The following is a 57,671-nucleotide window of genomic DNA, read 5'->3' on the forward strand; positions in this document are numbered from 1 at the left end:
CGCATGCATAGCAGCTGCCGAAAAGGAAATATTGAATTCAACGAGAAGCGGCTTCAGTGCATCCTTGAACTTTTGCCAATCCAATGTGGGTACCAGCGGCAATAACTCGGTGAGCAGCCACAATATCAAGACCAATAGAGGTACCAGCGACGCAGCATCGAATGGATGTGCGCTTCCTGGCGAGCGTTTTCCCAGCACATGCGCCGCCGCCATGCCTGACAGCATACCTGTCATATTCCAGAGCACATCCGCCAGTGCCGCGGAACGGGAAGGAAGCCAAACCTGCGCCAACTGAAGGATAAATGAGTAAACAAGCGCGAACAGAAGTAACCCGGCGACACGAATCGTGGCATCGCCTCTGCCTGAGCCGAATAATATACCGGCCACGCCGAGCGGGAAGAACAACGCAATATTCCCCAACAGATCGCCTGGAGAGGTGAATAAACGCCAGTCGGTGAGGAATTGCTTTACAGCCCCGGCGTCCGGCGTGGAAAAATTGCCGGGATACAACGACCCATAGGCAATCAATACCGTGATCACTGACAGAATACGCATTTTTTCTATTTTCTATCGAGTATTTTGGATTAAGGAATGGCCTGCAAATGACGGCTCATCATCAGGTGTGACGGGTACTGGCTTGATTTCCAGTGCCGGCAGCCAGCGAGGTCTGTCTCTATCGAGTGCATAGGCGCCTATTCCACCTGTGCCACGCAAACCTCCATCAAAATCCAGATCGGCTTGGGGATAAGCATCAAAGCGCATGCTGTCACTGGTGCGCTTCTGCAACTTGGTATTCGCCGGCATCAAATTCATTGCGCCCAAAGGTGCGAATGGCCGGGTAAGATAATTCCGCGCGTCGTTAAATTTACCGGTCAGATTTGTCTCCAGGGAAGCACCCCGCACCGGCATTCCCGCGAATACGATATTGGCCATAACGAATTGCGGATGCGCTGGATCGCCCTCGCGCCGCGCGAATGTTATGCCTGACCCGCGTGCTATCACGGTATTGTAGAAAACGCTTATCGCGCGTGTCGTGTCATTGTGCGGCTGAATCCGTATCGCATCGCCGAAATGATTCACAAACAGGTTATTGTAGAGCGCGATATTGCCTTCGCCCTGGAACAATGCTTCATGCAGGTTCTGATAAAAGAAATTACCATAGATGAGATACCGGTCGTTTGCTCCCGGCCCTGTGAGCGGCCAATGCCCAACCAGCATATTGGGTCTTGCCATCTCCTTGGATCCGCCATGTGCCTTACTGAAAACATTGTGACGGATGATCGTTGCGTTATCCTCGTCCGGTATGCCGGGTAAAACCGGGCGGGGCTGCTGATGCTTGATCTGCAGGTTATAGCCATGCGTATCAATGATCAGATTGCGGTCGATCATGCCCCCGATAAATGGTGCGCGCCCATCTGAATTACCGAGGTAAAGGCCTGTTCCGGCGCCTTCGATCACGTTGTTGCGAATCACCCAGCCCCAGGCCGGGCATTTGGTGGAAATGCCAACCGTTTGCTGATTGTTTCCATGGCCGCGAATACGCAGCCCATCAAGCGTGATGTGATGTGCCCAGTCCGCGTAGCCTTCGCATTTCACTCCATCCACTCGCAGATTACGGCCATCGAGAACCAGATTGCGAATGGTGATGTAACTCGAGTTAACGATACTGACCGTGTTATGTCCGGGCCGCGCAATAAACACCGCATGCGGTTCCCCATCCGGTCCAGAAATCGTAATCGGGTTTTGCTCGGTACCATGAAGCTGCTGAATAGGCAGGCCGTCCCTATATTCTCCCGGCATCAACCGTACATAAGCGCCTGGCTCCAATTGCTTGAGTCTGGCGCGATAGGTGCTGGGGTCCACCGTGTAGGTGGCTCCGGCGAAAGCAGGCGATATGCCGGATAGAACGCCAGCGATTACAAAAAACAACCGGAAATGCCGGATACCAATTGATTTGATCACATTAATACATTTGGTCCTTCAGACATTTCTATGGGTGAGTAGTAAGTTATCACGCATGGTCTTCAAGGAGGGCATGCGATGGAAAGCACCGAGTTGTACAGGCAACTGCTGGGGCTGGCGGCCCCTTGGACGATAGAGCGAATCGAATTGGACATAGCGTGGCAACACGTGGAAGTACATGTTGGGCACCTGGCGGGCCAGCGGTTCGCCCGTCCGGAGTGCGGACGTGAGTTGGGGGTGTATGATAATCTGACGGAGCGGGTGCTACGCTTAACACAATGAACATAAGCCATACCAGATACGGAAAATTGTGATGCACTTTTGCAGTCTAATTCTGAACTACTCTATTTTTCGGGGGAGAAGCAATCAAGCCGATACTAAAACGCACTCATAGTACTCATTCATAGTACTATAAAGTTTTGGAAAATGATTCAGCAGAAGTGAAAAGTGGCTTTACTTTTCAGTACGTTTGTTTGTACCCTCCACCTATAGCTGCCCTCAGGATTCGCCTTTCGAAGGGTTTACCGTAGAGTCGGCCGAGAGGCTGGAAAAAGTCGAGTGATGACGTTGCGTAAACCCGGGCGCTGTACGGTTCGGAATTGGACACGGGATGAGGAATACGCATTCGGATTTGAGGACGATTTTTGTTCCTTTCATTTGAGGAGGATGAGGGCATGCATACGTTGAGTGTACGGATCAAACAGGGAAATCCGAAGTCTGCTTTCAATAAAGATAGGATTCAAGCATCGTATCTAGCGTTTGCTTCCCTCCTGATCGCGAACGCATTCCCCAGCTTCGTCGCGCAAGCACATGCAGTAACGTCCTTCGAGCGTTTGTCCTCGTTGCTGGCGGCCACGCCGGAAGGCGGCTGGGTCAAGGCAAGCACCAATTTTTATTCCGATGCGTGGCCGACCGGTGCCGATCGAGTACAGTTGGCGAGTGTCCAATTCCCTGGTGCAATTGTGCGCGCATGGAGTTCTTTCGCCTGGGATCCGTCCGACGGAAAGTTGATGCTCTGGGGGGGCGGCCATGCGAATTACGCAGGGAACGAAATGTACGTGTGGGACGGCGCTACGGGCAACTGGGGGCGCGGTTCCCTGCCGAGCAAGACAGATCTAGATGGTATGATCATCGGCGGCACTGCACCACAATCCGCGCATACCTATGACAATAATCTCTATCTCCCCGTCAACGATATGTTCCTGACATTTGGCGGGGCAGCCATTAGGACCGGCGGCAATTTTCAGACGATGGACGGCACAACTCTAAGACGTGCCGGGCCTTATTTATGGGACCCGGTCAAGGCAGACCCAAACAAGGTCGGGGGTAGCAACGATTCTGGCTGGAATCCCGATAATGCAGCCCAAAACGGCAACATGTGGCTCGACCGGCACGATCATTGGACCGGCTCCGAGGCCCCTGGTTACATAAATGGTACTACCGCCTATGCCACCGAGAATGGGCAGGACGTGGTCTACCTGACTGCGGACCGGCAAGCTTCAGGGTTTCCGTCGCTTTACCGCTATACTCTCGGCGATGTAAGAAACGGAGGTCAAGATAAATGGGAGCACATTGGCGTGTCGATTAACACGCTTGGGTCTAAAAGCACCGCAACGATCGATACAGAACACAATCTTTATATTCAAACCGCTCTTGTTCGCGAGTCTTATACATCCGACTTGACGATATGGGACCTGGATAAGGCTAATGCCGCTGATCCTCACAGCAATCCCGGCATCGGAATCAATCTGGTTAAGCAGGATGGTAGTGAATTCGTAATGACAGGTAATTATGGCGTTGATTACGATAAAATCAATAACCAGATTCTTCTATGGGATGGCAACGGTGGTGGCGGGACGGTCTGGTCGACCGTGGTTATCACTGACGAAGCCGGCGATATCGGTTCCAACACTACCTGGACTGTCTTCGAACATGGAAGCTCAACCTTGAGCCACCCTCACGGCAGTTTTACTACTGGAGTTCTCGGCAAGTGGCATTATGACGGATCACTAGGCGCCTTCATCGCCCTGGACGAGCTTGCCAGTGCGGGCGGAGGAGCGTGGGATGCGAGTGTGTGGTTATACAAGCCAACAACAGTTGTTCCGGAGCCGGAGACATACGCGCTTATGCTCGCAGGGCTGGGTCTTATCGGATGGGTTGCGCGCAGACGGTCCCATAAAGACCGGCGCCATGATCATAATTGAAGAAGGGAAATCTTCCCAAGTGAATCTGTAGATGCGAAGATACAATCCAGGATCAATGAGGTGAAGCCAGAGTTCAGGATCGTTTTCATATAGGTCATTACTCACGTAAATGCTGTGGATTGTTAGCGGGTTGTACGAATCGTCTCCAACAATTACTATTTGACGAAGCCAAATCGTCACACTCAGGAATCGTATCGAAGTTGCTATCGAAAATCTCCGGTAACCATTCCATTTATAGCATTTAGCGACCACCTCATATAAGCTAAGGACCTAGGCTGTTTTGTCCTCGGGAATTGCACTTCATCGGCAACAATTCCAAACGAAAGAGCTGATCCTTAATGGCCCATCATGATCAAAAGCCTTCTGCTCATTGTACTCCTGCTTCTCCCCCAAGCTGTCACGGCCGCAATTATCCTGGTCGGCCCGAACGAGAGCATTACCCGCATTGCCGATGCCGCGCACGTGGCCGGTGCTGATTGCCGATGGCAAACATGCGGGAGGTAAAGCCATCTGGGTCATTCGCAATGGCAGTTTCCTGATCGAGAACATCGAATTCCGCAATGCAGGCCTTCCCGACGGCAACGGTGTCGGCATTCGCCTTGAACGCGGTATGCTGCATGTGAATGTTAGCAACAAATAGAACTGTCCGGTTTGGTAGCAAATGAATTGTCCGCTTTCTAACGCACTGAATAGTAGCATTAATTCAGTGTGCAGCTGTGGCGACGGACTTACGCAACAGCCTTGTTTGTCTGTTTCAATTCTTTGCCTAGTGCATCATAATCGGCGAGTTTCCGTGGTCCGTGAAAGACTGCCAGCTGTCCATCCGGATAGCGATGGGCTCGCACCTTCGCCCTTGACGTAATGACAGTGGGGGCGGTCAGGTGGGATTTGCAGCACCAGGTTCTCGAAGCGCACGCAATTATCATTGCCCACCGTGCGCTCGAATTCCTCGCACAGAATGTCATCCAGTCCGCTTCCGATCCGTGGCATGAAGGCGCTGCTTGCTTCCGCGGCCGGTTGCATGAACTCGGCGTTGAATGCCGGGCGATACACGCTGGCCAATCTCCTGCACCCATTCCGTCTGTCTCATGTCCATCTCTCCTTCGGGATAGTATAAAACCGGACAGTCATTTCCTATAGATCCGAACGGTTTATTTGTTCTTTACAAGCAATCAAGCCGGTATTGCGCACGCAGTATTATCCGGGTATAGTAAACGCAACTTTGTTGCAATACCACCCCTTATGCCTATCAATTTTCAGGAACAGGCGGAATCGATGATCCGGCGTACCGGCGAGCGGGCGACCTCTGGTAGGATTCGAATTCTTGCCGTTTTGTTGGCGGAGCAACGGGCTATTACGCATCATGAAATTGAAGAACGCCTGAGCGGTGAGCAGCGATTGGATCGCGTCACGCTCTATCGTGTGCTTGAATGGCTGAACAAAAGAGGTTTTGTGCATAGGGTGGCGAGTGATGATCGAGTATGGCGTTTTCGCGCAAATTTCGATGCCCATTCACACCAGCATGCGCATTTTAAATGTACCCGTTGTACAACGGTGATTTGCCTTGATGATCTGAAAGCCAGATATGACGGTCCGTTGCCGGCCGGTTACCGGTCTCAGGCGGTGGAGCTGATAGTCAAGGGCCTGTGTGCCGAATGCGCATAATAGAACATTCAATTCATAGAATGCGGTATTCATATGCCGATGTCAGGGAATACCGTTCCATGGGGTTGCGGAAAGGATTATTCCTGATTCTGGTATTGGTGTTTTCGCTTGTCCCGGTTTTTCAGGCGACGCATGCGCTTACGCACGTTGATATCATCGGCGTGGTTCAAGCGGACGATCATGAACAAAACGAAACCGGGCCAGACTCCGATCTTGACCGAATTTGTCTGGACTGCGTGGCTTTATCGGCTTTTAGCATTATCCCTCTCATCCTGATCCCCCTCTTTCTGGATCAAACAATACGACAGCTTCCGCCGCTCCTGAAATTTAGACATACCCTCCCGGGTTTTTCATTCCCGTATCTCACGCGCGCTCCTCCGCGAGTGTAATCCTTCTGTTGCTTAAAATCGAGCAGCCCTGACCGGTTCCGTCATTTGACGTTTATTGTCTGATCCGGGCTGTATCCGGCCACAAGAATAGTGGCAGCCGGAAACCGACGCAGTAATGCAACTAAGTTGCGTAAGAGTCGTCCTTTCCATGCATTCAAGAAGTCGGTATGAATGATTCAAGTTGTAACGTATCAGCGGTACTTTCGCAACACTTGGGCGGAGTACTCAAGGAATTCCTGAACAAGCTGCTGATCTTGCCAGCGGGATACGTGATGGCGGTTTCTTGGGACAGGCCGTCGCAGGGACGAGAACGGTTCGTTCAAAGCTTTCCCGGATCCGCCATCATTCTGTTGGTACCCGTTGTATTCAGTGTAGCGTCTGTTCAGGCGCAGGATATTGGCAAGGACAGTGTCCTGCCGCCAGTTGTAGTGACCGCCACGCCATTCGAGAATCGTAGCGAGCTTGATACGGCTCAGCCTGTTTCAGTGCTGCGGGGCGAAGATTTACGCCGTAAGCGCGAAGCGAGTCTGGGCGATACCCTCTCCCGAGAGCTGGGTGTGGCCTCAAGTTCCTTCGGACCGGCTGCGGGCCGTCCGATTATTCGCGGTCTGGATGGCCCGCGTATTCGGGTTCTGGAAAATGGAATCGGTACCCTTGATCTGTCGGCCATCAGCCCGGATCATGCGGTAACCGCCGAATCGCTCAATGCATCCCAAATCGAGATTCTCCGGGGGCCGGCAACGCTGCTCTATGGTAGTGGTGCATCGGGCGGGATAGTCAATGTCGTATCCGGGCGCATCCCGAATCAGCTGTTCAAATCACCAAAAGGCGATATCGAAATACGTGGCAACACAGCCACAGAGGAACGTACCGGGGCTTTCAACGCGACCGGCAGCATCGGTGGCCGGGCTTCCTGGAGCGTAGGTGGCTTCAAGCGCAAAACCGGGGATTACCATATTCCCGGGCGGGCGGATGAGAGCAATCCAAGCAGTAAGAAAGGCATCGTCGAGAACAGTGCGATAGATTCGGACGGCATATCCGCGGGAGGGTCCCTTGTCGGCGAAAGAGGCTTCATTGGCGGATCGATTTCGCGGCTGGAGAGCAAGTATGGCATACCCAGCCCTGAGGGTTCGAAGATCGATTTGAAGCAGACCCGTTATGATTTGTCAGGTGAACTGGACAAACCCATCATGGGTTTTGACAAGCTCAAGATACGTACGGGGTATAACGATTACAAGCATAACGAAATCGAGGGGACCGGGGAGATTGCCACGCGGTTTAAGAATCATGGACTGGAAAGCCGTGCCGAGCTTTTGCATGCACCCATCGCAAACTGGAAGGGGGTATTCGGCGTCCAGTTTCAGGACCGTAATTTTTCCGCTTTGGGCGAAGAGGCTGTGGTGCCGGTCACGAAATCACGTTCAACCGGCATATTCCTGGTCGAAGAGCGCAACTGGGACCGCTGGCGTCTGGAACTCGGCGGGCGCATCGAGCGTGCCACGCAAGACCCGCAGAATAACGCCAATCCATCGCGCGCATTCAATCTTTATAACGTTTCAGCTGGCACTTTATGGAAATTCATGGAGGGCTACGGACTTGGTTTGTCAGCAACCAGGGGGCAACGCGCGCCATCTACGGAAGAGTTGTACATAAAAGGCGCGCACCGCGGCACCGCTACCTTTCAAACGGGCGATGATACTTTAGGCGGCGAAACAACCAGCAATATCGATCTCACATTACGCAAAAACACCGGCTCCATAAAATGGAAAATCAACGTATTTCATAACTGGATCGACAATTATATCTTCGTGCGTAGTGCCGACACCAATGGTGACGGCGTGGCGGATCGCGTCGACGATACGGGTACACTGGATCCCAGCGGCGAATTCCTGGTACAGAATTTTGCGCAGACGGGAGCAAGATTTTTCGGTGCCGAAGCTGAGGTGATTTTCACCTTGAAGCCTGATGCCACCGAATTACGGCTGTTTACCGACTACGTGCGCGGAAAACTGGATATGGGGGGTAATGTCCCGCGCATTACACCACAGAGGTTCGGGCTGGAACTCAATCATAAGGTGGGCCCCTGGACGGCTAACGTGAATGCATTTCATGTGATGCGCCAAAACCGCGTGGCGGAACTCGAAACCAGTACGCCGGGGTACACATTGGTCAATGTCGACGTGAGTTACCGCATCAAGGAAACCAAATCGAATGGCATTAAAATTTTTCTTCAGGGCAAGAACCTGCTGAACGAAGAGATGCGCGTGCACACTTCTTTTCTGAAAAACTTTGCACCACTGCCCGGAATAGCCGCGGTAATAGGGTTGAGAGGCGAGTTTTAGCGTCATCGCGCCAAATGCATTCGTCAACCGCCGGGAGACGTGTTTTAGCGCCCAAACAAGACGCCGGCAACATTTCAATATCCGTCCGTCTGTTAAGCCCCGGCAGAATGTGGCACACTTCGGCATTCCTTATATTCCGGGTAGTTAATCCGTGTCTCCCTACGAACTCTTCATTGGTCTACGCTACACCCGTGCCAAACGCCGTAATCACTTCATTTCCTTCATCTCCCTGATTTCCCTATTAGGAATTACTCTTGGCATGACGGCACTGATCACTGTCATGTCGGTGATGAATGGATTCCAGAAAGAAGTACGGACACGCATCCTGGGCGTCGCCTCTCACATCCAGATAAGCGGTATTGACGGCAAGTTGGCGGACTGGCGCCGGGTTGCGGAAGAGGCGCTGCGGCATCCGCTGGTGGAGGGCGCCGCGCCTTATGTCAGCGCGCAAGGCATGGTATCGTTCGACCAGGTTGTCAGTGGCGTTGCCGTAAGAGGCATCGAGCCGGCCATGGAGGATAAGGTGGCCGACCTGGCCCGGATGATGATAGATGGCAGGCTTGACGAACTGATCCCGGGGAGGTTTGGCATCGTTATCGGCTCGGAGTTGGCACGAGTCCTGGGTGTATTTACGGGGGACAAGATTGTACTGATCTCGCCGCAGGGCCAGGTAACGCCGGCCGGCATCCTGCCGCGCCTCAAACAGTTCACCATTACCGGCATCTTCGAGGCGGGGCATATGGAGTACGACTCGAGCCTGGTGCTGATCAACTTGTCGGATGCACAAAAGCTCTACCGCATGGAGGATGATCAAGTATCGGGTGTACGGCTGAAGCTGCATGATCTCTTCGAGGCGCCGCAAGTGGCGCGAGACCTTGCACCGATGATTTCCACGGAGGTTCATATCAGCGACTGGAGCCGCCAGCATGCCAATTATTTTCGTGCGATACAGATCGAGAAGCGCATGCTGTCGCTGATTCTCGCCCTTATTATCGCCGTCGCGGCCTTCAATATCGTCTCGACCCTGGTGATGGCGGTGACCGATAAGCAGCCCGATATCGCTATTCTGCGCACCTTGGGTGCAAGCCCGCGCAGCATCATGAAAATCTTCATCGTGCAAGGCACCCTGATCGGTGTCCTCGGCACCATGCTCGGCGTAATCAGCGGCGTGTTGCTGGCATACAATGTGTCGTCGGTGATCGCGCTGATTGAGGGCCTGTTCAGCGTGCGATTCCTTTCACCGGATGTTTATTTCATCAGCGACATTCCATCCGACCCACAAATGAATGATATTGTGGGCGTGGCAGCGGTATCGTTCGCGCTGACACTGCTGGCAACGATTTATCCGAGTTACCGGGCCTCCAAAGTCAATCCCGCGGAGGCGCTGCGGTATGAGTAAAACCATTATTTCCTGCCGCAACCTGCGCAAGAGTTATTTCCAGGGAAAGCTGGAGGTCCCGGTGCTTATGGGCATAGACCTTGATATCCTGGCAGGTCATACCCTTGCTATTGTCGGGGCCTCGGGTTCAGGAAAAAGTACGCTGCTACACGTGCTGGGAGGATTGGATGCCCCTACCGGCGGCGATATCCGCATCATGGGGCAGAATATAGCGACCGTCAATGAAGAAGAAAGATGCAAATTGCGTAACAGATCGCTGGGTTTCATTTATCAGTTCCATCATTTACTACCGGAATTCAGCGCACTGGAGAATGTCGCCATGCCCCTATTGATCCGGCGCATCAGCAGCAGCGAAGCATATGACCAGGCGGCGGAATTATTGAAGCAGGTGGGCTTGGGCCATCGCCTCACGCACACTCCCGGAGAACTCTCGGGTGGCGAGCGGCAGCGTGCGGCGGTGGCACGTGCACTAGTGACTCAGCCCGCTTGCGTCCTTGCGGATGAGCCTACCGGAAATCTCGACCGGCACACGGCGGGAGGCGTATTCGAATTAATGCTTGAACTCAACCGCAGCGTGGGCGCAAGCCTCATCATTGTCACCCACGATCCGGAACTGGCCAAAAAGGCAGGGCGGACATTACAGCTGGAAGACGGCTTGCTGGTTGAATAAAAATAAGAGTCGCCGGGGCTTATCGCGACTAGAATGAGAAATGAGCAGTCGACTGCCGAATCCAGATTTATAAATCAGTGCCGCCGTTTCGCCCGTTTTCGCCACTCATAAATTATATAGAGCCGCCACGTTACACGCACGGCAAAATATCCGATTACGGAAAGCAGCAGCGCCAACAGCAATATCCCCACCAATAATGGCTTGCCGAGCGACATTACCCAGTCTATCAGTGCGGGAACCCATTCACTGATATTCTTATCCATCAGGTGCAAATCGGTCTGGGGCATATTACCTGTGCCGTTACCCATGACAAACTCGCCAATGGCGTAGGCGACGATATAGATCGGCACGATGGTGAAAGGATTGGAATAAAGTGTGGTAGCCACCGCCACGGGGAGATTTACCTTGAAAGCGATCGCAAACAAAGCGGCAAAAAAGAACTGTACCGGATTACTGCCGGGGATCAGTCCGGCAAATAACCCGGCCGCAACGCCGCCCGCTACTGATCGCCGATGCAGATGCCACAGATTGTGATGTTGCAGATGTTTACCGAACAGCCCGACAAACCGGTTTTGACGGACGGTTTCGTGAGAGGGCAGATATTTTTTGAAGAATTTTCGCGGCACGGGAAGAGTGTACGAAAATACCGGCGCTTCATGCAAACATAATAAGCTGGCCGTCAGCCGTCATACCGGTATCCGCCTGGCAAGAGCGCGCGGCCGTATGGGATTCAAGCGCTCGATAGCCCTTTACCTTATTTATAAATATCTTAATACGGTGGTTCAGTTCGCCGTAGAGGAACAATCTCCTCGTTCTGCTTCAGTAACTTCCCCCATGTCCATATAGCTCCGGTAGACCACGAGAACCTGATGCGAGCCTATATTCTTGCGTTTGTCTTTGGGGTGGGACTGTTGCAGCAACAGGCCGAACTGCCGGACTTGCTGTGGGCATGGCTCCTCGTGCCGGGTGCGGTGGGTGCATTTTTACTTTGGCGTTGCCGGGCCGCCATTTTTTCCATCACTGCAAAGATTCTGCTTGCTCTGATTTTCTTGGGTGCGGGGTTTTTCTGGGCAGCGGCGTTTGCTCAGTGGCGTCTGGCGGATGCACTTCCGCATGAATGGGAGGGACGCGATATTCAGTTGGCGGGAGTGGTGGCAGAGTTGCCGCAAGCCAATGAAAACGGCTTGCGTTTTGCTTTTGACGTGGAGCAAGTGCTAACGGAAGGCGCGATTGTTCCCAAGCGAATTTCCCTTGCCTGGTATAACGAGCGCCACAAGCACGCGGAGAATTCCGGGTCTGTGCTACCCCGGATCAATGCGGGCGAACGCTGGCAGATCACGGTGCGTCTCAAGCGTCCGCACGGCAGTGTCAATCCACACGGTTTCGATTTCGAGTAATGGGCCCTGGAGCGCAACATTCGCGCGACCGGCTATGTGCGGAAAGCTGACGATAATTTGCGTCTGGACGAAATGGTTAATCGGCCTTCGTATCGGGTTGAACGTTTGCGCCAGGAGATTCGCGAGCATTTTATTCAGTCATTGCCGGATCATGCCTATATCGGTGTTCTGATTGCGCTGGCGGTGGGCGATCAGCGCGCGATTCCAGGCAGCCAATGGCAAATATTTACGCGCACGGGCGTAAACCATCTCATGAGTATCTCGGGCTTGCATGTGACGATGGTTTCAGGCCTGATGTTTGCACTGGTATATGGATTATGGCGCAGAAGTCATCGTCTGGCACTATGGTTGCCCGCGCGCAAGGCCGCAGTCATTGCGGGGCTGGTGGCGGCTTTCGGTTATGCGCTGCTCGCCGGCTTTGCGGTACCGGCGCAGCGCACGGTTTACATGCTAGCGGCGATAGCCCTCGCTCTATGGCTGGGGCGTTTCGCTTCCGCGACAGCGGTGCTGGCATGGGCATTGCTGATAGTGGTGGTGCTTGATCCCTGGGCCGTACTTTCGCCCGGCTTCTGGTTGTCGTTCGGGGCGATGGCGTTCATCATGCTCGTAACGGCCGGACGAATTGGTAAAATGCATTGGTTAACCGGCTGGGCGCGCGTACAGTGGGCGATAACCCTCAGCCTGATACCACTGTTATTGGCGATGTTCCAGCAGATATCGTTGGTTTCGCCCTTTGCCAATGCAATCGCCGTTCCGCTGGTGAGCCTGGTGGTGGTTCCCTTGACGCTGTTGGCAACATTGCCGCTACTTGACTTCATGTTGCTGCCTGCACATGTGGTACTGAGCGGTTGCATGGAGATGTTGCGGTGGATGAGCGATGTACCGCAGGCGGTATGGAGCCAGCATGCGCCCCCTGCATGGGCGGTGGCCGCCGGCATGGCGGGCATTGTTTGGATGTTGTTGCCCGGTGGATTAGGGCTGGGTTTGAGGGGCGGGCCGGGGCTGGCCACAGGTTTTCCGGCTCGCTGGCTGGGGGCGGTTGCGCTGCTGCCAATATTTCTGGTATTGCCCCCAAAACCGGCACCGGGAGAATTATGGCTCACTGTACTGGATGTCGGTCAGGGATTGGCAGTAGTAGCTCGCACAGAAAATCACGCGCTGCTCTTCGATACGGGACCCGCTTTCAGTACCGAGGCGGATAGTGGCAAACGTACTATCGTTCCTTTTTTGCGTGGGGAAGGCATCAAGCATCTGGATGCAATGATTGTCACGCACGCCGACTCGGATCATAGCGGCGGGGCATTGTCAGTACTGGAGGCGGTGCCGGTGGAATCGCTGATGTCATCCTTGAGCACAGATCACCCGATCCAGTTTGCCGCCTCCAATAAACATCAGTGCCGTGCGGGACAATCGTGGCAATGGGATGGAGTACGCTTCGACATGCTGCACCCGGTCCAACAGAGCTACAGCAACCCCAGGCTCAAAACCAACGCTTTGAGCTGCGTACTGAAAATCACGACAATCCATGGCAGTGTGCTGCTGCCGGCCGATATCGAAAAAAACTCCGAGTATCAGCTAATCGAGAACGATGGCAACGCACTTTCCTCAACGGTGCTGGTAGCGCCCCATCATGGCAGCAAAACGTCCTCTACCAGCGAGTTTGTGCGTCAAGTGAATCCCCGGCTGGTAATATTCACCGTAGGCTATCGCAATCGTTTCGGGCATCCCCGGGAAGAGGTGATGGAGCGCTATCGGGCACTGGGCAGTACATTACTGCGCAGCGATAACGATGGAGCGGTACTGCTGCGCTTTGTAGATAGCACGGTTGCAGTCGAAACTTCGCGCGCATTGCGCCGCCGTTACTGGCAGGTACCTGAATACCGATGAAATCAAGGCAGCGAAAAAATGAGTAATGAGTTACCCGATTCAGCTTCAACCTAAATCCGTAGCGACCTTACCCAGAAGGTGAGCGTCAAATAATACGAAATATTATTATTAATCATAACCCTGATATATTAAATGAGCGATCAACTACCGGATTCAGGTTCAATAGCTTTGCCGGAACATTCATCTGCGGTGCTTTCCTCCACCGGTGCTGGACGAGATGGACTCTCCTGGCTTGAATCCACGTTACCCCTGCTGCCCACGTTATCTCCCGGCGAGGTCGAAATACTCCGGTATGCGCTGGAATTTTCCCAACCGCTGTATGCCGGCAAATACCTGTCTACTGGCGAACCGGTTAGTCAACATGTGTTGGGTGCGGCGTCGGTTCTTGCGTCGCTGCGGGTTGATAGCGACACCCTGATAGCAGGTTTGCTTCATGCAGTGTCCGGTTATCTGGATGGCTACACAGAAAAACTGCAAACAACCTTCAATCCAGCTGTAGCTCACCTGGTAGAAGGGGTGGCGCGCATGGGCCGTATCCGGACGCTGGGTGCAAGAGGTGAGGGAAGCAGTACAGATCACAGTGCACAGATCGAAGCACTAAGAAAAATGCTGTTGGCGATGGCGGAAGATATTCGTGTGGTCATTATCGCCCTGGCGGACCGGACCCAAACTATGCGATATATCTGCGCAAACAGCATTCCGGAAAGTGTCGAGATTGCGCATGAAACGCTGGATATATTTGCGCCCCTGGCCAATCGTCTGGGGCTCTGGCAGATAAAGTGGGAGCTGGAAGACTTGTCGTTCCGGATTCTTGAACCGGAACGCTATAGAAAAATCGCCAGACTGCTCGAAGATACCCGCATCAACCGGGAACAGTATATCGACCGGGTGGTGAATATGCTGCAGCGCGAGTTGCAGCAGGCCGGCATCAAGGCTGAAGTGACCGGGCGTCCAAAGCATATTTACAGCATCCATAAAAAAATGAAACGCAAGGATGTGGACTTCAAGGAAATTCACGATGCCCGCGCGGTGCGGATCCTTGTGAACGATGTGAGAGACTGCTATGCCGCGTTGGGGATGGTGCACAATCTGTGGGTGCCGATTCCCAAAGAATTCGATGACTATATCGCGAGACCGAAAGGTAACGACTACCGCTCGCTGCATACTGCCGTCATTGGTCCGGAAGATAAGGTGGTTGAAATCCAGATACGCACGCACGAGATGCATCGTCATTCCGAGATGGGTGTCGCCGCGCACTGGCGCTATAAGGAAGGAGCAAGGCGCGACGCCAGGTACGAGGAGAAAATCGCTTGGTTGAGGCAGATCCTGGAATGGAAAAACGACGTGGAGGATGCCGGAGAACTGGCGGAGCATTTCAAGACCGCGCTATTTCAGGATTCGGTTTATGTGCTGACCCCACAGGGGAGGGTGGTTTCCTTGCCCAAGGGGTCTACACCGGTGGATTTTGCCTATCATGTGCACACGGATCTCGGCCACCATTGCCGCGGCGCAAAAGTTGACGACATTATGGTACCGCTTGACTATCCGCTACAGAATGCGCAGCGGGTGGAAATCATCTCGGCCAAACAGGGCGGGCCGAGCCGTGATTGGCTCAATCCCGCCTTGGGTTATCTCAGAAGTCATCGTGCGCGGTCGAAGGTCAGACAGTGGTTTAGCGCTCAGCAACGCGAGGATTCGCTCATACAAGGCCGGGCGATAGTGGAAAAGGAATTACAGCGCCATGGCATGACAGCACTGGGGCTGGATAAACTGGCAGCCGGATTCAAGTTTGCCAAACTTGACGCTTTCCTCGCGGCGGTCGCCCGGGGCGACATCAATAGCCATCAGCTGGGAGCGTTTTTAAGTGGAAAGACTGAGCCAGCCGTTACCGTAGGTTCAACTGGCTCAGTGGGTTCAGCGGGCATAGCGGTTACCGGGCCGGAGTTGCCGGCGGGCAGGAAAGGTACTCCGCAGCCCGATGGCGGCGTACTCATCGTTGGCGTCGACAAGTTGCTCACGGCGTTGGCAAAGTGTTGCAAACCGGCGCCACCCGATCCCATCATCGGTTTTGTCACGCGTGGACGTGGCATTACGATCCACCGTCAGGGTTGCGCCAGTCTGTCACGGCTATCCGCAGAGAGCGCAGAGCGCCTGGTGGCAGCGGATTGGGATGTCTCGAAGGGGGAAGCAAGTTATCCGGTCGATGTCGAGATCGAAGCGCTGGACAGGCAAGGGTTGCTAAGCGACATCTCTACTATTCTTTTGCGTGAAAAAATCAATGTAACCGCCACGCATACCCAAAGCCGGGGTGTTACCGCAACCATGCAATTTACGCTGAAAATTACGGGTCTGGCGCAATTGCGCCGTGTACTTGGGCTGATACAGAACGTGCCCGGCGTGATGTCGGCCTCGCGAAAGTAATGGTTACCCAAGGAATTCCTTAACAAATCCTCTAAACCCTATAAATCCCCGAACCCCTTAATTCTCAGGGGCGCCCGGCGTCTCATGCCTAAGGCAATGCGCGCGATTGCCGCCGCCTTCTTCATTTCATATTGATTTTTCAGGCCATGCTCCACCCGCTCACCGCAGCGGCCCAGACGCTTTATCAAGATAAATTACATTAATATTTTTGTGCATCTTATTTATTTACATCACTTATTTACTTATTGATGAGTTTTCGCCGATTTTTAATTTAAGTCGTTGTCGCATAACAAAAAACCCTTGTATTCCCTTGACTTCACCATTGTTTTTAATTACAGTGGGTAGAAGTGGGAGAAAGTGGGGAAATTATAAGATTTATTTCCTCCTAAAATAAGGGAACATGATGTTTCGCGGCGGCACACCTATCAGTCTGGATAACAAGGGTAGACTCGCAGTGCCCGCGAAATACCGTGAGGGACTTATGTCCTTTTGCGCTGGCCGTCTGGTTATAACCGCCGATCCGTCCCGGTGCCTCTTGGTCTATCCGCAGCCCGTATGGGAACCCCTGGAGCAAAAGCTCAACAGCCTTTCCAGCTTTAATCCCCAAATCCGTAGTTTACAACGTCTTCTTGTCGGCAATGCCAGCGATGTGGAAATGGACGGCGCCGGGCGCATATTGTTGCCGCCCCTCTTGCGTCAGTTCGCCGGCCTGAGCAAAGACGTGGTGTTGGTGGGACAGGGTGCGAAATTCGAATTGTGGGATGACGAGAAATGGAATCTGCAAATGGATAATGCGCTCGCTTTCAAAGATGGCATCCCGCCGGAGCTTGATGGTTTCTCGCTGTAATGGCGTGGTTGAAGAATCCATGCACGTTACAGTTTTGCCGCATGAAGCGGTGGATGCGCTGGCTATCAAGCCGGACGGGATATACGTGGATGGCACTTTCGGACGCGGCGGCCACAGCCGGATGATATTGGAACGACTGGGTAAAAGTGGCAGGCTGATCGCGTTCGATAGAGACCCGTCTGCACTGGCGGCAGGGCAGGCAATCAGCGATACCCGTTTTTGTATGATTCATGGGAGTTTTTCTCAAATCAAGCAGACATTGGGGGAATTGAGCGTGGACCGGGTGGATGGAGTGCTTCTGGACTTGGGCGTATCTTCGCCGCAACTTGAAGAAGCGCCGCGCGGATTCAGTTTTCGCCTGGACGGGCCGCTTGATATGCGCATGGATACAAGCCGGGGACAGACAGCCGCGGAATGGCTGGCTTGCGCTTCCGAGGCGCATTTGGAAGAGGTGATAAGAAGCTATGGCGAAGAACGGTTTGCTAAACAGATTGCAAGAGCGATTGTTGCGGCAAGAACGCGACAGCCTGTCGCTACCACCCTTCAGCTTGCCGCGATTGTGGCGGCGGCCGTGCGTTCGCGTGAGCGTACCCGTGAAAAGCAGAATCCGGCGACGCGCACTTTTCAGGCTATACGGATTTATCTCAATCAGGAACTCGACAAGTTGTCGCTGGCCTTGCCGCAATGCGTGGAAATACTGAATTCCGGAGGGCGGCTCGTGGTGATCAGTTTTCACTCACTGGAAGACCGGCTAGTGAAACGTTTTATGCGCGAATCAGCCAACACCGACATGCTGCCGCGCAGACTGCCCTTGCGGGAAAGGGAGGTGCGGCTTATGGGTCATCACAAATTGCGTTTAATAGGCAAGGCGATACGCGCGAACGCAACCGAGCTGGCGATCAACCCGAGGGCCAGAAGCGCGGTAATGCGGGTGGCGGAACGGGTTAATACAACATAGTGGAAGCTCGCTATCGTGGCGTTTCACGGCTAATGAGAGATTGACGTGATCAGGATAAATATTCTATTGATTTTAATCCTCATCGCCTGCGCGCTGAGTGTTGTGACTTCACAGCACAAGGCGCGCAAGCTTTTTGTGGAACTGGAAAGAGAGCAGGAGCAGGCGGGGCGGCTGGCGGTGGAATGGGGACAATTGCAGCTCGAACAAAGTACGTGGGCGATGCATGCGCGCATTGAAAAAATCGCCACGGGACAACTGCATATGCAAGTGCCCGACGCATCACGCGTTCAGGTCGTCTCGTTGATGAATACGGCTGATTCCGGCAATTCCGCCAACTCCATGGAGGCACTGGAGCCATGACGGCTGGTCATGCACCGCGCATTATCCTGCCGGCGGGACGCTCACGCTTACTCGCAGTTTGTTTGCTGCTCGGACTAATGGGACTGGCGGGGCGCGCGGCCTATCTGCAGGGGATGCATAACGGCTTTCTGCAACAGAAAGGGGAATCACGTTACAGCCGTATACTCGAAATGAACGCGGATCGCGGAATAATCACAGATCGGCACGGAGAACCGCTGGCCATCAGCACACCGGTGGAATCGGTATGGTCGAGTCCGCAGGACATGAACGTAACACCGGAGCAATTAAAAAAACTGGCAAGCCTGATCGAGATGGACACCAAGGAAATTCGTAAGCGTCTGGAGGATCCCCACCAAGGTGCCCGGCGTGATTTCGTGTACCTGAAGCGGCATTTGTCGCCAGAGGTCGCGGCCAAGGTGGTCGAGCTCAACCTGCCGGGTGTATTTCTGAAACGTGAATACCGCCGGTACTATCCGGCGGGCGAGTTGACGGCTCATATGCTTGGCTTTACCGACATCGACGATAACGGACAAGAAGGAATAGAGCTGGCATGGCAGGATGAACTGGCGGGCAAACCCGGAAGCCGCCGTGTCATCAAGGATCGTAAGGGACGTGTTGTCGAGGATGTGGAAAGTATCCGGGCTCCCAGATCCGGGCAAAATATAGCCCTGTCCATAGACAGCAAAATTCAGTATCTCGCTTTCCGGGAATTGAAACAGGCGGTTGAAGCCCACAAAGCCAAAGCAGGGGGAATCGTGGTGCTGGATGCACAGACAGGCGAGTTGCTGGCACTTGTCAATCTGCCCGCGTACAACCCCAATAACCGGGCGAGAACGAATGGCGGGCTAGCCCGCAATAGAGCCCTGACCGACGTATTCGAGCCGGGTTCAACCCTGAAGCCATTCACCATAGCAGCAGCGCTGGAGGCGGGAGGAGTAAAGCCCGACACCGTATTCGAGACCGCGCCTGGTACGTTCTCCATAGGCAAGGCGACGATACGCGATGCGCATAAAGAAGGTCCGTTGACAGTGGCGCAAGTGATCCAGAAGTCCAGTAACGTCGGCTCTGCAAAGATCGCTTTGTCGCTGCCACCGCAAACGTTATGGGAGATGCTGAGTGATTCGGGATTTGGCGCCTCCACTGGTTCAGGATTTCCGGGAGAAGTCAGCGGCAGGCTCCGTCCATACCGCACCTGGCGTCCCATCGAACAGGCCACCATGTCCTATGGACACGGAATTGCGGTGAGTTTGCTGCAACTGGCGCGTGCCTATACCTTGTTCTCCGCCGAGGGTGAATTGAAGCCGGTATCGCTATTGAGGCTCGATGCGCCTGTCGCGGGTAAGCGAGTGGTGTCACGGGACACCGCTCTCGCGGTGAGCAGGATGCTGGAGATGGTGGCGCAACCGGGAGGCACCGCGCCGAAAGCCCAGATCAACGGCTACCGGGTAGCGGGCAAAACAGGTACGGCGCATAAATTGGAGGGCAACGGTTACGCAAAAAACCGTTACCTATCGACGTTTGTCGGCTATGCGCCGGCTTCCAGTCCGCGATTTGTTATTGCGGTGATGCTGGATGAACCATCCGCGGGCCAATATTTTGGCGGTGCGGTGGCGGCGCCCGTATTCAGCCGGGTCATGGAGGGCGCCTTGCGCATGCGGAACGTTCCGTATGACGCGCCCGCCAATAATGTCATGTCGTTTACCGCGGTGCCAGAGTTGAAAGGTGATGTATGAACCCGGAATCCGGAGTCGGAGATTCGAAGCTCATGGCCAGATCAAAGGCGTCTTTTGATTTTCGCGCTCTTGATCATCTGGGTGTCAGAATCGGCAGCCTGGCTACGGATAGCCGCATGGTGAAGACAGGAGATACTTTTCTGGCATATACCGGAGAAAAACTGGATGCGCGCAAGTTTATCCCTCAAGCAATAGCGGCCGGGGCAAACGCGGTACTGTGGGAGCGCCGTGGTTTCGCATGGGATCCCGCATGGCAGGTGCCCAATTTACCAATAGCCGGACTGCGAGCCCAGGCGGGCACCATTGCCGACCACGTTTATGGTCGCCCATCGCAAAAACTCTGGCTTATCGGCATCACCGGAACGAACGGCAAGACCTCCTGCAGCCACTGGATCGCCCAGGCCATGACCGCGCTGGGCAAAAAAACGGCAGTCATCGGCACATTGGGGGCCGGTTTTCCCGGTGAGCTCGAATCGACCGCCAACACCACGCCGGATGCAGTCTTGTTGCACCGGGAGATGGCGGATTATTTGCTGCGCGGCGCGCAGTGCGTGGCAATGGAAGTGTCGTCGCACGGGATAGTACAAGGGCGCATCAGCGGATCGACATTCGCGGTCGTGGTATTCACCAATCTCTCGCGTGACCATCTCGATTATCACGGCAGCATGGAAGCGTATGCCGCCGCAAAGGCACGATTGTTCCATTGGCCTGCACTCAAATATGCCGTACTCAACCTTGATGATGCGTACGGTGTCGAATTGTCGCAACAGCTTTCAGGGGTGGAGACAAAGGTAATCGGATATGGATTCACCGAACCGGCGCTTCAGTCCCGAAGTTCGGAAAAATTCAGGGTGGTACGGGGCCGGAATCTCAAACTAAGCCCGCAAGGGCTGGAGTTTGATATCGAGTTTGAAACCGGGTTTGAAACTGAGTATTCAGAATTTAGAACGAACGTGGTAGGGAGTTTCAATGCTGCAAATTTGCTGGGGGTGCTGGCTACCTTGCTGGCGAGCGGTATCAAGCTGGCTGACGCTGTGCAAGCCTTACAGCAAGTTCGGCCGGTAGCGGGAAGAATGGAGCAAATAGGGGGGGGTGCTCAACCACTCGTAGTGGTGGATTATGCCCATACGCCGGATGCTCTGGAAAAAGTGCTGGTAACACTGCGTGAAATTCTTCGTGCCGGCTCCGAAGCAAACGAAAAAGCAGGAACCGGAAACCCTAAATTGATCTGTGTGTTCGGCTGCGGAGGCGAGCGCGACCGCGGCAAACGGCCTTTAATGGGCGCCGCAGCGACTCGCTTTGCCGACGAAGTCATCATCACCAGCGACAATCCGCGGAAAGAAGACCCACATGTCATTATCAGCGAGATCGCGGCGGGTGCTAGCGCCCATTACCATGTCGAGGAAGATCGGAGGTCAGCTATTTACCGGGCGATTCAAGGTGCGCAAAAGAATGACGTCGTGCTAATCGCGGGGAAAGGGCATGAAGCGTATCAAGAGATAAATGGGAAAAAGTTTCCGTTCAGCGATGCCGAAGTCGCGAGACAGGCGTTGCGGGATTTAACCGGGATACCGATGCAAACATGATGACGGTGCGAGAAGCAGCGCAGGCGCTGCATGGCGAATGGCGTGGTCAAGATGCGCGTTTCACCGCCGTTAGTACCGATAGCCGTACGGTCAAATGCGGCGATTTGTTTGTCGCGTTGATCGGAGAGAGATTTGATGGCCATGATTTTATAGCTGAGGTGAAGAAAAAAGGCGCGACCGCGGCAATGGTCTGTCTGGAATCAGCGGCTGAAAGTCAGGCATCGGGAATCCCCCTGATCCTGGTGAAGGACACCCGCCTAGGGTTGGGACAGCTGGCTGCGCACTGGCGTAGCGTCTTCAGCATTCCAATGGTTGCGGTGACCGGCAGTAATGGCAAGACTACTGTAAAAGAAATGATCGCCTCCATACTGCGAAGAGCGGCGGAGGCGGCGGGCGGGCCGGATGGCTCGGGCGGCTCAGGTGGCTCAGACAGGGTACTGGCGACGGAAGGCAATCTTAACAATGATATCGGTGTCCCGCTGATGCTATTGCGGTTGCGCGAACGGCATGTTTATGCAGTGATCGAAATGGGTATGAATCACGCCGGCGAGATTGCGTATTTGACCCGTCTGGCAAAGCCCGACGTAGCGCTGATTACCAATGCGGGAGCAGCTCATGTCGAAGGGCTGGGCTCGGTGCAAGCGGTCGCTTGCGCCAAGGGTGAAATTTTTGAGGGGCTTGATCAACACGGCATTGCCGTCATCAACGCTGACGATCCGAATGCTCCGCTATGGCGAAAACTCGCCGGTAGCCGAAAAGTGGTGGATTTTGGTCTTGGCGGAGAACCAAGGGTGAGTGCGCGCTACCGGTTGGACTTTCTCGGCAGCGGCATGACGTTGATTCTGCCTGGAGGAGTCGAAGAGGTGGAGTTGCAGGTGCCCGGTGAGCACAACGTACGCAATGCGTTGGCGGCAGCGGCTGTGGCGGTGGCCATGGGTATTGATACGAAGGTGATCGCATCGGGATTGAGAGAATTTTGCGGAGTGAAAGGGCGTTTGCAGAAAAAACGCGGCTTGCATGACGCGATATTGATAGACGACAGTTATAACGCCAACCCGGAATCGGTGAGAGCCGCGCTGGCTGTGCTGGCTAAAGCGCCAGGGAAAAAAATCCTGGTGCTTGGCGACATGGGCGAGTTGGGCGACAGCGCGCGGGATTCTCATGAGCGCATCGGTGAAGAAGCCCGTCTTGCCGGGATTGATGGGTTATTTGCGCTGGGTGAATTGAGCACTTATGCGGTGGCGAAATTTGGTCCCGGTGCAAGGCATTTCGACAAAATCGAGGAACTGCTGGCCGAGATACGAAGCCAGTTGGCAGCCGATGTGACGTTTCTGATAAAGGGATCGCGCTTTATGCATATGGAGCGGGTAGTCAAGCATATCGAATTATGAGTTATGAGCCATGAATATTAATCATGCGGAAATCATGAGTAAGCTACCCCGGTTTGCCGGCCGGCAAGTTCCGAAAGGCAACGTTCTGTGCAGGCGGCTGTCATGCTGCTAGAACTCGCTCAATGGCTTGCAAAGGACATTCGCGTATTCAATGTGTTCAATTACATTACCTTGCGCACGGTGCTGGCGGCACTTACCTCTCTGGCGATTTCGTTCATTATCGGGCCCGCCATGATACGTAAGCTCACTGCTTACAAAATAGGTCAGTCGGTGCGCGATGACGGACCGCAGAGTCATCTTGTGAAGGCTGGTACGCCCACGATGGGCGGTGCGTTGATATTGGTATCCATCGCCATTTCCACGTTACTCTGGGCGGATTTAAGCAACCGTTATGTATGGGTGGTACTCGTGACCACCTTGGGTTTCGGCATCATCGGCTGGGTGGATGATTACCGCAAGGTGGTATATCGCAATCCGAAGGGGCTTTCCGCCAGAGCAAAGCTCTTCTGGCAGTCGGCAATTGCCCTCTCGGTGGCGTTATACCTTGCCTTAACCGCCGATTTGCCTGCACAGACCACCATGATTGTGCCGTTCTTCAAGCAAGTGGCAATCCCGCTTGGTGTGGTCGGGTTTGTTACGCTTGCCTATTTCGTCATCGTGGGCACCAGCAATGCGGTGAATCTGACGGATGGGCTCGATGGTCTGGCCATCATGCCTACCGTCATGATCAGCAGCGCCCTCGCAATCTTCGCCTACGTAGCGGGTCACGCGGTATTCGCGAAATATCTCGGCATCCCTCATATCCCCAATGCAGGCGAGCTGGCCGTCTTCTGCGGCGCGCTGGCGGGTGCGGGGCTCGCTTTCCTCTGGTTCAACGCCTATCCGGCGGAAGTGTTCATGGGCGATGTCGGTGCGCTCGCGCTTGGCGCCGCACTCGGGATTGTGACAGTGATAGTACGCCAGGAAATCGTACTGCTCATCATGGGCGGCGTCTTCGTGGTGGAGACCTTATCGGTGATGCTGCAGGTAGCTTCGTTCAAGCTGGTTGGCAAGCGCATTTTTCGCATGGCCCCGCTGCATCATCACTACGAATTGAAAGGATGGAAGGAAAACCAGGTGGTAGTCCGTTTCTGGATCATCACCATGATGCTGGTGCTGTTTGGATTGTCGTCGTTGAAGTTGAGATAAAAAAGATCGGATATGAATTTGCGAGGTAGAACCGTGCTGGTGCTCGGAATGGGCGAAACCGGACTCTCTATGGCCAAGTGGTTGTCGCGCATGGGCGCGAATGTGCGTGCGGCTGATAGCCGTGCGGCACCTCCCTGTCTGGAGGGGTTAAAACAAGCCCTGCCCGGCGCCCGGAGATTTACCGGCGCATTGACAGCCGAAGTCTTCGCCGGTATAGACCTCGTTGCCATCAGTCCCGGCGTGCCTGTGGCGGAGCCGCTGGTGCAGTCGGCCGTGAGGGACGGTGTACCCGTGATGGGGGATATGGAGCTTTTCGCTTTGGCGATTAAACAACCTGATGTGGCAAACCCAAAGATTCTGGCCATTACCGGATCCAACGGCAAGACAACGGTAACCGCCATGGCGGGGGCGATGGTGCGGAAAGCGGGATGGGATGTCGAAGTAGCCGGCAATATCGGTCCGGCCGTGCTGGATGCACTGATGCGGCGGGAAGACTCAGGAAAATTGCCGCAGGCATGGGTACTGGAGGTTTCCAGTTTTCAATTGGAAACCACAAGAAATCTTGATCCTGATGCGGCGACGGTGTTGAACTTGAGTGAAGACCATTTCGACCGCTATGCCGGAATGCGGGATTACGCTGCTGCCAAGGCAAGGATATTTTTGGGGGGCACGGAGAGCGGTCGTGGCGGCGGTGTTCAGGTTCTGAATCGCGACGATCCTGTTGTGCGTGCGATGGCGTTGACCGGCAGAAAGCAGATGACTTTCGGTCTGGATATGCCGGTTGGCGAGAATGATTTTGGTTTGATCCACGACAGTGAAAATAGCTGGCTAGTGCAGGGAAAAACCCGTTTGATGAAAACCAGCGAGCTTGGCGTCACCGGCTTGCACAATGCGGCCAACGCGCTGGCCGCACTGGCGCTATGCCGCGCCATCGAGCTGCCATTTGCACCATTGCTGCAGGCCTTGCGCGAATTCAGGGGATTGTCGCATCGGATGGAAAAGGTGGCGGCATTCAGCGGTATCACGTTCTACGACGATTCGAAAGGCACCAACGTGGGCGCAACGGTCGCTGCGTTGAACGGCATGATGCAAAGTGTGGTGCTGATCGCGGGCGGCGACGGCAAGGGGCAGGATTTTTCTCCATTGGCACAACCAGTAGCGAAACATGTGCGAGCAGTGGTATTGATCGGGCGCGATGCGGAAAAAATCTCCGCCGCAATAAGTGGCTGCGGGGTGCCGCTGCATTACGTCACAACCATGGAAGAAGCCGTGCAGCGAAGCTTTGCGCTGGCACAGAAAGGTGATGCGGTATTGATGTCACCGGCATGTGCAAGCCTCGACATGTTCAGGAATTACGCTCACCGTGCCGAGGTATTCGTTGCGGCGGTTAGGGATTTGCAGACCGGAATCTTAGCCACGACTCCTAAGGTCCCCACCTGATGATCTATCAGAGCGATATCAATTACCAGAGAAGTCTGCCCAATTTTGATCAATCTCTGATCTGGTCCGCGATATTGTTGCTGAGTCTGGGGTTGGTGATGGTCTATTCCGCGTCCATCGCCATCGCCGAAGCGGGGCGAGGCACAAATGGCCATCCTGCCTATTTTCTTGTCCGGCATGGGGCCTATTTGGCGGTGGGTTTGCTGGCAGGGTTGATCACATTCCAGGTGCCGGTGTCCGCATGGCAGAAGTATTCGTTGCACCTGTTTTTACTGGGACTGGTGCTGTTGGTGCTGGTGCTGATTCCCGGGATAGGCCGCGAAGTCAACGGCAGCCGGCGCTGGATATCGCTGCTGATCGTGAATCTGCAACCATCGGAGTTCATGAAACTGTTCGTAGTGTTTTATGCCGCCAACTATACCGTTCGCAAGGCGGCTTACCTGGACAGTTTCCGCAAAGGTTTCTTTCCCATGCTGATCGTCATGCTGATGGTGGGTCCGCTCCTGCTGCTCGAACCGGATCTGGGGGCATTCGTCGTCATCACTGTCATCATGATGGCGATACTATTTTTGGGAGGTATGGACCTGAAGCTGTTTGCGGGATTGACCGGTTTTCTGGTCATCTGCCTGTTGGCGCTGATCTGGATTGAGCCTTATCGCATGCAGCGGTTCTTTGGATTCATGGATCCGTGGGATGATCCCTATGGAAAAGGGTACCAGTTGAGCCATGCCCTGATTGCATTCGGACGTGGTGAATGGCTGGGGGTAGGCCTGGGCGGAAGCGTGGAAAAGCTTTTCTATCTGCCTGAAGCACATACTGACTTTCTGCTTGCCGTGATCGCGGAGGAGCTTGGTTTCGTTGGAGTCATGACAGTCACGATGCTGTTTGCGTTGCTGGTGATACGTGCATTCGTAATAGGCCGTCAGGCCGCTGTGCGGGAACGTCATTATTCCGCGCTGGTGGCGCAAGGTATCGGCGTATGGCTGGGCGTCCAGGCCTTGATCAATATGGGTGTGAACATGGGTGTGTTGCCAACAAAGGGATTGACGCTGCCGCTGATGAGTTTCGGCGGCAGTAGTATTGTCGCCAACTGTGTCGCGCTGGCGGTGCTGATGCGGGTGGATTGGGAAAACCGGCAACTGATGAAAGGGTATGCAATATGAGAATAATGTCGCACCGCCAAGCCGGCATGAGGAATCCATCTTGATCCCCACCATTCTCATCATGGCGGGAGGGACCGGCGGGCACGTGTTTCCAGGGCTGGCGGTGGCGGATTACATGAAGAAGGCGGGTTGGCGTGTGGTGTGGCTGGGAACGGAGCGAGGAATGGAAACAACACTGGCGCCGCAGCGTGGCTATGAAATGGAGACTATTCGCTTCTCCGGTTTGCGCGGGAAGAACATTGCGACCTGGCTCACGCTGCCGATGCGCCTGTTGCGTGCGTTATGGCAAAGCGCCGGGGTGATAGGCCGGGTGCGTCCTGATGTGGTGCTGGGTATGGGGGGTTATCCCGCATTTCCCGGTGGATTGATGGCCTCCTTACTGAATAAGCCGCTGCTGATACACGAACAGAATTCGGTTCCCGGTCTCGCCAACAGGATATTGGCGAAGCTTGCCGATAGAGTCTTGCTGGGTTTTCCCGGCGTAATCAGGGGCGACAGGAAGGTGACATTTTCCGGCAACCCGGTGCGTAGCGAAATTAGCCAGCTGGAAGCACCGAATAAGAGATATGCCGCGCGCAGCGGAAAACTGAAGCTGCTGGTGATTGGCGGCAGCCTGGGTGCGCAAGCGCTGAATACCATTGTGCCGCAGGCGCTGGGGCTGATCCCTGAAAAGCTCCGTCCATTGGTGACGCATCAGGCCGGAACAAGGCACCTGGACGCATTAAGAAAAAATTATGCCGAAGCGGAGGTGGAAGGTGATCTGGTCACTTTCATTGAAAACATGGCCGCCTGTTACGCCGATAGCGATGTGGTGGTTTGCCGGGCCGGAGCGCTGACTATCGCCGAACTGACCGCCTCAGGCGTGGCGAGCATTCTGGTGCCTTTTCCGTATGCGGTGGATGATCACCAGACAAGCAACGCGAAATTCCTGAGTGACAGGAATGCGGCGGTGCTGTTGCCGCAGAATGAACTGACTCCGCAAGGACTGGCGGAATTACTGATGGGATTCACTCGCGAGACCCTTCTGGAAATGGCGATGAACGCTCGCGAACTGGCGAAACCGGATGCCACCAGGCTGGTAGCGGAAGCGTGCATGGGAATGATAAGGCCATGAGAACTGAAAATGAGGTCATTACCTTCACATTTCACAAATTCTAGATATGAAACATAAAGTCAAACATGTGCATTTTGTCGGTATTGGCGGCTCGGGAATGAGTGGAATCGCTGAGGTGCTGCTCAATCTGGGCTACCAGGTTAGCGGCTCGGATTTGTCCGCTACCGCCATTACCCGACGCTTGAAAAAACTGGGTGCGATTATTCATTCGGGCCATGCGGGGAGTCATGTGGCATCGGCGGACGCGGTCGTGACATCCACGGCGATCGGCCCGGACAATCCTGAAGTGATTGCCGCGCGCGAGCGAAATGTACCGGTAGTGCCGCGCGCCATCATGCTGGCGGAGTTGCTGAGATTGCGTCAGGGAATCGCCATCGCGGGCACACATGGCAAGACCACTACCACAAGCCTGGTCGCCAGCATTCTCGCGGAAGCGGAGATGGACCCGACGTTCGTTATCGGTGGCAGGCTGGAAGCCGCGGGTTCCCATGCCAAACTGGGCGGTGGCGAGTTTATCGTGGTCGAGGCCGACGAATCGGATGCCTCATTTCTCTATTTGCAACCGGTGCTGGCGGTTGTCACCAATATAGACGTCGATCACATGGAAACCTACGGTCACGACGTCAGCAAACTCAAACAGGCATTCATTGATTTTCTACGGCACCTGCCTTTTTACGGGATGGCGGTAGTGTGTGTGGATGACGCCAACGTGCGTGAGATTCTGCCCGATGTGACCAAACCTATCACCACTTACGGTTTATTGGATACCGCGCAAATCCGTGCCACCGATATTCGCCATAGTGAAGGGCAGATGCACTTTACCGCGCTAGTAGGCTTGAATGGCAAGACTCGCAAACTCAAGATCATGTTGAATCTGCCAGGGTTGCATAACGTGCAGAACGCACTTGCGGCAATTGCCGTGTGTAATGAGGTGGGCGTGAAGGACGCCGCCATCATCAACGCGCTGGCAAACTTTCGGGGTGTGGACCGGCGTTTTCAGCGCTATGGCGAAATCAAGCTGATCAGCGAAGAAGCGGATGGGAACGGTAGTTTTACGCTGGTCGATGATTACGGTCATCATCCGGTGGAAATGGCGGCCACCATTGCGGCCGCACGCGGCGCATTTCCCGGCCGCAGGCTGGTCCTGGTGTTCCAGCCGCATCGCTATTCCCGCACCCGCGACTTGTTCGAGGATTTCGTCAAGGTGCTATCCACCACCGATGTGCTGCTATTGACGGAGGTATACCCGGCGGGCGAAGCGCCCATCGTCGCGGCCGACAGCAAGTCGCTTGCGCGTGCGCTGAGAGTGCTGGGCAAGGTTGAGCCGATATTTGTCGAGACGGTAGATGAGTTGTCCGCCGCCATACAGGGCGTGGCGCGGAAAAATGATGTCGTATTGGTGATGGGAGCGGGATCGGTAGGAGGCGTGGCGCCTGATCTTGTAAAAGGGTCGGGAGTCTGAGCAGGCCCGCGGTTGCGGAAAAAGGATAGCAGGCGCCCTGTTTTTCTTCACGAGAGAGAATCGTTGCTGGATGCATGAATGGATATGTCAGAAATTAAATTAACTCATGGGTTGCGCGCTCTTCGCGGCGAGATGCGCATGAATGAGTCGATGAAAAAATACACTTCGTGGCGCGCGGGCGGCGAGGCGGAGCGTATCTATATACCGGCTGATCTGGCCGATCTGGCTCAATTCATACGCAGCCTGCCGGAGGATGAACCCATTTATATGGTGGGTCTGGGCAGTAATCTTCTGGTGCGCGACGGCGGGGTGCGAGGCACCGTCGTAGTGCTGCATGCCCGGCTAAATGATCTGCGGCTGGAGCAACACAATAAGTGTGATGGATTGATAATCGCCGGGGCGGGCGTGGCTTGCGCGAAGGTCGCGCGATTCGCGGCATCGCACAGTCTGGCGGGTGCGGAGTTTCTGGCGGGCATACCCGGTACGGTGGGCGGAGCGCTGGCGATGAATGCCGGTTGTTATGGTGCGGAAACCTGGGGAGTTGTCGAACAGGTGCAGACACTCAGCCGCACAGGTCAATTGCGCGAACGCCTGCCAGGGGACTATGAGATTGGCTACCGGCACGTCATGTTGAAGCCTGAGACAAGGATCGAGGACCGGAAGGAGCAGGATGCGTCCAGTGAGGAATGGTTTGTAGGGGGCAGATTCAGATTGTTGTGCGGCGAAGATGCGGCATCGCGCAAGAAGATCAAGGAATTGCTCACCCGGCGCATCAACACTCAGCCATTGAATCTGCCCAATGCCGGGTCAGTGTTTCGCAATCCGCCGGGGGATCATGCGGCGCGGCTAATCGAGTCATGCGGACTGAAGGGTTTCCGTGCCGGCGGCGCGATGGTTTCGTCCAAGCATGCAAACTTTATCGTAAACACCGGCGACGCCACGGCGGCTGAAATTGAAGCGGTAATTGCCGCAGTACGCGAAACCGTGAAGGAACAGACCGGGATTGAGCTGGTTAGGGAAGTACGAATCATTGGATCGTCCCATGAGTCCAATCAGATTCAAAATTTTGCCACTGACAATCTTATTGGGAACGATTGATCATGAGTCGCTCTGATTTCGGAAAAGTTGCGGTTTTGCTAGGGGGGCGTTCCGCCGAGCGTGAGATTTCACTCAAAAGCGGCAACGCGGTACTTGACGCGCTACGGCGCCAAGGTGTGGATGCTCACGCCTTCGACCCCTCTGAACAGCATATGGAGGCGCTTCTGCAGCAGGGTTTTAATCGGGCGCATATTGCCCTGCATGGACGCTATGGCGAAGACGGTACCGTGCAAGGCGCTCTGGAGCTTATGGGTTTGCCTTATACCGGCAGCGGGGTCATGGCGAGCGCGCTGGCCATGGATAAATGGCGTACAAAGCTGCTATGGCAGGCGGCGGGGATCAGTACCCCTCGCCATATTCTGCTGAATGCCCAAAGTGATTTTGACGCGGTGGTAAAAGTGCTTGGCCTGCCGCTGATCGTCAAGCCATCCCGCGAAGGATCAACCATCGGCTTGAGTAAAGTCATGGCTGCGATGGACTTGCCGGCTGCCTATGAATCAGCGGCGAAGCACGACACCATGGTGTTGGCGGAGCAGTTTATCGAAGGGGTGGAACTGACTGCCGCCATTCTCGGAGAGACCCCGCTACCCCTGGTGCGGATACAGACGGCCGGCGGCTTATATGATTATCAGGCTAAATATCTTTCCGATGATACCCGGTATTTTTGCCCAAGCGGTTTATCCGCTGCGGAAGAGCAGGCAATTCAGATGCAGGCGCTGCAAGCGCACCAGACATTGGGGTGTGAAGGATGGGGCAGGGTGGACGTGATACTGGATAAATCCGGCAAACCCTATTTTCTTGAGACCAACACTTCTCCCGGTATGACCGACCACAGTCTCGTACCGATGGCGGCAAAAGCGGTGGGAATATCGTTTGATGACTTGGTGCTGCGGATACTGGAGTTAGCCCATGTGGGATAACCATCAGGCGCTGGACTTGCTGGCCAATACACTATTTGTGCTGGTTGCGCTGATGGTGGCCTATACCGCCAGCCAGCGGGCGCTGAGTTTGCCGGTGTTGCCGGTGAAGGCACTGAGTGTTAACGGTAGCAGCGATGGCAGCGGCAAACTGAAGCATGTGACACGGGAACAGATCGAAAGCGCCGTTCATAGCGAATATATTGGAAGCTTCCTGACACTTGATCTCAATACCATGCGCCAGGCATTCGGGAAGCTGCCCTGGGTGCGCGTTGCAAGCGTGCGGCGGCACTGGCCGCAGAGCCTGGAAGTGACGCTTGAGGAACATGTCGCGCTGGCACGCTGGGGCAGCGACGCATTGGTGAATACGCATGGTGAAACATTCAACGCCGCGTCTGATGAAGTACTGCCTGTATTCGATGGACCGACGGGGAGTTCGCATGACATGGTGCGGCAGTATGCTGTCTTTACTGAACTGCTGCGACCCTTGCAACAGCGCATTGAACAGATGAATCTTTCACCCCGTCGTGCCTGGCGGGTTCACCTGGATAATGGGACCGTACTGGAACTCGGGCGCGAACAGATGGAATCACGGATGGCGCGATATGTCCTGGCGCATGACCACAGCATTGCGCGATTAAACCGGCAACTGAGCTATGTGGATTTGCGTTACCCCAACGGATTCGCTGTGCGATAACCGAAGGAATACAGGAAAAACCAAGTTGGAAGAAAGCACCACGAAATCAAGGGTTCATGAAGCAAATGAGTAGAATCAATGAAAATAAGAACCTGATTGTCGGCCTCGATATCGGCACATCGAAGATTGTCGCCATCGTTGCGGAAGTCAAGCCCGAGGGTGGATTCGAGGTTATCGGCATGGGTAGCCATCCCTCGCGCGGCCTGAAGAAAGGCGTGGTCGTCAATATCGAGACGACGGTGAGCGCGATCCAGCGCGCGCTGGAAGAAGCCGAGCTCATGGCCGATTGCAAAATCCGCGAGGTATATACCGGCATTGCCGGCAGCCATATCAAGAGCTTCAATTCGCATGGGATGGTCGCGATCAAAGACAAGGAAGTATCGCGGCTGGACGTGGAGCGCGTGATGGAAACCGCCAAGGCCGTGAATATTCTCAACGACCAGCAAGTCCTCCATGTGCTCAACCAGGAGTTCATTATCGATGGGCAGGAAGATGTGCGTGAGCCTATCGGCATGAGCGGCGTACGGCTGGAGGTTAAAGTGCATATCGTCACCGGTGCGGTGTCCGCGGCGCAGAACATCATGAAATGCGTGCGCCGCTGCGGACTGGAAGTGCGCGATCTAGTGCTGCAACCGCTGGCCTCGGCAATGGCCGTACTGTCGGAAGACGAGAAAGACCTGGGAGTATGCCTGGTGGATATCGGTGGCGGCACCACCGATATCGCGGTATTCACGCACGGCGCGATTCGCCATACCGCAGTGATTCCGATTGCCGGAGACCAGATTACCAATGACATCGCGATGGCGCTGCGTACACCGACCAAGGATGCCGAAGACATTAAATGTCGCTACGGCTGTGCATTGCGCGGCATGGCTGACCCGCGCGGAATGGTAGAGGTGGCGGGCGTGGGCGAGCGGGCCACGCGCCAGCTTTCCCGGCAGACGCTGGCGGAAGTGATCGAGCCGCGCGTGGAAGAGCTCTATTCGCTGGTGCAGGCTGAGTTGCGCCGCAGCGGTTTCGAGGAATTGCTTTCATCCGGGATCGTCATTACCGGCGGCAGCAGTTCCCTGCAAGGCATGGTGGAGCTTGGCGAAGAGATCTTCCACATGCCGGTGCGGCTGGGATTGCCGCACTATCGCGGCGGGCTGGCGGAAGTAGTGCTCACGCCGCGATGCTCCACCGGAGTAGGACTGATTATGGCCGGCATGGAGCAGGTTCAACGGCATCAGCATACCAAACTGCAAGGCAACTCATTCAAACGGATTCTCGAAAGAATGAAGAGCTGGTTTCAGGGCAATTTTTGATAGCAGGCGCTTAAAAGCAGGAGCCTGCATAAAGTGTGATTAACAATTTTTAAAGGAGAAACGCCATGTTCGAAATAATGGATACACAAACTCAGGAAGCCGTTATCAAGGTCATTGGCATCGGCGGCTGCGGCGGCAATGCGGTGGACCACATGATCCAGAATGGGGTGCAAGGCGTCGAGTTCATTTCCGCCAACACCGATGCTCAGGCGTTGAAGCGTAATCAAGCGCGCACCCAGTTGCAATTGGGTTCCGCAATCACCAAGGGATTGGGTGCGGGAGCCAATCCGGAAATTGGACGCGACGCGGCGATGGAGGATCGCGACCGCATCGCGGAACTGATTGAAGGCGCCGATATGCTGTTTGTCACCGCCGGGATGGGCGGCGGCACCGGTACCGGCGCCGCGCCGGTGGTGGCGCAAGTGGCGAAGGAGCTGGATATTCTTACCGTGGCGGTGGTTACCAAACCCTTTTCCTTCGAAGGAAGACGCCTTAAAGCGGCGCAGGCCGGCATGGAAGCCCTGTCACAGCATGTCGATTCGTTGATCGTGATTCCCAATGACAAGCTCATGGTGGTGCTGGGTGACGATGTCAGCATGCTGGATGCATTCAAGGCCGCCAACAATGTACTGTATGGCGCGGTAGCGGGAATCGCGGAGGTGATCAATTGCCCGGGCCTGGTAAATGTCGATTTCGCTGACGTGAAAACCGTCATGTCGGAAATGGGCATGGCAATGATGGGTTCCGCAACGGCAGCGGGTATGGACCGTGCACGCGCAGCGGCGGAGCAGGCGGTCGCCAGTCCCCTGCTGGAAGACGTCAATCTTTCCGGCGCCCGGGGCATACTGGTCAACATTACCGCCAGCTCGGGAATGAAAATGCGGGAAGTCCACGAAGTGATGAGTACCATCAAGGGCTTTACCGCCGACGATGCCACCGTGATTGTCGGTACCGTGATCGACGAAAACATGCAGGACAATCTGCGGGTCACCATGGTGGCGACCGGGCTTGGCGGCGTGGGCAACCGCATGCAGCCCAAACCGCTGAGCGTGATACACACACGCACCGGGACGGACAACATCATGTTCTCGGATTCCATAAACTGGAAGGAACTGGATGCGCCCGCCGCGATCCGCACGAACAGGAGGCGCGACGCCACGGTGGAAGCCATGAAACAGTCGGGCGTGGATATGCTGGATATTCCGGCGTTTTTGAGGAAGCAGGCAGATTGAGAAGAAATAGGTCGGATTAGCGCAGCGTAATCCGACGGAGGCCATGAGATGCATGGCGAGCTGGATTGGGGGAAGCTCATTCTCTTTCAGCGTCGTGACGGTAGAACACCGGGGATTATTTGCAGAGGAGGGGGAGAATGGGAATTAAAGGATTCGGATTGAGTTGCTGGGTTACGGTTCGCTCACCCAACCTACCTGTCGCCCTTAATGAATATATGGCCGCCCCAAGCCCAAACCACAGGGTCGCTGCATCGGTGTAGGGTGCCATAGCTGCTTTATCAGGATTCCTTCTCCTGTCCGTTTTGCTTCTTCAGCAATAATTCGACAGCCTCTTTCAGAGGCGACTGAGGCAGCTCCGCAGCCAGCCCAATCAGACTTTCCACGCCGACCTGTCCAATTTGCCGCCTTCCAGTCGGCCCGTTTGCAGATGCTTCATGTCCTGTCATAGCACGGTAATTTGCTTGCACAGTAATCCGAATTGCAGTAACCTCGTAACCTCTCGCCCGGAATTTTAATAATAACGACGGCAAAATTTGCCTGAGTTTCGCTGCGATCGCACCGTTGTGCGCGCACAGGGTCAGGTTCCCTTCGAAGAACCCACCCAGAGCGCAGCGTTGAGCTAATTGTGGCGGGGCGATTTCCATGAATACCCGTTGCATCGCGGTTAATTTGTCTATGTAGCCGAATAGCCGTTGATGATCGGGCATAGTGCTGAGGGCGCCGAGGTAAAAATTAATCTTGCGTGCGGCCATGGCTGAATGACAATTAGGGAATAAAGATGAATATTATTCTAGTTTCCAATAATTTGGCAAAGGCAAGAACACTGACTTTAACCAATGTACATCTTGTACTGCTCGCGGCAGGGTTTGTGCTGGCGGCTGTGTTACTGGCGATGGCGTTGAATTATCTATCCCTGCGCTATGCTGACAAGATTGACAGCCCCACCTTGAGATCGCTGGTTCTGAGCGTGCAGGCGGAAGAGCATCAAAAGACCCAGTCATATTTGCGCGATAGCCTCAACGCGATGGCGGTCAGAATGGGCCAGATGCAGGCTCAACTGTTACGGCTCGATTCGGTGGGTGCGCGTCTGTCGGAGTTGTCGGGAATCAAGCCGCAGGAATTCCTGTTCAATCAGAATCCAGGGCAGGGAGGAGTCACTTCCTCCTTGCCGTCTCAGGATATGTCGCTTCTGGAAATCAGCAACAAGATCCAGGAAATGTCGCTCATATTGGATGACCGGGCCGACAAGTTTGGTGCGCTGGATTCCGTGTTGATGCAAGACAGGCTCAAGAAAAAAATGCTTCCCTCCGTTATGCCGGTCAGCACAAAATGGTACTCCTCTGGTTTTGGTGTGCGCATTGATCCTTTCACGGGAAGGAGTGTTTTCCACGAAGGGGTGGATTTCACAGCCGCAACGGGTACCCCGATCGTTGCCGCCGCGGGAGGCGTGGTCGTGTATTCCGGTTTCCATTCCGAATATGGTAATATGGTAGATGTTGACCATGGCAATGATCTTGTCAGCCGTTATGCCCATGCGTCCAAGCGTACGGTCAAAGTGGGCCAGGTGGTGGTGCGGGGGCAGAAGATCGCGGAAGTGGGCAGCACTGGCCGTTCCACCGGTCCGCATTTGCATTTTGAAGTCAGGCACAAGGGCTTGCCGCAAAATCCATCAAGATTTTTGAAGATGCCTAGTTGAGCCGGATTAATACTCTGCTGCGGGGGTGAGGCCAAAAACCTCACCCCCTTATTTTTTGGACGTTTGTTTAAATAGAATTTTTTCGAGATTTCATGCTGAACAATCTGCTCAAGAAGGTCTTTGGAAGCCGCAATGACCGGCTGATCAAACAGTATTTCCAGAGTGTGGGAACGATTAATGCGCTGGAAGCCAGGATTTCGGCGCTGACTGACGCCGAGTTACGCGCCAAGACCGATGAGTTCAGACAGCGCATTGCCGAAGGCGCAACGCTTGATGCATTGCTGCCGGAGGCGTTTGCCGTGGTGCGTGAAGCCAGCAAACGCGTACTCGGAATGCGGCATTTCGACGTGCAGTTGATCGGCGGCATGGTGCTGCATAGCGGAAAAATTGCCGAGATGCGCACAGGCGAAGGGAAGACGCTGATGGCGACCTTGCCCGCATACCTCAATGCCCTGGCTGACAAAGGCGTTCATCTGGTGACGGTGAATGACTATCTCGCCAAGCGGGATGCGGAATGGATGGGACGCATCTATCAATTCCTTGGTATCAGTGTCGGTGTGATCCTCTCCCAGATGGACCACGGCGACAAGCAGGCCGCCTACGCCGCCGGTATCACCTATGGCACCAACAACGAATACGGATTTGATTATCTGCGCGATAATATGGTGAATCATCCTGTCGAGCGTGTGCAACGCGTGCTCAATTACGCCATTGTTGACGAGGTGGATTCCATTCTGATTGACGAGGCGCGTACTCCGTTGATTATATCGGGCCAGGCGGAAGGCAACACCGACGTGTATGTGCGTATGAATACGCTGATTCCAAAACTTGTCCGCCAGGAAACAGAGAAGGACCCTGGCGATTTTAGCGTAGACGAAAAATCCCAGCAGGTGCTGTTGAGCGAGGCGGGTTTTGAACACGCGGAAAGGCTGCTTGCCCAGAGCGGGTTGCTAACGCCGGGAACCAGCCTCTACGATCCTGCCAACATCAATCTCGTTCATCATCTTTACGCAGCCTTGCGTGCCCATGCGTTATTTCTTCGCGACCAGCATTATGTCGTACAGGATGGCGAAGTCGTCATCGTAGATGAGTTTACCGGGCGGCTTATGTCCGGCAGACGCTGGTCGGAAGGATTGCATCAGGCGGTGGAAGCAAAAGAAGGTGTCCCGATCCAGAAAGAGAATCAGACACTGGCTTCGATCACTTTCCAGAATTATTTCCGCATGTATAAAAAATTGGCCGGCATGACGGGTACGGCCGATACCGAGGCTTATGAGTTTCAGCAGATTTACGGATTGGAAACGGTGATCATTCCAACCCATCGTCCCATGATACGTAATGATCGCATGGATCAGGTATTCCGTACCATGGACGAAAAGAACCGTGCCATTATTGCGGATATCAAAGACTGCTATGAAAGAGGCCAACCTGTCCTGGTCGGCACCACCTCTATCGAGAACAATGAGCTGTTGTCCGGACTGCTCACCCAGGAGCAGTTGCCGCATCAGGTACTCAATGCCAAACAGCATGCGAGGGAGGCGGAGATCGTTACCCAGGCCGGCCGCCCAAAAATGGTCACCATCGCTACCAATATGGCGGGCCGGGGTACCGACATTGTGCTGGGGGGCAATCCGGAGCCGGAACTTGAGCGTATCCGTACCGACGAGGCTATAAGCGAACCTGCCAAGCTTGAACGTACCACGGAATTGCAGGGGCAATGGCAGCTGCTTCATGAGGAAGTGCTGAAGCAGGGGGGGCTACATATCATCGGCACCGAACGACATGAATCCCGGCGCGTGGATAACCAGTTGCGCGGGCGCTCGGGCCGTCAGGGAGACCCCGGTTCCAGCCGTTTTTATCTTTCGCTGGAGGATCCGCTTCTGCGCATTTTCGCATCGGATCGTGTGGCAAACATCATGCAGAAGCTCAACATGCCGGAGGGTGAGGCCATTGAGCATCCCTGGGTGACTCGTGCCATCGAAAATGCCCAGCGCAAGGTGGAAGCCCGCAACTTCGACATGCGCAAGCAATTGCTGGAATACGATGACGTCGCCAACGATCAGCGCAAGGTGATCTATGAGCAACGTAACGAACTTCTCGAGTCCCAGGATATTTCAGAGACGATTAGTGCCATGCGCGGAGATGTGCTGGGTGGTCTCGTCGCCCTCTATGTTCCGCCGCAAAGCGTCGAGGAACAGTGGGATATACCGGGACTGGAAAAGGCGCTGGTTGCCGAATATCAGTTGCAATTGCCGTTGCGGGAGTGGCTGGAGAAAGAACCTGACTTGCATGAAGAAAGCCTTCATCAGCGCATTGCCGGGATAGCGCAGGAACATTATTCCGGAAAGGTGGATCAGGTCGGCGTCAATGTTATGCATCAATACGAGAGAGCGGTGATGCTGCAAAGCCTTGATACCCACTGGCGGGAACATCTCGCGGCGCTCGATCATTTGCGTCAGGGTATTCATTTGCGGGGGTATGCGCAGAAAAATCCCAAGCAGGAGTACAAACGCGAAGCCTTTGAGCTATTTACCTCCATGCTTGAAGAGATCAAGACAGAGGTCACCCGGATACTCATGACCGTTCAGATCAGAAGTGAGCAGCAGGTGGAAGCGGTGGCGGAAACACAGCGTGCGCCAGTAAACGTGCAGTATCACCATGCGGCTTACGAGGAGGCGCTGGATGAGGCGGGTGATCATGAAGATCATGATGAGCAGCGCCTGGAGAAGCATCAACCGTTCGTGCGCCAGGGTGGCAAGGTTGGCCGTAACGATCCATGTCCATGCGGATCAGGGAAGAAGTACAAACAATGTCACGGCAAACTGAGTTAATTGCGCTCGCTGACTGAGGTAGCGGAGCGCAATTAGCAATCGCGTATCCGCGTATTAGTTTATACGCTTCTGGAAGTACTCGTCGTAGCGGAAAATATAATCCTTGTCTGTCAGCGGCAGATGACAGGCACGGCAGGTGACGGTATCATCCGGCGCTTTCGTTTTTGCATCCGCCATATACATGGCGTATATCCAGTCGCCATTCTTGAGATCCGGAGGCATTACGCTTTCACCCCAGCCGGCACCTTTGCCCATTACCGCCACTTTTAATAAGTCACCTTTGACAAATTTACCATCGGCACCCTTCAACGGCGTGCCGTCGGCGGCTTCACGCGCCTTATAGATTTCCATTACCGAAATGGTGCCGTTGGGGAAAGCCTCACCCATTTTTGTGCTATGCCCGATAGGGTTGATATAGATCTCGCGGACCTGTTTAGTATCAGCACGCTGGATTTCAGACAGAAATTTAGGCCAGCTCTTGTAATCTGCGGGAACCGGTAACTCACCATCCTTGTATTTCTGGGCCTGGGGCGCGGGCGGCGTCTGTGCGCAGCCCACCATTAGTACTGTAGTCAATATCGTGGCGGTAGCAACCCATCTAACATATTTCATCTGGTTTTCTCCTGTTGTCGAGCGGGATTTAATTACCTTTCTTCCGGTTGAGTCCGTAAATGACAGAAAGGAATTCGTGCGAATATTGATACTATGGTAGTACCGGAGTGTCTTTACTATACTAGCGTCGGACAAATATCGTTGCAAGTATTACTATACGCCGCCATGCGTAGCGCTCATTAACGGAACCTCTGGAAGCGCTATCCGATGCTTGATCCCGCATTCCCTAGTGTCATTTCATGTCGTTGCCATGCCATGGTGACGCAGCAGTGCATCGATTTTCGGCTCGCGTCCCCGGAATGCGATGAACGATTCCAGCGCCGGACGGCTTCCGCCGGCGGCGAGAATTTCATTCCGGAAGCGGGCACCGGTTTCGGCATTGATCAGTTCCCCGTCATTGCTTTCCTCAAACAGGCTGTATGCGTCGGCGGACAATACTTCCGCCCATTTGTAACTATAATACCCGGCTGCATAACCCCCGCCAAAAATATGCGAGAAACTGTTGGGAAAGCGATTAAACGCCGGGGGAATAACGACCGCCACCTGCTTGCGAATCTCATCCAGTAATTGCTGTACCGTTTTCTCTCCGCCCGGGTTGAAATCAGAATGCAGCCGCATATCAAACAGCGCAAATTCTACCTGGCGAAGCATTTGAAGGCCACTCTGAAAGTTTTTTGCGGCCAGCATTTTGTCGAAAAGCGCTGGTGGAATGGACTCACCCGTATCCACATGCGCTGTCATATTCATCAACACCCCACGCTCCCAGCAAAAATTTTCCATGAATTGACTGGGCAGTTCCACTGCATCCCATTCCACACCGTTGATCCCGGATACACCCAGGTCTTCAACCTGGGTGAGCAGATGATGGAGGCCATGGCCGAATTCATGGAATAGTGTAATGACTTCGTCATGAGTAAACAGGGCAGGGCGAATTTGGCCATTAAGGGGGACGGGTGCGGAGAAATTGCAGGTGAGATACGCTACCGGAGCCTGGATGCTGAGTTCCCCGACGCCGATCCGGCGGCGGCTGATGGCGTCATCCATCCATCCCCCCCCACGCTTGCCGGGACGCGCATAGAGGTCAAGATAGAATTGCCCGAGCAGCTTCCCTTCAGCGTCCTTTATCATAAAAAACTTTACATCAGGGTGCCAGAGCTGAACACCCGCCGCTTGCGGCGGCGGGACAATGGTAATGCCGTAGAGATTCTCCACCAGCTCGAACATACCCCGTAGTACACTGGTTTCAGGGAAATACTGCTTCACCTCTTGCTCGGAGAACGCATAGCGGTCAAGGCGCAGCTTCTCACTGGCATAAGCCAGATCCCATGCCTCCAGTTTTCCCAGTTGCAGCTTGCTGGCCGCGAACCGGGACAATTCTTCCAGATCGCGTTCAGCGTAAGGCCGGCCCCTGGCGGCAAGCTCACCCAGAAAATCCAGCACCTGTTTTGGGGTCGAGGCCATTTTTGTCACGAGCGATACCTCGGCGTAGCAATCAAACCCCAGCATCCGCGCCTCTTCTTCGCGCAATTCAAGTATCTTGTTGATAAGCGGCGTGTTATCCCATTCCACTTTGCTCAGTTCACTCGCACGGGTGGAATACGCACGATACATTTTCTCACGGAGCCCCCGATTATCCGCATACTGCATGACGGGCATATAGGAAGGGGCATGCAATGTGAATTTCCAGCCTCGCGTACCCTCTTTTGCGGCGTTTTCCCTTGCCGTTTCCAGCACGTCCGCGGGGATACCGGATAACTCGTCCGCATCCTCCACCTGCAGCACAAAATTATTGGTGGCATCCAGCAGGTTATCGTTGAATCGGGAAGAAAGCGCCGACAGCTCTTCCTGAATTTCGAGAAAACGCTTTTTCCCTTGTGGCTGGAGTTCCGCGCCGCCTAAACGGAAATCCCGCAATTCATTCTCGACAATTTTTTTTCGCGCGCGGCCCAGGCTCTCAAATTCCGCGCTATTGCGGAGCAATTTGAATTTCTCGAATAACGCCTGATCCTGACCCAATTCGGCATAATACTGAGTTACGTGCGGCAGATTGGCGTTATATATTTCGCGTAATTCCGGACTGTTCACCACAGCGTTCAAATGCGAAACTTGGCCCCAGGCACGAGACAAGCGCTCGTTGGCATCATCCATCGGCTGCACGAAATTCCGCCAGGTGGGTATGGCGGCATCGTCGCGTATCCCGGCAATGATAGCGCGGTTATCGGCAAGCAGTTGCTCTACCGCCGGAGTGATATGTTCGGTTCGAATATCCGCGAATCGCGGGAGTCCGGAAAAATCCAGCAGAGGGTTTGTCATGGTGCTCCAAATAGTGATTACAGATGTGGGCGAATCGTAACCGCAGGCTGTATTAGCCCTGATGCACAACATTGCCGTGGACCAGAGTATATTTTACTCTGCCTTGCAGCTCCATACCCAGAAACGGTGTATTCTTGCCCTGGCTTTTGAGTGCGGCCGCTTCCACCTTCCAGTATTGATCCGGGTCGAAAATGCACATATCAGCGGCGGCGCCGAGAGATAGGTGACCTGCATCTATCCCCAGTATCTGGGCGGGCTCCACGGTAATCCTGGCCACCGCGGCAGCCAATGGTATCTTCATTTCCATCGCCCATTTCAAGGTCAGCGGCAACAACAATTCCAGGCCGGTGGCACCCGGTTCGGCCTCACCAAAGGGCAATAGCTTGGCATCGTCGTCCACCGGTGTGTGGTCGGAACATATCGCGTCTATCGTGCCGTCCAGCAAACCGGCGCGTAGTGCATTACGATCACTTAATCCCCGCAGTGGAGGAACAAGATGGCAATTGGAATCGAAAAACCCGATATCCATTTCCGAAAGGTGTATGTGATTGGCCGTCACATCACAGGTAACCGGCAAACCTTGCTGCTTCGCCGCCCGCACCATGGCGACGCCTTCCGCACTGGAAATCCTGCACAGATGCACGGTAGCGCCTGTCTCCCTTGCTATCAAGATAATATTCGATAAGGCTACGGTTTCCGCACATACGGAAACCGCTGGCAGGCCCAACCGCGTCGCCACTTCGCCGTCATGGGCCACGCCACCGTCGGCGAGGCTTGCATCCTGGGGACGCAACCATACGCCAAAGCCGAAGGTGGAAGCGTATTGCATCGCGTGCATCATGACGCGTGCGTTGGTAAGCGGCATATCGGACTGGCCAAAAGCAACGCAGCCCGCGTCACGCAGTTCAGCCATCTCCGTGAGCCTTTCACCTTTCAGACCTTGAGTGAGCGCCCCAATGGGATAGAGATGGGCCTGGTTGAGGCTTCTGGCGCGATGCTTCAGCATTTCCACCAACCCCGGTTCGTCCAGCGGCGGATCGGTGTCTGGCGAGCATGCCAGGCTGGTGATGCCGCCCGCTACCGCTGCTTCCATCTCGGATTCCAGCGTGGCCTTATACTCAAAACCCGGCTCGCGCAAGCGCGCGGATAGGTCTACCAGACCGGGACACACCACTAGATCCTTCGCGTTTATTTCACGGTTGGCATGGAAGCCGTCCGGGATAGAATCCATGCCGACGATTTTTCCGGCGGCGACGAATACATCCATAACGGCGTCAATCCCGTTTCCGGGATCTACAACACGGCCGCTTTTAATAAGGAGTTTCATATTGCTTTTAACCTAAATCCGGCTGTAGCGACCTCACCACGAAGGTGAAGGTCAAGTAGCATAAAAAAATCTTCATGGATCGTAGTGCTAAACTAAAAAATGAGCGGTCAACTGCTGGCGGATTTAGGTTCAGTTACCCGCCAGAATCGACATCACCGCCATTCGCACTGCAATGCCGAAGGTGACTTGCGGCAGAATCACCGATTGCCCACCGTCGGCCACCGCGGAATCAATTTCCACGCCACGATTCATCGGGCCCGGATGCAGCACGATAGCGTCGCGCTTCGCCAGTGCCAGCTTTTCCTGCGTAAGACCATAATACTTGAAGTATTCTTCCGTGCTGGGAAGGCGCGCGCTTAACATGCGCTCATTTTGCAGGCGCAGCATCAGCAGTACATCTACATCCTTCAACCCTTGTGTCATTTCGTGATAAACATGTACACCCAGCCGCTCAACCCTGGTGGGCAACAAGGTTTTTGGCGCAATGACCCGCACTTCCGGCACGCCCAGCGTGGTCAGGGCATGAATCTGAGAGCGCGCCACCCGCGAGTGCAGGATATCGCCGACGATGGCTACGCGCAGATTATGGAAATCGTTTTTGTAATGGCGGATGGTAAACATATCCAGTAACCCCTGAGTAGGGTGTGCATGCCGGCCATCCCCGGCATTGATGACGTGAATTTCGGGTCGTACATGGCGCGCTATCAAATGCGCCGCCCCGCTTTGTGAATGCCGCACCACAAACATGTCGGCATGCATGGCGGAGAGATTATCGACCGTGTCCAGCAGCGTCTCACCTTTGGTTTGCGAGGAAGCTGCGATGTTGAGATTGACCACATCGGCTGAAAGGCGTTTTGCGGCGATTTCAAACGTGGTGCGGGTACGAGTACTGGGCTCGAAGAATAAATTGAATATGGACTTGCCGCGTAGCAGGGGTACTTTTTTGATATCGCGCTCGGTAACTCCGACAAAAGATTCGGCGGTATCCAGTATGTGAAGCAGAATGGAGGCAGGTAACCCCTCGGTGGTAAGAAGGTGTTGCAATTCTCCGTGCTTGTTCAGTTGCGGATTATTCATTGTCCCGGAGAATTTTTGTTATACAGGCTAAAGCCTAATTTTCCGTCGATGCCTTTTTCCAGCGCCAGCATTCTATCTGGCGGCAGAGCGAGCGTCGTGCCAACATATTCGGCGGCAATAGGAAGCTCTCTGCCGCCCCGATCTATCAGCGCCGCGAGACGGATGCTCGCCGGCCGCCCATAGTCGAACAATTCATTGACGGCCGCGCGAATGGTGCGCCCGGTGTAGAGTACATCATCCACCAGAATGATATGGCTGCCTTCCACCTTGAATGGGATATCGGACGGCTTGACCTGGGGGTGCAGGCCAATTTGACCAAAATCATCGCGATAGAACGAAACATCCAGAGTACCCAGCGGAAGCACAAGTTTCAAATCCTGATGCAGCCGTTCCGCCAGCCATACGCCCCCGGTATATATTCCTACTAGCGCGGTACTTGCGGTAACGTCGGGCTTTATCTTGCTGGCCAGACTGGCGAGCAGTTGTTCTGCATCAGGTAGCTGCATCTTGTCCATCGAAATAGGATTGCAATATCAGTTGTGCGGCCACTTGATCAAGTACAGGTTTCCGCTTCTTTTTTTTGACACCCGCTTCCCGCAAGACAGCGCTGGCGCTGACCGAAGTATAGCGCTCATCCACCAGCGCAGTCTTGATGCCAAAGCGGCCTTCGAGACGCCGCGCGAAACGCCGGCTCAACCGGGTTAATTCGTGTTCCGTGCCATCGGCATAAGCGGGCAGGCCCACCACCAGCAGAACTGGCTGCCATTCCGCAATGAGGCTGGCGATAGTGTCGAAACGCCGTACCGTATTCTCGTCGCTAACAGTGGCAAGCGGATGCGCCAAACCTAGCTCCAGGTTACCCACCGCTACACCGATGCGCTTTTTGCCAAAATCAAAAGCCAGAATTGTGCCTATGGGACGATGGCTGCTTCCGATATCCGGTGACAAGTGCTGTATTGTCTGCATTTGCATAGTTGAATATTAAATCTGCATTCGACAGCCGGCTGCGCATTTAGGTTAATCTCAGGAATGTCCCACCTCGTCCGACAGGCTTGAGAAATCTATTCCCAGCGAGTGCATCGCCGCGGTCAGCCGCTCTTCGGACGGAAGCTCGAATATGATGGTGGGCGATGCGGGCACCGTGAGCCAGGCATTCTGGGACAATTCATGCTCTATCTGACCAGGCGCCCACCCTGAATAGCCAAGGGCAACCAGTATCTGTTTGGGACTGTCTCCGCTCGCAATGGCCCGCAAGATATCAAGCGACGTAGTGAGTCCAACCTCGTGATTCACTATCATGGTGGATTGCCAGTCGCCCACCGGCTGATGCAGCACGAAGCCGCGATCCAGCTGTACGGGCCCACCGAACATAACCTGCAATCCTCCGGCAGCTTCATCATCAGAAGAAATACCAAGTTGATCGAAGAGATCTTTCAACGTGAGATCAATGGGCCGGTTAACCACCAGACCCAATGCGCCCTGTTCATTATGCTCACAAATGTATGTAAGCGTCTTGGAAAAGAAAGGATCCGCCATGGCGGGCATCGCGATCAGAAAATGATTGGTTAAATCAACACTTTGCATAAAATGGCCGGCTGCATACCGATTATCGTGCGTCTCTCGAAATCCTGATTTGACCGCATGGGTCTCAATGCTATGCTTATTCCCATCAAACCACCTGACTAATTATCATTGTAGAACGAATCGGTTTCCAGTAGTGCGTTTTGAAGGAACTCTGGAATTCACGGTCGCCACAGCGGTCGTTATGCAGGACTTTACCAATTCTCTGTCTGGTGATCTATGTCATTGAACTGGGCCGCCGCGGTTGTCGCGGGTATTGTCGCGGGAACATTAGCCACTGCAGTACAGCTCTTTCTTTGGTGGGCTTTCCTGGATGCGCTGCCCTGGATGCTATATAGGGATGCGCGTCTGACCGCGGCAATTCTTATGGGGCGTGAGGTCCTGCCGCCACCCGTCACTTTCGACTGGAACGTGATGATGGTCGCCACGCTGATTCATTTTGCGATTTCTATCGCATACGGCCTGATTCTGGCTTGTTTGATTTCGCGTCTGGGAATGGCGTTGTCGTTGCTCACGGGCTCTATTTATGGGCTGAGCCTGTATGGGATAAACATGTATGGCGTAACGATCATTTTCCCCTGGTTCTGGGAGGCTCGTGACTGGATCACGATCCTTACACATATCGTGTTTGGAATTTCACTGGCTGGCACATACAAGGTATTTGCCAAGCATGAGCTTGAAACCTGAATCCGGACGCCCCTCTCCGCTTCCTGGCGGGTTTGCTACAACCGCTGGATTCAGATTAAAGCGGCTATGATTCCTGTGGCAGCTGCTCCGGGTTTTAAAGCACCGGAAAATAGTGCGATAAAAAAGGCAGGGGATAAGCCTGCCTTTCCGTAAGTGGAAACGAGCCGGGATTATTTTTTCTCAGTGCTCGCCTTTGCATCCTTGGCATGAGCTTCATCTTTCTCGGCATGCTCCCGTGCTTTTTTCGCATGGGCTTCATCTTTATCGGCGTGCGCTTTTGCATCTTTGGCATGAGCTTCATCTTTCGCGGCGTGCCCTTTATCGCCGTGGGCTTTTGATGAATGCGAACCGTGAGCCCCATGATGACCATCATGCTTTTCGGCCACGGCGTTAAAACTGAAAGTGGCAGCGAAGACCATTGCGGTCAGCATCGATAACAGTTTGTTCATTTTTTTCTCCAAAGTTTAGTACGATATTAATCGGTAAATAAAACCAGGTTCTCCTGCTTCCCTCTGCTGTGTCTTTCTGTTTCTTTTAATTATAACGTAGCTTATGGCCTATGGTTGACAGGTATCGAGACGTACCGCCCCAACAAGAAAAACCATCAGCTAGATTTTTACCCGATGTTTCCGATGCAGATTCTCGGGAGGCAGTCCCGGGGCTTAAGCGACCGCTATAGCATGCAGCTTATATTATAGTTAAATGAATTCCCGATCAAAATGTGATCGGGAATTCAGCTTGCGTGGCGTAAAAGATTCGAGACGAGCGTGTGAAACTGTTTCTTGGGGTCCGGCTCCGTGCCGGGATTCAGTTCCGCCGCCATGCACTTATCGTCAGTGACTTCAGTGCGGCAGAACTGGTAATAGTTATCCCAGTCCCTGTTGTAAGCGGGGAGGTTTTCCTGGCGAACGTTGGGCTTGAAATCGTCGATAATTTCCTGCATGACAGGCAATCGGGCACAAAGATAGGTATCTATACTTTTCGGCCAATTGGTGGGTTCAGGATACAGACCGGAGAGCGTAGAGAGAATAGCTGAACGAAAATCATCAATGGCATTAGCACGGTGCTTGCGGTGGACCAATTCGTATATTCCCGAGATAACGATTGCCACAGCGAGTAAAACCAAGGGCCACATGGGTACTTGATTGAAGTATCCAGATATTTGATCGGTGTATTCGTTCATGTATTCCTTTCCGGGTTTCCGATTGTGTTACAGACTGATGGATGAGCACCATGCTGTCATCCTGATTGTTTTTCTTCCTTCTTCTTTCGCCATCGTTCCTTAATTCAAGCCAGCAGGCGAGGGGCGGCGGTTAAATTCTGATGGATCGGTTCGCGATGGAACCCGCTTCAATCGACAGGAGTAAACGGCCATGTCGGGATTATAAGCTTTAAGGGGTTATGGTCAATTGTCCAATAAATGGATTCAGCCAACCATGTGTAGTGAGCCAGAAATACTGTTACGTAAAAACAACGGCTGGATCTCCGTCTGTTTGACACCTATCCAGCTATTTGTTTCAACCCCGGTCCACTATTTGCAACCATTACTCATCTCACGCTACTTGCAAACCGAGGGGCGATGTTGAGGTAGCACGTTGCCTGCAACAAGACCAGGAACGCCGGTTGTGGGATCGGTATTATCGTTGCAAATCCATTTCACGCCATCTTTTGTCGCGACTACCAGGGTTCTGCCGGTTCCTTCGTTCAAAAGGCCTGCACTAACCCCGTTATTCTTGAACGTTGCCGTGACCTGAAAACCGGAAGCAAGTGGTAACGACGTGAGACTGGCGACATATCGGCCTGTCCGCGTCGCCACCAGGCTATCAAACTCCGGCCTCGTCGGCCACCTTCCCTTATCGGAATAAAATCCGGTAATGGGGGATTCCACGCTTTGCAGGAGACTGAAGGCTTCCGTTACCTGATCTCGCGCCACGGAATCCTCATAAAGCTGATATGCTGGTGGAATGGCTATCGTCGCCAGAATGCCGATAATGGCGAACATCATCATTGTTTCGATCAAAGTTAAACCTTTTTGATCCTGCTCCATCTTGATAGAACTCCTTTTGATTAACATCCATACTCTTTAATACGCGTATTGAACCTGAATCCGGCAGTTGTGCCTCCGAATTCAGGTTACGTCTCATTTGATCAGCAGTACGGGTACGGTCGAAAGCTGCATCACCTTGCTGGCTACGGAACCTAGCAGTAAGCCTTTCACCACACCGAGCCCGCGCGGTCCGATAACTATCTGGTCGAACCCCATCTCTTTTGCATAGCGTGTGATCATTTCCTCCGGGTTGCCTACCGTGATGTGAAACTGGCAGGGAATGCCTGCCTGGCCCAGCAAGTCACGTGCGGCTTTTAGCCCCTTCATGCCTTCTTCCTGATGATACAAGTTGATGCTCTCTTTATCGATAAACAGGGTTACATTCCCGTGCTGTGGAAATTGCACGTTCAGCAGATGAATCTCCGGCGCCTCCTTATACCAATCGAGCAGTTTAATGAACTCGGCAACCGCCTTGTTGGAAGTATCGGAGCCATCCACTGGCAGCAGAAATTTCAGCATTGTATCTCCCTTAATGCGGCAGTTATATTCACGGCGGCTAAAATCCCGAATCCGGTAGTTGACCGAACTCATTTTTTAGTTCATTTGTTACTTGTTTTCTTTGGCTCGGTGCCACAATCTACAAAGAGTTTTCGTTCCTACTGGACTCCCACCCTCAGCAGCCTGGTGAGTTCACCCAACTACCGGATTCAGGATAACGGTTTATTTGCGTCATTCGCCAGATCAACAATAGGCGCCATTTTTGCCTGCGTTCTCGCGGCAAGCCATTTGCCGACAACCACTATCAGCAATACGCCGCCGGCGGGAGCCAGCCAACGTAAAAACGCCGCATTGGCATTTACCCACTCCTTAGTGACAGCGTCGGTAACGCTCATGTCTCCCGCAATCCAGCCGAGCAAGCCCGCGCCCAGAACAATAACGATGGGAAAACGGTCCATAAGTTTCATCACCAATTTGCTGCCCCAGACAATAATGGGCACGCTCACTACCAAACCGAAAATCACCAGACCAATACTATCCTTGGCGGCACCAGCAATGGCGATCACGTTGTCGAGACTCATTACAGCGTCGGCGATAATAATCGTCTTGATTGCACCCAGCAGCGTGGTACTGGCGTCAATCTGGTGTCCGTTACTATCCGGTTCAGGCTGAAGCAGCTTGATACCGATCCATATCAGCAGCAATGCGGCAATTATTTTCAGAAACGGAATTGCCAGCAACGAAAGGGCAAAGAAGATCAAAATGACTCGCAGAGCGATGGCTCCGAACACTCCCCAGAAAATTCCCAGATTACGTTGCTTCTCTGGCAGCCGCCGGCAAGCGAGCGCAATAACAACCGCGTTGTCTCCACCTAGCACAATGTCAATGGCGATAATTTGCAATACCGCGACCCAGAATTGTGGATTTGCGATATCCATAAATAATTCCTGAGAAAATGGGGAGTTCGTGAAATGCCAGATAAGAACGTTTGGCGTCCGTCCGGGAACTGGCCGTGACTGGATCGCTACCGAATTATACCAGCGTCCACCCGGTCGCTTGCCTCAGCTCCGATAAATTGCAAAATCTGGGATCTGCGCGGCATCGTGTCCTGGTAACCCAGGTCGATCAATGCGCGGCAGAAGGGCTCTTCAAACAGAACGTAGCTCAGAAGCGATGAGCCATCGCGCCGCAGCGCTCCAATGGCGCGATAAAAAAGACGTATGGTACGGGGCAGAGTATGGGCGTGGTGTTCCGCAATCGTATTGATTTCCACGCTGGGAGAAATGACCATCGACTTCACTTGACGCAGCGGTATGCCGTTATCTTTCAGCTTTTCGTCCGGAATCATGCGGAGCGTATTGTTGATGCGTTGCAAGCGCTCCAGATCCAGGTCCAGGCTATCGAGAAAAATGCTGCCCATAATGTGGCCTCCGATTTGCGCCAATGTCGGATAACTGTCTACGGTAACGCGTTCAGGCTGCGCCTCGGCGGTCTTGCGCACACCTATCACCAGTACGCGTTCCGCGCCGAGATGCAGCGCTGGGCTGATGGGTGCAAGCTGACGCATGGAGCCATCACCAAAATATTCCCGATTGACTCTGATTGCCGGAAAAAGAACCGGGATCGCGGAAGACGCCATCAGGTGCTCGACGCCGATGTGCGCCGCAATACCGATACGGCGTTCTCGTTTCCAGGGGGCTATATTTTCCACACCCTGATAAAACGTAACCGACTGGCTAGAGGTATAGCCCCAGGCGGTAATGCCCAGGGCATGCAAAGCGCCCGCCTCGATACTTCGTTGAATGCCACGAAGCGGCAAACTCCGTTCCAGCAGTTGAGAGAGTGGCGAACTGTCCAGCATTGAGACTGGGGTGCGCTTTGCCAGTCCGCTGAACAGCAGGGAAGACAGCAAGCGTGCAACGTTTCCAAAAACCCCGATGGGATCGGAGCGATAAGCCTGGCTGACATGAGCGTTCTCCCATACTGCCGATAACAGGCGCACGCCTTCATGAAAATTTCGCGCAGAAAGGGCAAGGCTGGCGGCATTTACCGCGCCAGCGGAGGTGCCGCAAATTACAGGAAAGGGATTGCGCGTTTTTTCCGGTAACATGGCGGCGATGGCTTGCAATACCCCAACCTGATAGGCGGCGCGAGCGCCGCCTCCGGTCAAAATAAGGCCGACCTTAGGAGAAGATGGCAGGTGTATTAACTCATTCACCAGTGGCCAATTCCGCCCTTACCTTTTCCAGCGCATCCCGTAAGGTTTCCTCGGGAAGATCATTCAGACAGTTGGACAACATCTCTGCTGCTTCATACGTACCTTCCGGCAACGCGTCACTGTCCAGATTGGCGATAAATACCGCCGCCGCACCGGTAGTTTTGAGCAGACTCTGACGCTCGTTTACCAGCATTTCGATTTCGGCGCGCAGCATGGAAATTTCCTGTTCTTTTAACGTGTGGGGCATGGGCTCTTATCCTGTTAATCTAAATCCGGCAGTTGTGACGAACTCACCAAAAAGGTAAAGAGTAATCGATGCAAAAAGTCTTTGTGGATCATAAGGCTAAACTATAAAATAAGCGGTCAGCTGGCGGATTTTGGATCATGGCATAGGGGTGGAAAATAGGTGACAAATGAGCGATCAGCCGCCGGGTTCAAGATTAAGCCAGTGTAGTGCGTATGATAGGATACTGCAACAAATCAGAATCAACGCACTTCAATACAGATTGATGCCCGCATGGGCAATCGGAAGGCGCGGCCGGTTATTATCAACCTGAATTCGGCGAGGGTTGCCACCCAAAGGTGAGGGTCGCATATTACAAAACATTGCTATTAGTCATAGCGCTAACCCCATGAGGGGTCAACCGCCGGATTCAGGTTTAACCTAAATCCGCCCTGTAGCGGACTCACCCGAAAGGTGGGCCTCACATAACACAGGAAATCTTTATGAATCATAGAGCTAAACTCATGAATGAGCGGTCAACTACCGGATTTAGGTTCAAATGCGGTAGAGAAGAGGAAGTGAAGAGCGGTGGAATAGATGATTTGGGTCTGATTTCAGGTTACTTGCTTTTGGTCATATCCTCTGGCCTGACCCATGTTTCGTATTGATCCGCCGTAACATAGCCTGACGCAATTGCGGCTTCTTTTAGCGTGGTGCCCTCGCGGTGTGCCTTCTTGGCGATCTCCGCAGCCTTGTTGTAGCCGATGTGAGGAGCAAGCGCGGTCACCAGCATCAAGGAATTACGCATCAATTTGTCAATGTGTTCAATATTAGCGGTTATTCCACTCGCGCAATGATCGTTGAAACTCATTATTCCATCCGAAAGCAGGCGCACACTTTGCAGGAAATTGTGAATAATAAGCGGTTTCATGACATTCAGCTCAAAATTACCCATCGCTCCCCCCATGTTGATCGCTACATCATTGCCCATCACCTGGCAACAAAGCATGGTTACCGCCTCTGATTGAGTTGGGTTGACCTTGCCTGGCATAATGGAACTACCGGGTTCGTTTTCGGGAATTTTTAGTTCACCGATGCCGCAGCGGGGTCCCGACGCGAGCCAGCGGATGTCATTGGCGATTTTCATCAAGGACGCCGCCAGCGTTTTCAGTGCACCGTGCGCGTGAACCAGCGCGTCATTGGCGGCGAGTGCCTCAAACTTATTGAATGCGGTAATAAATGGCAGTTCCGTCAATCTTGCCAATTCCGCTGCCATGCGCACGGCGAATTCGGGATGGGTATTCAAGCCTGTACCCACAGCCGTGCCACCCATGGCCAGCTCATACAGGTGCGGAAGCGATGTATCCACATGGGCTAACCCGTGATCCAGCTGCGAAACATAACCTGAGAATTCTTGCCCCAGCGTCAGGGGCGTCGCATCCTGCAAGTGTGTGCGGCCAATTTTGACGATACTGGAAAATTCCTCGGCTTTGGCGGCAAGGGTTTGCCGTAGCGTGCCAATGGCGGGTTTCAGTTGATGGTGGATAGAGCGGGTTGCCGCCACGTGCATGGCTGACGGAAAAACATCATTGGATGACTGCCCCATGTTCACATCATCATTGGGATGAATTTTGCATTCAATGCCTCTTCCGCCACCGAGCAATTCGGAGGCGCGATTTGCCAGCACCTCATTCATATTCATATTAGTCTGCGTTCCTGAGCCTGTCTGCCACACTACCAGGGGGAATTCCATTTTGTGACAGCCTTCGATTACCTCATCGGCCGCCTGAATGATGGCATTGGCTTTATGCGCATCGAGCAGACCTAGATCCTGGTTCACGCTCGCCGCAGCCCGTTTTATCAGCGCTAGCGCGTGAATTAATGCGTCAGGCATAAGTTCGCCGGAAATTCTGAAATTCTGCAAGGAACGTTGTGTTTGCGCACCCCATAGCGCGCTGGTCGGCACCTGTACGGTGCCCATGGTGTCTTGTTCTTCGCGATAGCTCATGGAAATCTTTGGCTAAAGAAATAAAAGAGACGGCTCATATTCTGATATTGCGGTGCCAAAGCAATGCCCGTCTTATCGATTGGATTTAGGTTTTAATGCGTGAAGATAGGATGAGGCGTTTAATAGATCGCCTCAGCTACATGAGATTCTGGCTGACGACTCAGCTCGCGTCTTCCTGGACTCGCCGTTCCATATTGCGGGTATTTCTGCTGAGTCTAAGTGACAGGTATTTCCATCGATCAAAGCGTACAGGATCGACCGTCTTGATCAATTGTCATGACGGAATGACTCTTCACTTGGCTCCCCTGTCTCCTGATCGATCCAGCCGGATATGCCGATTTCGTCTTCCGCCTGTTCCAGGGTTTCCCCCGGTTCATAATCCGATTCAGCGTTATATTCCATATCCTGAATGGCTTCGAGCAAAGTGGGAAAGGGGCCGAAAACCTTTTCACTTTCGTTTTCATCATGCCAATAAAAACCATCGGGACGTTCGACAACACGTGTATTGTCGTAGTCGCGTGACGTTTGTGGAATTGTATGTGCCATGACCACCCTCACAAAACGATTTATCGGTTTAAATTAACGTTAATGTTAACCTTGTCCGCCAAATATTACCAGCGTAAATATCGACTGCGTAAACTTTACTTCGGATCAACTGCCGGATTCAGGATGATCTCTGTAATCGGAAAAGAAAAAACTCTGGGAGATACCGGCCTCAACTCAATATACGAAAAGCCGGCCTAGAGGCTGACGTGAGTGGGGGCGTCATGCAATAGAGATTAGAATTCCCCCGGCGCCTAAAGGAACCGGTCTCGATATAATAAAACCTGCGGAATAGCCTATTATCTGAAAGAAAATAGACTGGTCCGCAGTGGTAATCGTCAGGCTTAAGAGCGCGATCCCGAAAGCGGAAACGGCCAGCTGGAAGCAGGGCCTGCCGTTCCAGATGTATTCGCTGACTTCTCTGCTGTTTTCTTGGCAGGAGTTTTCTTCGCAGCCCCGGGTTTCTTGATCGAAGTCTTTGCTGCCGTAGATTCCTTGGCTCCGGTTTTTGTGGCGGGAGCGGTTTTCTTGGCGGGAGCATCTTTCTTTGCTGCCGGTTTTTTAGCTGAAGCGATAGTTTCTTTCCCCGCCGGTTTTTTTGCCGCTGTTGTTTTGGCTGGAGCTGCTTTTTTTGCCGCCACTTTTTTAGCTGGAGCCTCTTTTGTGGCTGGAGCCTTTGTAGCTGGAGCTTTTGTCGCCACCGTCGGTTTCTTGGCTGAAGTCGTGACTTTTTTATCGGCCTTCTTTTCGACTTTTTTATCGGCTTTCTTTTCGACCTTTTTCTCGACCTTTTTCTCGGCCTTCTTCTCAGTCTTTTTCTCAGCAGGTTTCTTGGTTGCTGCTTTGACGGATACCTCTTTTTTAGCGGATACTTCTTTTTCGGCTGCCGGCTTTTTCACAGATGCGGATTTTTTGTCGGCAGGTTTTTTTGCTGCGGGTTTCTTGGTAGTTGCCATTTCAACCTCCAGGTAAAAGTTACAGGGGATTACAACTCACTACGTTTACTACACCTACCGCTACATGCACAATTATGGGTCAGCGGATAAATTGAGCCGCATTCACCCAATCGGGCGGCAGTTCGTTTTATGCAGCATGGCTTTTTCGGCCATGTTTGCAAGATAATCCTTAAGCGTGCCGGAAATCAGGTTGATATCATTTTTTCATGACATTGATGCCGCCCAGATCATATAAATATACCATTGGCGAGATCTGTTTATCATAGACGGATAAAAGCGCAGCGGTTTTATTTTTTCGCTTTAATCCCAACTTAACGCACCACCGGTCTGATACTCGGTAACGCGGGTTTCAAAAAAGTTTTTCTCTTTTTTTAGATCAATCATTTCCGACATCCATGGAAAAGGATTACTGGCTCCCGGATAGAGTATGTCCAGACCGATCTGCTGGCAGCGGCGGTTTGCGATATAGCGCAAGTATTCCTTGAACATCGGCGCGTTCATTCCTAAAACACCGCGCGGCATGGTGTCCTCGGCATAACGGTATTCCAGTTCCACGGCTTTTTGCATCAGGGAGCTGATTTCAGCGCGGAATTCCTTGGTCCATAGATGCGCATTTTCCATTTTGATCTGATTAATGACATCTATACCAAAATTGCAGTGCATGGATTCATCCCGCAGGATGTATTGATATTGCTCCGCCGCCCCGGTCATTTTATTTTGTCTTCCCAACGCCAGGATCTGCGTAAAACCTACATAGAAGAACAATCCTTCCATGATGCAAGCGAATACGATCAAGCTTCTCAGCAGCTTCTGATCCGCTTCGGGCGTCCCGGTCCTGAATTCCGGATCGGTGAGCGTGTCAATGAAGGGAATCAGGAACTCGTCCTTTTCGCGGATTGACGTCACTTCATGATAAGCGTTGAAAATCTCTCCCTCGTTCAACCCCAGCGATTCCACGATGTATTGATAAGCATGCGTATGAATCGCCTCTTCGAATGCCTGGCGCAGCAGGTATTGACGGCATTCCGGATTGGTGATGTGGCGGTAGGTGCCGAGTACAATATTATTGGCGGCCAGCGAATCTGCGGTAACGAAGAAACCCAGGTTACGTTTAACCAGGCGGCGTTCATCCTCAGTCAGCCCATCGGGATCTTTCCAGAGGGCGATGTCGCGGCTCATATTGATTTCCTGCGGCATCCAGTGGTTAGCACAGGCGGCAAGATACTTCTCCCATGCCCACTTGTATTTGAACGGCACCAGCTGGTTGACATCCGCCTTGCAGTTGATGATCCGCTTGTCTTCCACCGACAAACGGCGATTGGTATTGTCGGCGGCATAACGTTCATCCTGATTGCCGTTTGCTGTCTCAGTATCCCTGATATCCGCCAAGCGATTGGAAGCGGAAGCGTGCAGGTTCAGCCTGGATGCGCCCGGCATCGGTGCATCGTTAAATACCCCATTTATCTGCAGCATTCCTGATTTCACCGTCTCGTCCTCAAATGTCAGCATACCTTTCTCCTTTTAGTTCTGATATCTTGCAAATTTATTGACATGACTCGCACTCGGGATTATCGATGGCGCAACTCATTGCGGTCATGTTTCCCTCCGCAGGAACTGCGTTCAAAGTGCCCGCATCAACCGTGGACTTCTCCGCCGAAGTTGCTCCCAGCGAGCGCAAATAATAGGTGGTTTTCAGACCGCGCAGCCAGGCCAGTTTATAGGTTTCATCCAGTTTTTTGCCTGAAACACCCGCTATATAAATGTTGAGTGACTGCGCCTGATCAATCCATTTCTGCCGCCGTGACGCCGCTTCGATCAACCACTGGGGATCGATCTCGAAGGCGGTAGCGTAAAGTCTGCGAATATCAGCCGGCACCCGGTCTATCTTGCTTAAGGCGCCATCAAAATACTTGAGATCGGAAATCATGACTTCATCCCAGAGTCCGAGTTTCTTCAAGTCGTTTACCAGGTGTTCGCCAGCCATGGTGAACTCTCCCGACAAATTGGATTTGACGTAAAGATTCTGGAAAGTCGGTTCGATGCTAGCGGATACGCCGATGATATTGGAAATGGTGGCGGTCGGTGCAATCGCAAGACAATTGGAATTACGCATGCCATGTTTTTTTATGCGTTCACGCAATGCATCCCATTCCAGTGTAGCCGACATGTCTACGTCGACATAGCCTCCTCGCTCCTCACGCAACAGATCGAGCGTGTCCTGAGGCAGT

53 protein-coding genes (2 of these 53 running past the window's edge) are annotated in these 57,671 nt (G+C 53.7%); 29 read left to right on the forward strand and 24 right to left on the reverse strand.

Annotation, left to right across the window (positions count from 1 at the left end; genetic code table 11):
* Both BLO43_RS09150 and BLO43_RS09155 read right to left on the reverse strand, forming a co-directional pair.
* Positions 1-555, reverse strand: partial view of a VanZ family protein gene (locus BLO43_RS09150; RefSeq protein ID WP_090906809.1) — the 5' end (the start) only. 1,560 nt of this gene lie to the left of the window's left edge; the window shows 555 of its 2,115 coding nt (coding positions 1-555); it begins with the start codon at positions 553-555; the stop codon falls past the left edge of the window.
* 12 nt (positions 556-567) lie between these two features.
* Positions 568-1,962 (reverse strand): right-handed parallel beta-helix repeat-containing protein, encoded by a 1,395-nt coding sequence (locus BLO43_RS09155; RefSeq protein ID WP_254773405.1) that lies wholly within the window; start codon positions 1,960-1,962, stop codon positions 568-570.
* A gap of 78 nt (positions 1,963-2,040) precedes the next feature.
* On the opposite strand from BLO43_RS09155, the gene BLO43_RS09160 reads away from it, so the two are divergent.
* The 3 genes from BLO43_RS09160 to BLO43_RS09170 all read left to right on the forward strand — a co-directional run bounded on the left by BLO43_RS09160 (position 2,041) and on the right by BLO43_RS09170 (position 4,806).
* Positions 2,041-2,244, forward strand: coding sequence for a hypothetical protein (locus BLO43_RS09160; RefSeq protein ID WP_090906811.1), 204 nt, complete (start codon positions 2,041-2,043; stop codon positions 2,242-2,244).
* A 392-nt stretch (positions 2,245-2,636) separates the two neighbouring features.
* Complete coding sequence (locus tag BLO43_RS09165) at positions 2,637-4,166, forward strand: PEP-CTERM sorting domain-containing protein (RefSeq protein ID WP_090906812.1); 1,530 nt, start codon at positions 2,637-2,639, stop codon at positions 4,164-4,166.
* 451 nt (positions 4,167-4,617) lie between these two features.
* A complete protein-coding gene (locus BLO43_RS09170; RefSeq protein WP_090906813.1) occupies positions 4,618-4,806 on the forward strand; it encodes a hypothetical protein in 189 nt (62 codons plus the stop codon).
* Between the two features lie 134 nt (positions 4,807-4,940).
* Here the strand turns inward: BLO43_RS09170 and BLO43_RS09175 are convergent, their stop codons facing one another.
* Positions 4,941-5,228 carry a hypothetical protein gene (locus tag BLO43_RS09175; protein ID WP_217628056.1) on the reverse strand — a complete coding sequence of 96 codons (288 nt, stop codon included), beginning with the start codon at positions 5,226-5,228 and terminating at the stop codon, positions 4,941-4,943.
* Between the two features lie 180 nt (positions 5,229-5,408).
* Between BLO43_RS09175 and BLO43_RS09180 the strand changes: the two genes are divergently transcribed.
* The 4 genes from BLO43_RS09180 (at position 5,409) to lolD (ending at position 10,631) form a co-directional block, all read left to right on the forward strand.
* Positions 5,409-5,831: a Fur family transcriptional regulator gene (locus tag BLO43_RS09180; RefSeq protein WP_090906814.1), complete on the forward strand. Its 423-nt coding sequence runs from the start codon at positions 5,409-5,411 to the stop codon at positions 5,829-5,831.
* Between the two features lie 556 nt (positions 5,832-6,387).
* Positions 6,388-8,562 carry a TonB-dependent receptor gene (locus tag BLO43_RS09190; RefSeq protein ID WP_254773406.1) on the forward strand — a complete coding sequence of 725 codons (2,175 nt, stop codon included), beginning with the start codon at positions 6,388-6,390 and terminating at the stop codon, positions 8,560-8,562.
* Positions 8,563-8,713: 151 nt separating this feature from the next.
* Positions 8,714-9,961, forward strand: a complete 1,248-nt coding sequence (locus tag BLO43_RS09195; protein WP_090906816.1) for a lipoprotein-releasing ABC transporter permease subunit — start codon at positions 8,714-8,716, stop codon at positions 9,959-9,961.
* On the forward strand, positions 9,954-10,631 hold the full coding sequence (gene lolD / locus BLO43_RS09200; RefSeq protein ID WP_090906817.1) for a lipoprotein-releasing ABC transporter ATP-binding protein LolD: 678 nt from the start codon (positions 9,954-9,956) through the stop codon (positions 10,629-10,631). The genes BLO43_RS09195 and lolD overlap by 8 nt, the downstream gene beginning before the upstream one ends.
* A 74-nt stretch (positions 10,632-10,705) precedes the next feature.
* Here lolD and BLO43_RS09205 read toward each other — a convergent pair whose 3' ends face one another.
* Entirely contained in the window at positions 10,706-11,293 is a 588-nt protein-coding gene (locus BLO43_RS09205; protein ID WP_254773407.1) for a DUF2062 domain-containing protein, read from the reverse strand.
* Positions 11,294-11,500: 207 nt separating this feature from the next.
* On the opposite strand from BLO43_RS09205, the gene BLO43_RS17250 reads away from it, so the two are divergent.
* From BLO43_RS17250 to ftsZ, 19 genes are all read left to right on the forward strand, one after another.
* Positions 11,501-12,028, forward strand: coding sequence for a ComEC/Rec2 family competence protein (locus BLO43_RS17250; protein ID WP_368086137.1), 528 nt, complete (start codon positions 11,501-11,503; stop codon positions 12,026-12,028).
* Between the two features lie 57 nt (positions 12,029-12,085).
* Positions 12,086-13,915: a ComEC/Rec2 family competence protein gene (locus tag BLO43_RS09210; RefSeq protein WP_368086138.1), complete on the forward strand. Its 1,830-nt coding sequence runs from the start codon at positions 12,086-12,088 to the stop codon at positions 13,913-13,915.
* Between the two features lie 132 nt (positions 13,916-14,047).
* A complete protein-coding gene (locus BLO43_RS09215; RefSeq protein WP_090906818.1) occupies positions 14,048-16,336 on the forward strand; it encodes a RelA/SpoT family protein in 2,289 nt (762 codons plus the stop codon).
* A gap of 403 nt (positions 16,337-16,739) precedes the next feature.
* Positions 16,740-17,183, forward strand: a complete 444-nt coding sequence (gene mraZ, locus BLO43_RS09220) for a division/cell wall cluster transcriptional repressor MraZ (RefSeq protein WP_074634057.1) — start codon at positions 16,740-16,742, stop codon at positions 17,181-17,183.
* Between the two features lie 19 nt (positions 17,184-17,202).
* Positions 17,203-18,141 (forward strand): 16S rRNA (cytosine(1402)-N(4))-methyltransferase RsmH, encoded by a 939-nt coding sequence (rsmH, locus tag BLO43_RS09225; RefSeq protein WP_090906878.1) that lies wholly within the window; start codon positions 17,203-17,205, stop codon positions 18,139-18,141.
* 45 nt (positions 18,142-18,186) lie between these two features.
* Complete coding sequence (gene ftsL, locus BLO43_RS09230; protein WP_074630386.1) at positions 18,187-18,501, forward strand: cell division protein FtsL; 315 nt, start codon at positions 18,187-18,189, stop codon at positions 18,499-18,501.
* Positions 18,498-20,234: a peptidoglycan D,D-transpeptidase FtsI family protein gene (locus BLO43_RS09235; protein ID WP_090906819.1), complete on the forward strand. Its 1,737-nt coding sequence runs from the start codon at positions 18,498-18,500 to the stop codon at positions 20,232-20,234. Before ftsL ends, BLO43_RS09235 begins: the two co-directional genes overlap by 4 nt.
* Before the next feature lie 32 nt (positions 20,235-20,266).
* Positions 20,267-21,820: a UDP-N-acetylmuramoyl-L-alanyl-D-glutamate--2,6-diaminopimelate ligase gene (locus BLO43_RS09240; RefSeq protein ID WP_175443913.1), complete on the forward strand. Its 1,554-nt coding sequence runs from the start codon at positions 20,267-20,269 to the stop codon at positions 21,818-21,820.
* Positions 21,817-23,211 (forward strand): UDP-N-acetylmuramoyl-tripeptide--D-alanyl-D-alanine ligase, encoded by a 1,395-nt coding sequence (murF, locus tag BLO43_RS09245; protein WP_175443914.1) that lies wholly within the window; start codon positions 21,817-21,819, stop codon positions 23,209-23,211. Before BLO43_RS09240 ends, murF begins: the two co-directional genes overlap by 4 nt.
* A 102-nt stretch (positions 23,212-23,313) precedes the next feature.
* The gene (gene mraY, locus BLO43_RS09250; protein WP_090906821.1) at positions 23,314-24,399 is read left to right on the forward strand and encodes a phospho-N-acetylmuramoyl-pentapeptide-transferase; all 1,086 of its coding nucleotides are present in this window, start codon (positions 23,314-23,316) and stop codon (positions 24,397-24,399) included.
* 12 nt (positions 24,400-24,411) lie between these two features.
* Positions 24,412-25,839 (forward strand): UDP-N-acetylmuramoyl-L-alanine--D-glutamate ligase, encoded by a 1,428-nt coding sequence (murD, locus tag BLO43_RS09255; RefSeq protein ID WP_090906822.1) that lies wholly within the window; start codon positions 24,412-24,414, stop codon positions 25,837-25,839.
* Positions 25,839-27,002, forward strand: coding sequence for a putative lipid II flippase FtsW (gene ftsW, locus BLO43_RS09260; RefSeq protein WP_175443915.1), 1,164 nt, complete (start codon positions 25,839-25,841; stop codon positions 27,000-27,002). The genes murD and ftsW overlap by 1 nt, the downstream gene beginning before the upstream one ends.
* Complete coding sequence (gene murG, locus BLO43_RS09265; RefSeq protein WP_090906823.1) at positions 26,992-28,116, forward strand: undecaprenyldiphospho-muramoylpentapeptide beta-N-acetylglucosaminyltransferase; 1,125 nt, start codon at positions 26,992-26,994, stop codon at positions 28,114-28,116. The genes ftsW and murG overlap by 11 nt, the downstream gene beginning before the upstream one ends.
* 46 nt (positions 28,117-28,162) lie before the next feature.
* Positions 28,163-29,578 (forward strand): UDP-N-acetylmuramate--L-alanine ligase, encoded by a 1,416-nt coding sequence (gene murC, locus BLO43_RS09270; protein ID WP_090906824.1) that lies wholly within the window; start codon positions 28,163-28,165, stop codon positions 29,576-29,578.
* A gap of 78 nt (positions 29,579-29,656) precedes the next feature.
* A complete protein-coding gene (murB, locus tag BLO43_RS09275; RefSeq protein WP_090906825.1) occupies positions 29,657-30,676 on the forward strand; it encodes a UDP-N-acetylmuramate dehydrogenase in 1,020 nt (339 codons plus the stop codon).
* A 2-nt stretch (positions 30,677-30,678) separates the two neighbouring features.
* Positions 30,679-31,596, forward strand: a complete 918-nt coding sequence (locus tag BLO43_RS09280) for a D-alanine--D-alanine ligase (RefSeq protein WP_175443916.1) — start codon at positions 30,679-30,681, stop codon at positions 31,594-31,596.
* Complete coding sequence (locus BLO43_RS09285; RefSeq protein WP_090906827.1) at positions 31,586-32,290, forward strand: cell division protein FtsQ/DivIB; 705 nt, start codon at positions 31,586-31,588, stop codon at positions 32,288-32,290. Before BLO43_RS09280 ends, BLO43_RS09285 begins: the two co-directional genes overlap by 11 nt.
* Positions 32,291-32,355: 65 nt before the next feature.
* On the forward strand, positions 32,356-33,594 hold the full coding sequence (gene ftsA, locus BLO43_RS09290; RefSeq protein WP_090906828.1) for a cell division protein FtsA: 1,239 nt from the start codon (positions 32,356-32,358) through the stop codon (positions 33,592-33,594).
* Between the two features lie 65 nt (positions 33,595-33,659).
* Positions 33,660-34,826 (forward strand): cell division protein FtsZ, encoded by a 1,167-nt coding sequence (gene ftsZ, locus BLO43_RS09295; protein ID WP_090906829.1) that lies wholly within the window; start codon positions 33,660-33,662, stop codon positions 34,824-34,826.
* A 278-nt stretch (positions 34,827-35,104) separates the two neighbouring features.
* Here the strand turns inward: ftsZ and BLO43_RS09300 are convergent, their stop codons facing one another.
* The gene (locus tag BLO43_RS09300; RefSeq protein WP_090906830.1) at positions 35,105-35,578 is read right to left on the reverse strand and encodes a DciA family protein; all 474 of its coding nucleotides are present in this window, start codon (positions 35,576-35,578) and stop codon (positions 35,105-35,107) included.
* A gap of 26 nt (positions 35,579-35,604) precedes the next feature.
* On the opposite strand from BLO43_RS09300, the gene BLO43_RS09305 reads away from it, so the two are divergent.
* Complete coding sequence (locus BLO43_RS09305) at positions 35,605-36,522, forward strand: M23 family metallopeptidase (RefSeq protein WP_074630371.1); 918 nt, start codon at positions 35,605-35,607, stop codon at positions 36,520-36,522.
* Positions 36,523-36,614: 92 nt separating this feature from the next.
* On the forward strand, positions 36,615-39,353 hold the full coding sequence (secA, locus tag BLO43_RS09310) for a preprotein translocase subunit SecA (protein WP_090906831.1): 2,739 nt from the start codon (positions 36,615-36,617) through the stop codon (positions 39,351-39,353).
* 54 nt (positions 39,354-39,407) lie between these two features.
* On the opposite strand, the gene BLO43_RS09315 is transcribed toward secA, so the two are convergent.
* The 7 genes from BLO43_RS09315 to BLO43_RS09345 form a co-directional block, all read right to left on the reverse strand.
* Positions 39,408-39,965 (reverse strand): cytochrome P460 family protein, encoded by a 558-nt coding sequence (locus tag BLO43_RS09315; protein WP_074630369.1) that lies wholly within the window; start codon positions 39,963-39,965, stop codon positions 39,408-39,410.
* 237 nt (positions 39,966-40,202) lie between these two features.
* A complete protein-coding gene (locus BLO43_RS09320) occupies positions 40,203-42,278 on the reverse strand; it encodes a M3 family metallopeptidase (protein WP_090906832.1) in 2,076 nt (691 codons plus the stop codon).
* A 52-nt stretch (positions 42,279-42,330) separates the two neighbouring features.
* Positions 42,331-43,605, reverse strand: a complete 1,275-nt coding sequence (locus tag BLO43_RS09325) for a dihydroorotase (protein WP_090906833.1) — start codon at positions 43,603-43,605, stop codon at positions 42,331-42,333.
* Between the two features lie 129 nt (positions 43,606-43,734).
* Positions 43,735-44,682 (reverse strand): aspartate carbamoyltransferase catalytic subunit, encoded by a 948-nt coding sequence (locus BLO43_RS09330; protein ID WP_090906834.1) that lies wholly within the window; start codon positions 44,680-44,682, stop codon positions 43,735-43,737.
* The gene (gene pyrR, locus BLO43_RS09335; protein ID WP_090906881.1) at positions 44,679-45,188 is read right to left on the reverse strand and encodes a bifunctional pyr operon transcriptional regulator/uracil phosphoribosyltransferase PyrR; all 510 of its coding nucleotides are present in this window, start codon (positions 45,186-45,188) and stop codon (positions 44,679-44,681) included. The genes BLO43_RS09330 and pyrR overlap by 4 nt, the downstream gene beginning before the upstream one ends.
* Positions 45,175-45,654, reverse strand: coding sequence for a Holliday junction resolvase RuvX (gene ruvX / locus BLO43_RS09340; protein ID WP_074630365.1), 480 nt, complete (start codon positions 45,652-45,654; stop codon positions 45,175-45,177). The genes pyrR and ruvX overlap by 14 nt, the downstream gene beginning before the upstream one ends.
* Before the next feature lie 51 nt (positions 45,655-45,705).
* On the reverse strand, positions 45,706-46,266 hold the full coding sequence (locus BLO43_RS09345; RefSeq protein WP_074630364.1) for a YqgE/AlgH family protein: 561 nt from the start codon (positions 46,264-46,266) through the stop codon (positions 45,706-45,708).
* Between the two features lie 216 nt (positions 46,267-46,482).
* On the opposite strand from BLO43_RS09345, the gene BLO43_RS09350 reads away from it, so the two are divergent.
* A complete protein-coding gene (locus tag BLO43_RS09350; RefSeq protein WP_090906835.1) occupies positions 46,483-46,950 on the forward strand; it encodes a sodium:proline symporter in 468 nt (155 codons plus the stop codon).
* 170 nt (positions 46,951-47,120) lie between these two features.
* On the opposite strand, the gene BLO43_RS09355 is transcribed toward BLO43_RS09350, so the two are convergent.
* From BLO43_RS09355 to BLO43_RS09410, 12 genes are all read right to left on the reverse strand, one after another.
* On the reverse strand, positions 47,121-47,399 hold the full coding sequence (locus BLO43_RS09355; protein ID WP_090906836.1) for a hypothetical protein: 279 nt from the start codon (positions 47,397-47,399) through the stop codon (positions 47,121-47,123).
* 284 nt (positions 47,400-47,683) lie between these two features.
* A complete protein-coding gene (locus BLO43_RS09360; RefSeq protein ID WP_090906837.1) occupies positions 47,684-48,133 on the reverse strand; it encodes a hypothetical protein in 450 nt (149 codons plus the stop codon).
* A gap of 375 nt (positions 48,134-48,508) precedes the next feature.
* Positions 48,509-48,997 (reverse strand): pilin, encoded by a 489-nt coding sequence (locus BLO43_RS09365; RefSeq protein WP_090906838.1) that lies wholly within the window; start codon positions 48,995-48,997, stop codon positions 48,509-48,511.
* A 93-nt stretch (positions 48,998-49,090) separates the two neighbouring features.
* The gene (locus tag BLO43_RS09370; RefSeq protein ID WP_090906882.1) at positions 49,091-49,516 is read right to left on the reverse strand and encodes a universal stress protein; all 426 of its coding nucleotides are present in this window, start codon (positions 49,514-49,516) and stop codon (positions 49,091-49,093) included.
* Between the two features lie 188 nt (positions 49,517-49,704).
* Positions 49,705-50,433 carry a TerC family protein gene (locus BLO43_RS09375; protein WP_074630358.1) on the reverse strand — a complete coding sequence of 243 codons (729 nt, stop codon included), beginning with the start codon at positions 50,431-50,433 and terminating at the stop codon, positions 49,705-49,707.
* Positions 50,434-50,519: 86 nt separating this feature from the next.
* The gene (locus tag BLO43_RS09380; RefSeq protein WP_090906839.1) at positions 50,520-51,713 is read right to left on the reverse strand and encodes a patatin-like phospholipase family protein; all 1,194 of its coding nucleotides are present in this window, start codon (positions 51,711-51,713) and stop codon (positions 50,520-50,522) included.
* The gene (locus BLO43_RS09385) at positions 51,706-51,960 is read right to left on the reverse strand and encodes a hypothetical protein (protein ID WP_074630356.1); all 255 of its coding nucleotides are present in this window, start codon (positions 51,958-51,960) and stop codon (positions 51,706-51,708) included. The genes BLO43_RS09380 and BLO43_RS09385 overlap by 8 nt, the downstream gene beginning before the upstream one ends.
* A 595-nt stretch (positions 51,961-52,555) precedes the next feature.
* Positions 52,556-53,944: a class II fumarate hydratase gene (fumC, locus tag BLO43_RS09390; RefSeq protein WP_175443917.1), complete on the reverse strand. Its 1,389-nt coding sequence runs from the start codon at positions 53,942-53,944 to the stop codon at positions 52,556-52,558.
* Positions 53,945-54,211: 267 nt separating this feature from the next.
* Positions 54,212-54,490, reverse strand: coding sequence for a hypothetical protein (locus tag BLO43_RS09395; protein ID WP_074630354.1), 279 nt, complete (start codon positions 54,488-54,490; stop codon positions 54,212-54,214).
* Positions 54,491-54,831: 341 nt separating this feature from the next.
* Positions 54,832-55,443 (reverse strand): hypothetical protein, encoded by a 612-nt coding sequence (locus BLO43_RS09400; RefSeq protein ID WP_090906841.1) that lies wholly within the window; start codon positions 55,441-55,443, stop codon positions 54,832-54,834.
* 300 nt (positions 55,444-55,743) lie between these two features.
* Positions 55,744-56,952 (reverse strand): ribonucleotide-diphosphate reductase subunit beta, encoded by a 1,209-nt coding sequence (locus tag BLO43_RS09405; RefSeq protein ID WP_254773408.1) that lies wholly within the window; start codon positions 56,950-56,952, stop codon positions 55,744-55,746.
* Positions 56,953-56,986: 34 nt separating this feature from the next.
* Positions 56,987-57,671, reverse strand: the end of a protein-coding gene (locus BLO43_RS09410) for a ribonucleoside-diphosphate reductase subunit alpha (RefSeq protein WP_090906842.1). Its footprint extends 2,150 nt past the window's final position; the window shows 685 of its 2,835 coding nt (coding positions 2,151-2,835); the start codon falls outside the window, past its right edge; the stop codon is at positions 56,987-56,989.

Source organism: Nitrosospira sp. Nsp13 (genome assembly GCF_900101945.1).
Taxonomy (GTDB): Bacteria; Pseudomonadota; Gammaproteobacteria; order Burkholderiales; family Nitrosomonadaceae; genus Nitrosospira; species Nitrosospira multiformis_D.

Bases quoted from the DNA above. Each gene is read 5' to 3' on its own strand.
- BLO43_RS09300 (WP_090906830.1), bottom strand. From the start codon at position 35,578: ATGGCCGCACGCAAGATTAATTTTTACCTCGGCGCCCTCAGCACTATG.
- BLO43_RS09180 (WP_090906814.1), top strand. From the start codon at position 5,409: ATGCCTATCAATTTTCAGGAACAGGCGGAATCGATGATCCGGCGTACC.
- BLO43_RS09355 (WP_090906836.1), bottom strand. From the start codon at position 47,399: ATGAACAAACTGTTATCGATGCTGACCGCAATGGTCTTCGCTGCCACT.
- BLO43_RS09370 (WP_090906882.1), bottom strand. From the start codon at position 49,516: ATGCTGAAATTTCTGCTGCCAGTGGATGGCTCCGATACTTCCAACAAG.
- murD (WP_090906822.1), top strand. From the start codon at position 24,412: ATGAATTTGCGAGGTAGAACCGTGCTGGTGCTCGGAATGGGCGAAACC.
- BLO43_RS09315 (WP_074630369.1), bottom strand. From the start codon at position 39,965: ATGAAATATGTTAGATGGGTTGCTACCGCCACGATATTGACTACAGTA.
- BLO43_RS09325 (WP_090906833.1), bottom strand. From the start codon at position 43,605: ATGAAACTCCTTATTAAAAGCGGCCGTGTTGTAGATCCCGGAAACGGG.
- murB (WP_090906825.1), top strand. From the start codon at position 29,657: ATGGATATGTCAGAAATTAAATTAACTCATGGGTTGCGCGCTCTTCGC.
- ftsZ (WP_090906829.1), top strand. From the start codon at position 33,660: ATGTTCGAAATAATGGATACACAAACTCAGGAAGCCGTTATCAAGGTC.
- ftsW (WP_175443915.1), top strand. From the start codon at position 25,839: ATGATCTATCAGAGCGATATCAATTACCAGAGAAGTCTGCCCAATTTT.
- BLO43_RS09360 (WP_090906837.1), bottom strand. From the start codon at position 48,133: ATGAACGAATACACCGATCAAATATCTGGATACTTCAATCAAGTACCC.
- BLO43_RS09405 (WP_254773408.1), bottom strand. From the start codon at position 56,952: ATGCTGACATTTGAGGACGAGACGGTGAAATCAGGAATGCTGCAGATA.
- BLO43_RS09240 (WP_175443913.1), top strand. From the start codon at position 20,267: ATGGCCAGATCAAAGGCGTCTTTTGATTTTCGCGCTCTTGATCATCTG.
- rsmH (WP_090906878.1), top strand. From the start codon at position 17,203: ATGCACGTTACAGTTTTGCCGCATGAAGCGGTGGATGCGCTGGCTATC.
- murC (WP_090906824.1), top strand. From the start codon at position 28,163: ATGAAACATAAAGTCAAACATGTGCATTTTGTCGGTATTGGCGGCTCG.
- BLO43_RS09190 (WP_254773406.1), top strand. From the start codon at position 6,388: ATGAATGATTCAAGTTGTAACGTATCAGCGGTACTTTCGCAACACTTG.
- lolD (WP_090906817.1), top strand. From the start codon at position 9,954: ATGAGTAAAACCATTATTTCCTGCCGCAACCTGCGCAAGAGTTATTTC.
- murG (WP_090906823.1), top strand. From the start codon at position 26,992: ATGCAATATGAGAATAATGTCGCACCGCCAAGCCGGCATGAGGAATCC.
- ruvX (WP_074630365.1), bottom strand. From the start codon at position 45,654: ATGCAAATGCAGACAATACAGCACTTGTCACCGGATATCGGAAGCAGC.
- BLO43_RS09365 (WP_090906838.1), bottom strand. From the start codon at position 48,997: ATGGAGCAGGATCAAAAAGGTTTAACTTTGATCGAAACAATGATGATG.
- secA (WP_090906831.1), top strand. From the start codon at position 36,615: ATGCTGAACAATCTGCTCAAGAAGGTCTTTGGAAGCCGCAATGACCGG.
- BLO43_RS17250 (WP_368086137.1), top strand. From the start codon at position 11,501: ATGCGAGCCTATATTCTTGCGTTTGTCTTTGGGGTGGGACTGTTGCAG.
- BLO43_RS09170 (WP_090906813.1), top strand. From the start codon at position 4,618: ATGCCGCGCACGTGGCCGGTGCTGATTGCCGATGGCAAACATGCGGGA.
- BLO43_RS09320 (WP_090906832.1), bottom strand. From the start codon at position 42,278: ATGACAAACCCTCTGCTGGATTTTTCCGGACTCCCGCGATTCGCGGAT.
- BLO43_RS09165 (WP_090906812.1), top strand. From the start codon at position 2,637: ATGCATACGTTGAGTGTACGGATCAAACAGGGAAATCCGAAGTCTGCT.
- BLO43_RS09395 (WP_074630354.1), bottom strand. From the start codon at position 54,490: ATGGCACATACAATTCCACAAACGTCACGCGACTACGACAATACACGT.
- BLO43_RS09285 (WP_090906827.1), top strand. From the start codon at position 31,586: ATGTGGGATAACCATCAGGCGCTGGACTTGCTGGCCAATACACTATTT.
- BLO43_RS09280 (WP_175443916.1), top strand. From the start codon at position 30,679: ATGAGTCGCTCTGATTTCGGAAAAGTTGCGGTTTTGCTAGGGGGGCGT.
- BLO43_RS09160 (WP_090906811.1), top strand. From the start codon at position 2,041: ATGGAAAGCACCGAGTTGTACAGGCAACTGCTGGGGCTGGCGGCCCCT.
- BLO43_RS09400 (WP_090906841.1), bottom strand. From the start codon at position 55,443: ATGGCAACTACCAAGAAACCCGCAGCAAAAAAACCTGCCGACAAAAAA.
- BLO43_RS09305 (WP_074630371.1), top strand. From the start codon at position 35,605: ATGAATATTATTCTAGTTTCCAATAATTTGGCAAAGGCAAGAACACTG.
- BLO43_RS09215 (WP_090906818.1), top strand. From the start codon at position 14,048: ATGAGCGATCAACTACCGGATTCAGGTTCAATAGCTTTGCCGGAACAT.
- ftsA (WP_090906828.1), top strand. From the start codon at position 32,356: ATGAGTAGAATCAATGAAAATAAGAACCTGATTGTCGGCCTCGATATC.
- BLO43_RS09350 (WP_090906835.1), top strand. From the start codon at position 46,483: ATGTCATTGAACTGGGCCGCCGCGGTTGTCGCGGGTATTGTCGCGGGA.
- BLO43_RS09330 (WP_090906834.1), bottom strand. From the start codon at position 44,682: ATGAATAATCCGCAACTGAACAAGCACGGAGAATTGCAACACCTTCTT.
- BLO43_RS09345 (WP_074630364.1), bottom strand. From the start codon at position 46,266: ATGCAAAGTGTTGATTTAACCAATCATTTTCTGATCGCGATGCCCGCC.
- BLO43_RS09375 (WP_074630358.1), bottom strand. From the start codon at position 50,433: ATGGATATCGCAAATCCACAATTCTGGGTCGCGGTATTGCAAATTATC.
- fumC (WP_175443917.1), bottom strand. From the start codon at position 53,944: ATGAGCTATCGCGAAGAACAAGACACCATGGGCACCGTACAGGTGCCG.
- murF (WP_175443914.1), top strand. From the start codon at position 21,817: ATGATGACGGTGCGAGAAGCAGCGCAGGCGCTGCATGGCGAATGGCGT.
- mraY (WP_090906821.1), top strand. From the start codon at position 23,314: ATGCTGCTAGAACTCGCTCAATGGCTTGCAAAGGACATTCGCGTATTC.
- pyrR (WP_090906881.1), bottom strand. From the start codon at position 45,188: ATGCAGCTACCTGATGCAGAACAACTGCTCGCCAGTCTGGCCAGCAAG.
- BLO43_RS09385 (WP_074630356.1), bottom strand. From the start codon at position 51,960: ATGCCCCACACGTTAAAAGAACAGGAAATTTCCATGCTGCGCGCCGAA.
- mraZ (WP_074634057.1), top strand. From the start codon at position 16,740: ATGTTTCGCGGCGGCACACCTATCAGTCTGGATAACAAGGGTAGACTC.
- BLO43_RS09235 (WP_090906819.1), top strand. From the start codon at position 18,498: ATGACGGCTGGTCATGCACCGCGCATTATCCTGCCGGCGGGACGCTCA.